51 protein-coding genes and 4 pseudogenes (2 of these 55 cut by a window edge) are annotated in these 56,029 nt (G+C 71.3%); 32 read left to right on the top strand and 23 right to left on the bottom strand.

The window, feature by feature from the left end; translation table 11 throughout:
- Positions 1-302, top strand: partial view of a LysR family transcriptional regulator gene (locus LE181_RS07020; RefSeq protein WP_225660285.1) — the end only. 589 nt of this gene lie to the left of the window's left edge; only the last 302 of its 891 coding nucleotides appear in the window; its start codon lies off the left edge, out of view; it ends in the stop codon at positions 300-302.
- A 32-nt stretch (positions 303-334) separates the two neighbouring features.
- Here the strand turns inward: LE181_RS07020 and LE181_RS07015 are convergent, their stop codons facing one another.
- On the bottom strand, positions 335-1,195 hold the full coding sequence (locus tag LE181_RS07015; RefSeq protein WP_308103089.1) for a LysR family transcriptional regulator: 861 nt from the start codon (positions 1,193-1,195) through the stop codon (positions 335-337).
- A gap of 84 nt (positions 1,196-1,279) precedes the next feature.
- Here LE181_RS07015 and LE181_RS07010 point away from each other — a divergent pair, with 84 nt between their 5' ends.
- Positions 1,280-2,227: an EamA family transporter gene (locus LE181_RS07010; RefSeq protein WP_372458275.1), complete on the top strand. Its 948-nt coding sequence runs from the start codon at positions 1,280-1,282 to the stop codon at positions 2,225-2,227.
- Between the two features lie 63 nt (positions 2,228-2,290).
- Here LE181_RS07010 and sigJ read toward each other — a convergent pair whose 3' ends face one another.
- Positions 2,291-3,211 (bottom strand): RNA polymerase sigma factor SigJ, encoded by a 921-nt coding sequence (gene sigJ / locus LE181_RS07005; RefSeq protein ID WP_225660283.1) that lies wholly within the window; start codon positions 3,209-3,211, stop codon positions 2,291-2,293.
- A gap of 101 nt (positions 3,212-3,312) precedes the next feature.
- Between sigJ and LE181_RS07000 the strand changes: the two genes are divergently transcribed.
- The 7 genes from LE181_RS07000 (at position 3,313) to LE181_RS06970 (ending at position 10,918) form a co-directional block, all read left to right on the top strand.
- Positions 3,313-3,687, top strand: coding sequence for a hypothetical protein (locus LE181_RS07000; protein WP_225660282.1), 375 nt, complete (start codon positions 3,313-3,315; stop codon positions 3,685-3,687).
- 674 nt (positions 3,688-4,361) lie between these two features.
- Positions 4,362-4,748 carry a VOC family protein gene (locus tag LE181_RS06995; RefSeq protein WP_225660281.1) on the top strand — a complete coding sequence of 129 codons (387 nt, stop codon included), beginning with the start codon at positions 4,362-4,364 and terminating at the stop codon, positions 4,746-4,748.
- Between the two features lie 948 nt (positions 4,749-5,696).
- On the top strand, positions 5,697-6,950 hold the full coding sequence (locus tag LE181_RS32425) for a cytochrome P450 (RefSeq protein ID WP_225660280.1): 1,254 nt from the start codon (positions 5,697-5,699) through the stop codon (positions 6,948-6,950).
- 41 nt (positions 6,951-6,991) lie between these two features.
- Positions 6,992-7,282 carry an acyl carrier protein gene (locus tag LE181_RS06985; protein WP_225660279.1) on the top strand — a complete coding sequence of 97 codons (291 nt, stop codon included), beginning with the start codon at positions 6,992-6,994 and terminating at the stop codon, positions 7,280-7,282.
- A complete protein-coding gene (locus LE181_RS06980; RefSeq protein ID WP_225660278.1) occupies positions 7,279-8,565 on the top strand; it encodes a beta-ketoacyl-[acyl-carrier-protein] synthase family protein in 1,287 nt (428 codons plus the stop codon). Before LE181_RS06985 ends, LE181_RS06980 begins: the two co-directional genes overlap by 4 nt.
- Complete coding sequence (locus LE181_RS06975; protein ID WP_225660277.1) at positions 8,562-9,353, top strand: thioesterase II family protein; 792 nt, start codon at positions 8,562-8,564, stop codon at positions 9,351-9,353. The genes LE181_RS06980 and LE181_RS06975 overlap by 4 nt, the downstream gene beginning before the upstream one ends.
- The gene (locus tag LE181_RS06970; protein ID WP_225660276.1) at positions 9,350-10,918 is read left to right on the top strand and encodes an MFS transporter; all 1,569 of its coding nucleotides are present in this window, start codon (positions 9,350-9,352) and stop codon (positions 10,916-10,918) included. The genes LE181_RS06975 and LE181_RS06970 overlap by 4 nt, the downstream gene beginning before the upstream one ends.
- 40 nt (positions 10,919-10,958) lie before the next feature.
- Here the strand turns inward: LE181_RS06970 and LE181_RS06965 are convergent, their stop codons facing one another.
- Both LE181_RS06965 and LE181_RS06960 read right to left on the bottom strand, forming a co-directional pair.
- A complete protein-coding gene (locus LE181_RS06965) occupies positions 10,959-11,141 on the bottom strand; it encodes a hypothetical protein (protein WP_225660275.1) in 183 nt (60 codons plus the stop codon).
- A complete protein-coding gene (locus tag LE181_RS06960) occupies positions 11,138-11,917 on the bottom strand; it encodes a hypothetical protein (RefSeq protein WP_225660274.1) in 780 nt (259 codons plus the stop codon). Before LE181_RS06960 ends, LE181_RS06965 begins: the two co-directional genes overlap by 4 nt.
- A gap of 533 nt (positions 11,918-12,450) precedes the next feature.
- On the opposite strand from LE181_RS06960, the pseudogene LE181_RS06955 reads away from it, so the two are divergent.
- Positions 12,451-12,783, top strand: a pseudogene (locus LE181_RS06955) (ABC transporter substrate-binding protein); the annotation flags it as partial.
- Between the two features lie 98 nt (positions 12,784-12,881).
- On the opposite strand, the gene LE181_RS06950 reads toward LE181_RS06955, so the two are convergent.
- The 3 genes from LE181_RS06950 to LE181_RS06940 form a co-directional block, all read right to left on the bottom strand.
- Positions 12,882-13,226, bottom strand: a complete 345-nt coding sequence (locus tag LE181_RS06950; protein ID WP_225660273.1) for a DUF1330 domain-containing protein — start codon at positions 13,224-13,226, stop codon at positions 12,882-12,884.
- Positions 13,227-13,415: 189 nt separating this feature from the next.
- On the bottom strand, positions 13,416-14,036 hold the full coding sequence (locus LE181_RS06945; protein WP_225660272.1) for a hypothetical protein: 621 nt from the start codon (positions 14,034-14,036) through the stop codon (positions 13,416-13,418).
- A gap of 34 nt (positions 14,037-14,070) precedes the next feature.
- Positions 14,071-14,937: a hypothetical protein gene (locus tag LE181_RS06940; protein ID WP_225660271.1), complete on the bottom strand. Its 867-nt coding sequence runs from the start codon at positions 14,935-14,937 to the stop codon at positions 14,071-14,073.
- 86 nt (positions 14,938-15,023) lie between these two features.
- Here LE181_RS06940 and LE181_RS06935 point away from each other — a divergent pair, with 86 nt between their 5' ends.
- Entirely contained in the window at positions 15,024-16,580 is a 1,557-nt protein-coding gene (locus LE181_RS06935) for an FAD-dependent monooxygenase (protein ID WP_308103088.1), read from the top strand.
- The gene (locus LE181_RS06930) at positions 16,577-17,920 is read left to right on the top strand and encodes an MFS transporter (protein WP_225660269.1); all 1,344 of its coding nucleotides are present in this window, start codon (positions 16,577-16,579) and stop codon (positions 17,918-17,920) included. The genes LE181_RS06935 and LE181_RS06930 overlap by 4 nt, the downstream gene beginning before the upstream one ends.
- A gap of 103 nt (positions 17,921-18,023) precedes the next feature.
- On the opposite strand, the gene LE181_RS06925 is transcribed toward LE181_RS06930, so the two are convergent.
- Positions 18,024-18,692 carry a TetR/AcrR family transcriptional regulator gene (locus LE181_RS06925; RefSeq protein ID WP_225660268.1) on the bottom strand — a complete coding sequence of 223 codons (669 nt, stop codon included), beginning with the start codon at positions 18,690-18,692 and terminating at the stop codon, positions 18,024-18,026.
- Positions 18,693-18,786: 94 nt separating this feature from the next.
- Between LE181_RS06925 and LE181_RS06920 the strand changes: the two genes are divergently transcribed.
- The gene (locus LE181_RS06920) at positions 18,787-19,716 is read left to right on the top strand and encodes a zinc-binding dehydrogenase (protein WP_225660267.1); all 930 of its coding nucleotides are present in this window, start codon (positions 18,787-18,789) and stop codon (positions 19,714-19,716) included.
- A 170-nt stretch (positions 19,717-19,886) separates the two neighbouring features.
- On the opposite strand, the gene LE181_RS06915 is transcribed toward LE181_RS06920, so the two are convergent.
- Both LE181_RS06915 and LE181_RS06910 read right to left on the bottom strand, forming a co-directional pair.
- Positions 19,887-20,210, bottom strand: a complete 324-nt coding sequence (locus tag LE181_RS06915; RefSeq protein WP_225660266.1) for an AzlD domain-containing protein — start codon at positions 20,208-20,210, stop codon at positions 19,887-19,889.
- Positions 20,207-20,884, bottom strand: a complete 678-nt coding sequence (locus LE181_RS06910) for an AzlC family ABC transporter permease (RefSeq protein WP_225660265.1) — start codon at positions 20,882-20,884, stop codon at positions 20,207-20,209. The genes LE181_RS06915 and LE181_RS06910 overlap by 4 nt, the downstream gene beginning before the upstream one ends.
- Positions 20,885-20,985: 101 nt before the next feature.
- On the opposite strand from LE181_RS06910, the gene LE181_RS06905 reads away from it, so the two are divergent.
- Entirely contained in the window at positions 20,986-21,522 is a 537-nt protein-coding gene (locus tag LE181_RS06905; RefSeq protein WP_225660264.1) for a helix-turn-helix domain-containing protein, read from the top strand.
- Positions 21,523-21,557: 35 nt separating this feature from the next.
- On the opposite strand, the gene LE181_RS06900 is transcribed toward LE181_RS06905, so the two are convergent.
- Positions 21,558-22,562 carry a helix-turn-helix transcriptional regulator gene (locus tag LE181_RS06900; RefSeq protein WP_225660263.1) on the bottom strand — a complete coding sequence of 335 codons (1,005 nt, stop codon included), beginning with the start codon at positions 22,560-22,562 and terminating at the stop codon, positions 21,558-21,560.
- 129 nt (positions 22,563-22,691) lie between these two features.
- On the opposite strand from LE181_RS06900, the gene LE181_RS06895 reads away from it, so the two are divergent.
- A complete protein-coding gene (locus tag LE181_RS06895; RefSeq protein ID WP_225660262.1) occupies positions 22,692-23,171 on the top strand; it encodes an Lrp/AsnC ligand binding domain-containing protein in 480 nt (159 codons plus the stop codon).
- A 43-nt stretch (positions 23,172-23,214) separates the two neighbouring features.
- Here LE181_RS06895 and LE181_RS06890 read toward each other — a convergent pair whose 3' ends face one another.
- Positions 23,215-23,640, bottom strand: a complete 426-nt coding sequence (locus LE181_RS06890) for a hypothetical protein (RefSeq protein ID WP_225660261.1) — start codon at positions 23,638-23,640, stop codon at positions 23,215-23,217.
- A gap of 170 nt (positions 23,641-23,810) precedes the next feature.
- Here LE181_RS06890 and LE181_RS06885 point away from each other — a divergent pair, with 170 nt between their 5' ends.
- On the top strand, positions 23,811-24,704 hold the full coding sequence (locus LE181_RS06885; protein ID WP_225660260.1) for a methyltransferase domain-containing protein: 894 nt from the start codon (positions 23,811-23,813) through the stop codon (positions 24,702-24,704).
- Positions 24,705-24,917: 213 nt separating this feature from the next.
- Here the strand turns inward: LE181_RS06885 and LE181_RS06880 are convergent, their stop codons facing one another.
- On the bottom strand, positions 24,918-25,232 hold the full coding sequence (locus tag LE181_RS06880) for a hypothetical protein (RefSeq protein ID WP_225660259.1): 315 nt from the start codon (positions 25,230-25,232) through the stop codon (positions 24,918-24,920).
- Positions 25,233-25,828: 596 nt separating this feature from the next.
- A pseudogene (locus LE181_RS06875) lies at positions 25,829-26,122 on the bottom strand (VOC family protein); the annotation flags it as partial.
- A gap of 714 nt (positions 26,123-26,836) precedes the next feature.
- Between LE181_RS06875 and LE181_RS06870 the strand changes: the two are divergent.
- A complete protein-coding gene (locus tag LE181_RS06870; RefSeq protein WP_225660258.1) occupies positions 26,837-27,364 on the top strand; it encodes a DUF2867 domain-containing protein in 528 nt (175 codons plus the stop codon).
- A 120-nt stretch (positions 27,365-27,484) separates the two neighbouring features.
- Here the strand turns inward: LE181_RS06870 and LE181_RS06865 are convergent, their stop codons facing one another.
- Positions 27,485-28,549 carry an EF-Tu C-terminal domain-related protein gene (locus tag LE181_RS06865; RefSeq protein ID WP_225660257.1) on the bottom strand — a complete coding sequence of 355 codons (1,065 nt, stop codon included), beginning with the start codon at positions 28,547-28,549 and terminating at the stop codon, positions 27,485-27,487.
- Between the two features lie 139 nt (positions 28,550-28,688).
- Here LE181_RS06865 and LE181_RS06860 point away from each other — a divergent pair, with 139 nt between their 5' ends.
- The gene (locus LE181_RS06860) at positions 28,689-29,192 is read left to right on the top strand and encodes a hypothetical protein (RefSeq protein ID WP_225660256.1); all 504 of its coding nucleotides are present in this window, start codon (positions 28,689-28,691) and stop codon (positions 29,190-29,192) included.
- A gap of 79 nt (positions 29,193-29,271) precedes the next feature.
- Here the strand turns inward: LE181_RS06860 and LE181_RS06855 are convergent, their stop codons facing one another.
- A complete protein-coding gene (locus tag LE181_RS06855) occupies positions 29,272-30,792 on the bottom strand; it encodes an FAD-dependent oxidoreductase (protein ID WP_225660255.1) in 1,521 nt (506 codons plus the stop codon).
- A 146-nt stretch (positions 30,793-30,938) separates the two neighbouring features.
- On the opposite strand from LE181_RS06855, the gene LE181_RS06850 reads away from it, so the two are divergent.
- On the top strand, positions 30,939-34,223 hold the full coding sequence (locus LE181_RS06850; protein ID WP_225660254.1) for an ATP-binding protein: 3,285 nt from the start codon (positions 30,939-30,941) through the stop codon (positions 34,221-34,223).
- Positions 34,224-34,255: 32 nt separating this feature from the next.
- Here the strand turns inward: LE181_RS06850 and LE181_RS06845 are convergent, their stop codons facing one another.
- Both LE181_RS06845 and LE181_RS06840 read right to left on the bottom strand, forming a co-directional pair.
- The gene (locus LE181_RS06845) at positions 34,256-35,707 is read right to left on the bottom strand and encodes an amidase (RefSeq protein WP_225660253.1); all 1,452 of its coding nucleotides are present in this window, start codon (positions 35,705-35,707) and stop codon (positions 34,256-34,258) included.
- A gap of 95 nt (positions 35,708-35,802) precedes the next feature.
- Positions 35,803-36,216, bottom strand: coding sequence for a (R)-mandelonitrile lyase (locus LE181_RS06840; protein WP_225660252.1), 414 nt, complete (start codon positions 36,214-36,216; stop codon positions 35,803-35,805).
- 313 nt (positions 36,217-36,529) lie between these two features.
- Between LE181_RS06840 and LE181_RS06835 the strand changes: the two genes are divergently transcribed.
- Both LE181_RS06835 and LE181_RS06830 read left to right on the top strand, forming a co-directional pair.
- Positions 36,530-37,468: an iron-containing alcohol dehydrogenase gene (locus tag LE181_RS06835; RefSeq protein WP_225660251.1), complete on the top strand. Its 939-nt coding sequence runs from the start codon at positions 36,530-36,532 to the stop codon at positions 37,466-37,468.
- Between the two features lie 617 nt (positions 37,469-38,085).
- Positions 38,086-39,567, top strand: a complete 1,482-nt coding sequence (locus tag LE181_RS06830; protein WP_225660250.1) for a serine/threonine-protein kinase — start codon at positions 38,086-38,088, stop codon at positions 39,565-39,567.
- A 588-nt stretch (positions 39,568-40,155) separates the two neighbouring features.
- On the opposite strand, the gene LE181_RS06825 is transcribed toward LE181_RS06830, so the two are convergent.
- Positions 40,156-40,680 carry a MarR family winged helix-turn-helix transcriptional regulator gene (locus LE181_RS06825; protein ID WP_225660249.1) on the bottom strand — a complete coding sequence of 175 codons (525 nt, stop codon included), beginning with the start codon at positions 40,678-40,680 and terminating at the stop codon, positions 40,156-40,158.
- Between the two features lie 51 nt (positions 40,681-40,731).
- On the opposite strand from LE181_RS06825, the pseudogene LE181_RS06820 reads away from it, so the two are divergent.
- Positions 40,732-41,616 (top strand): annotated as a pseudogene (locus LE181_RS06820) (EamA family transporter); the annotation flags it as partial.
- Positions 41,617-41,730: 114 nt separating this feature from the next.
- Here LE181_RS06820 and LE181_RS06815 read toward each other — a convergent pair.
- Positions 41,731-42,033: pseudogene (locus LE181_RS06815) on the bottom strand (GNAT family N-acetyltransferase); the annotation flags it as partial.
- Positions 42,034-42,161: 128 nt separating this feature from the next.
- Between LE181_RS06815 and LE181_RS06810 the strand changes: the two are divergent.
- Positions 42,162-43,382, top strand: a complete 1,221-nt coding sequence (locus tag LE181_RS06810; RefSeq protein ID WP_225660248.1) for an ATP-grasp domain-containing protein — start codon at positions 42,162-42,164, stop codon at positions 43,380-43,382.
- A gap of 25 nt (positions 43,383-43,407) precedes the next feature.
- Here the strand turns inward: LE181_RS06810 and LE181_RS06805 are convergent, their stop codons facing one another.
- Positions 43,408-44,040: a hypothetical protein gene (locus LE181_RS06805; RefSeq protein ID WP_225660247.1), complete on the bottom strand. Its 633-nt coding sequence runs from the start codon at positions 44,038-44,040 to the stop codon at positions 43,408-43,410.
- Between the two features lie 173 nt (positions 44,041-44,213).
- Here LE181_RS06805 and LE181_RS06800 point away from each other — a divergent pair, with 173 nt between their 5' ends.
- Positions 44,214-45,716, top strand: a complete 1,503-nt coding sequence (locus LE181_RS06800) for an FAD-dependent monooxygenase (protein ID WP_225660246.1) — start codon at positions 44,214-44,216, stop codon at positions 45,714-45,716.
- Between the two features lie 133 nt (positions 45,717-45,849).
- Here LE181_RS06800 and LE181_RS06795 read toward each other — a convergent pair whose 3' ends face one another.
- The gene (locus LE181_RS06795; protein ID WP_225660245.1) at positions 45,850-47,718 is read right to left on the bottom strand and encodes a lectin-like domain-containing protein; all 1,869 of its coding nucleotides are present in this window, start codon (positions 47,716-47,718) and stop codon (positions 45,850-45,852) included.
- Between the two features lie 383 nt (positions 47,719-48,101).
- On the opposite strand from LE181_RS06795, the gene LE181_RS06790 reads away from it, so the two are divergent.
- The 8 genes from LE181_RS06790 (at position 48,102) to LE181_RS06755 (ending at position 55,461) form a co-directional block, all read left to right on the top strand.
- Positions 48,102-48,578: a hypothetical protein gene (locus LE181_RS06790; RefSeq protein ID WP_225660244.1), complete on the top strand. Its 477-nt coding sequence runs from the start codon at positions 48,102-48,104 to the stop codon at positions 48,576-48,578.
- Positions 48,579-48,878: 300 nt separating this feature from the next.
- Positions 48,879-49,655 carry a GntR family transcriptional regulator gene (locus LE181_RS06785; RefSeq protein ID WP_225660243.1) on the top strand — a complete coding sequence of 259 codons (777 nt, stop codon included), beginning with the start codon at positions 48,879-48,881 and terminating at the stop codon, positions 49,653-49,655.
- Between the two features lie 141 nt (positions 49,656-49,796).
- The gene (locus LE181_RS06780) at positions 49,797-50,927 is read left to right on the top strand and encodes a TIGR03364 family FAD-dependent oxidoreductase (RefSeq protein WP_225660242.1); all 1,131 of its coding nucleotides are present in this window, start codon (positions 49,797-49,799) and stop codon (positions 50,925-50,927) included.
- Positions 50,928-50,932: 5 nt separating this feature from the next.
- Positions 50,933-51,643, top strand: coding sequence for a phosphonatase-like hydrolase (locus LE181_RS06775; protein ID WP_225660241.1), 711 nt, complete (start codon positions 50,933-50,935; stop codon positions 51,641-51,643).
- Positions 51,640-52,704 (top strand): ABC transporter ATP-binding protein, encoded by a 1,065-nt coding sequence (locus LE181_RS06770; RefSeq protein WP_225660240.1) that lies wholly within the window; start codon positions 51,640-51,642, stop codon positions 52,702-52,704. The genes LE181_RS06775 and LE181_RS06770 overlap by 4 nt, the downstream gene beginning before the upstream one ends.
- Positions 52,697-53,587: a 2-aminoethylphosphonate ABC transporter permease subunit gene (locus LE181_RS06765; protein WP_225660239.1), complete on the top strand. Its 891-nt coding sequence runs from the start codon at positions 52,697-52,699 to the stop codon at positions 53,585-53,587. The genes LE181_RS06770 and LE181_RS06765 overlap by 8 nt, the downstream gene beginning before the upstream one ends.
- The gene (locus LE181_RS06760; protein ID WP_225660238.1) at positions 53,574-54,365 is read left to right on the top strand and encodes an ABC transporter permease; all 792 of its coding nucleotides are present in this window, start codon (positions 53,574-53,576) and stop codon (positions 54,363-54,365) included. The genes LE181_RS06765 and LE181_RS06760 overlap by 14 nt, the downstream gene beginning before the upstream one ends.
- 34 nt (positions 54,366-54,399) lie before the next feature.
- Positions 54,400-55,461, top strand: coding sequence for a 2-aminoethylphosphonate ABC transporter substrate-binding protein (locus LE181_RS06755; protein WP_225660237.1), 1,062 nt, complete (start codon positions 54,400-54,402; stop codon positions 55,459-55,461).
- Positions 55,462-55,488: 27 nt separating this feature from the next.
- Here the strand turns inward: LE181_RS06755 and LE181_RS06750 are convergent, their stop codons facing one another.
- Positions 55,489-56,029, bottom strand: the 3' portion of a protein-coding gene (locus LE181_RS06750; protein ID WP_225660236.1) for a DUF429 domain-containing protein. The gene runs 146 nt beyond the window's last position; only the last 541 of its 687 coding nucleotides appear in the window; its start codon lies beyond the right edge, outside the window; the stop codon is at positions 55,489-55,491.

Below are 56,029 nucleotides of genomic sequence, written 5' to 3'. Positions count from 1 at the left end.
CGGGCTGCTCCTACAGCGACCGGCTCGCCGACCGCCTGCTGGCGGTTCCGGGCGCCCGGACGCGGCTGACGCGCTTCGGCAGCATCGAGGCGGCTCGTTCGTGCGTGGCGGCCGGACTCGGCCTCACCCTGCTGCCCCGCGCCACCGTCGAGGAGGCGCTGCACGCCGGCCGCCTGGACGTCGTACCCGGCCCGCCGATCCCCGACGTCCCCCTCCAGCTGGCACGGCACCGCCGACGCTGGGCCTCGCCCGGAGTGCGGGCGGTGACCGACGAGCTCAAGCGGCACCTCGCAGCCGGGTGACGGCGGCTACGGAACTCCCCTCAATACTCCCCTCAACGCCCCGTGACGATCTTGTGGGTGAGGTGGATCAGGTCAGGGAGGGCGGGGTGGGTGGGGGTGCCGTGGTGCCAGGCCAGGAGCAGGGGCACGGGTGGGGCGTCGGTCAGCGGGCGGTAAGTGATCGAGGGATGTTCGTGCAGGCGGGGCGTTGCCGAGGTGGTGATGCCTACGGCCCTGCCCGCCGCGATCGTTGTCAGCCACTCGTCGGTGTTGGTGACCTCGATCGTCGCGGCGGGGCGCGCGGTGGCGGGCCACAGGTCCAGGGTGGTGGTGCCTGCCACTGTGTTCAGGGCGACCGGCCACGGTGCGAGGTCTGCCAGCGTGAGGGTGGCGTGCTCGGCGAGTTCGCTGCCGGCGGGTACGACTGCCACGCGTTCTTCTTCCAGCAGCAGTTCGGTGGCCAGCCCTGGTGCCGTGACGCGTCCGCGCAGCAGCGCGGCGTCGACCTGGCCCTGGGTGAGGCCGGCGGTTCGGTCGTCGATGCGGCGCAATTCCAGGGGTACGCCGGGATGTTCTTCGTCCCAGCGGCGCAGCAGGGGGATGGTGTAGTGGCCAAGGGCGGCCCACGGGTGACCGAGGCGCAGTGGCTGGGTCGTGAGGGAGCGCGGGTCCAGAGCTCTGTCCACGGCAGTCAGTGCGGCGGCCGCCTTGTCGTGGAACGCCCGGCCTGCCGCCGTGAGTGCCAGGTGGTGCGTGGAACGGTCGATCAGGCGGACGCCGAGGTGGTCTTCGAGCTGGCGCAGCGTGCGGGAGAGCGCGGGCTGGCCGGTGTGCAGACGGGCTGCGGCCCGGGTGATGGTGCCTTCCTCGGCGATGGTGAGAAAGGCACGCAGGTGCCGCAGTTCCATGCTCATGCCTCGCAAGCATAAACGCCGTTCAGCTGGCATTTCACAGGGCGGGGGCGGACTTTCTAGCGTGGGGGCATGACGAACACGAGCATGAGGCCTCAAGGGACAACGGCAACGGCAACTGCGGCTGCGCCCGCGGCGGCGCACACCGCACCCGTGGCGGGCCGTATCCGTGCGGCGGCGGCACCTGCAAGCGCCGGCAGTGTCGCCGGCATCGCCCTGGTGCTGGCCGGCACCGTCTCGGTGCAGTTCGGCTCCGCCGTGGCTGCCCTGCTTTTCCCGCGCGCCGGAGCCCTGGGCGTCGTGACGTTGCGGGTGACGCTGGCGGCCGCGTTGCTGCTGGTGCTGTGCCGTCCCCGGCTGCGCGGCCGCAGCCGTTCGGACTGGGCCGTCGCCGGCGCTTTCGGGCTCGCGCTGGCAGGCATGAACACCTTCTTCTACCAGGCGATCGACCGGATCCCGCTGGGCCCGGCAGTGACCTTGGAGGTCCTCGGCCCGCTGCTGCTCTCCGTGGTCACCGCCCGCCGGGCAGCGAGCTGGGTGTGGGCGGTACTGGCGCTCGCGGGCGTCTTCCTGCTCGGGCAGGGCGGTTTCGACCAGCTCAACCCGGCGGGCACCGGCTACGCGCTCGCCGCGGGCGGCATGTGGGCGGCGTACATCATCTGCAGCTCCCGCGCCGGGGCCCGCTTCGCGCGACTGGACGGCCTGGCCGTGGCGATGGTCGTGGCCGCACTGGTGACCTTGCCGCTGGGCATCGGCTCAGCGGGCACCACACTGCTCGAACCGGAGGTCCTGGGACTGGGCCTGGCCGTGGCGCTGCTGTCCTCGGGAGTGCCCTACGCACTCGAACTCCTGGCCCTGCGCCGCCTTCCCGCGGCGACCTTCGCGGTGCTGATGTGCCTTGCGCCGGCGGTTGCGGCACTGGCCGGCTTCCTGGTGCTGGGACAGTCTCTGTCGGCCCTGCAGTGCCTGGCGATCGCCCTGGTCGTAGCCGCCAGCGCGGGAGCGGTACGCGCGGGCGGAGCCGGGAAGGGATGACGGGCCCGAGGGCCGCCGGGACCGGCGCGCCATCCCGGCTCCGACGTTACGGTCGCCTCTTGGCTAGCCGTGTCGCACCCACGGACGGAGCTTCTCCGGGTTGCGGACCGCCCAGATCCGGGTGACGCGCCCGTCGGACACGTCGAACGAGGCTACGGTCATGACGACGCCGGCCCGCTGGGCCACCAGGCCCGGCACACCGTTGACCGACCGCTCCAGGAGTTCCAGGCCCGGAGCCTTGTCGGCCATGGCGACCATGTACTGGGCAATGCGCGCGCCGCCCTCGACGGGACGCAGGACGGCGCCGGCCCTCCCGCCGCCGTCGGCGGTCATCACGGCGGCCGGGTTGAGGAGACCGATGAGCGCTGCGATGTCCTTGGCCTCCCATGCCTCTTTGACGTGCTTCACCACGCCCGCCTGACCGGTGGCCGCCACCGGAGCGCGCGTGACGTTCACCCGCCGCCGTGCGGAGGCCGCCAGCTGTTTGCACGCCGCAGGTGTCCGGCCGAGGACGTCGGCGATCTCGGCGAACGGATACCGGAAGACGTCGTGCAGGACGAACGCCACCCGCTCGGCGGGCGTCATCGACTCCAGGACGACGAGGAAGGCCATGCTCACCGACTCGTCCAGGACGATCTGGTCGGCGGGGTCTGCAGGACAGCCGGTGGGGTCGGCGCTGCCCGCGTAGTCCCACTCGGTGCGGTCGGGCAGCGGCTCGGGCAGCCACGCGCCGACATAGCGTTCGCGCCGGGCCCGCGCCGAGCCGAGGAGGTCCAGACAGATCCGACCGGTCACCGTCGTCAGCCAGGCGCCGGGGGAGAGGATCTCCTCCTGCCGGTGTCGCGGCAGCCCGTACCAGCGTGCATAGGCATCCTGCACGGCGTCCTCGGCCTCGGTCACCGAACCGAGCAACCGGTAAGCGACATTGATCAAATGGCGTCGCTCGCCGGCCGTCTCATCTCTGCTGGTCCCGACAGTCCCCATGCTTTCGGCCGCCCCCTCGCCTTACCTTTCGCAGGCCCGCGTCGTCGGACTGATGAGACCTTATCGACCTACTGCCCGAGGGCGGACAAGGGGACTGCGGCATGGCCACTCAGATGACGAAGACGGCGAATACGCAACGCAGCTCCTCGTTCCTGCAGATCGCGATCGCCCTGCAGACCCTGACCATCCTCCTGCAGGCGGTCTCTGCCGGACTGCTGCTCACCTCGTCCTACGGAGAGACCCTGCACAGTGTCGGAGCCCGGGTGATGTACGGGGCGTCGATGCTGTACGTGCTCGCGGCAGTGCTGGCGTGGAAGCCGGGCGGCGGCTCACCCCGGCCTGTCTGGCACGCGTCGGGCTTCCTCGCACTCGCCTCGGTCCAGGTCGTGCTCGGCATCGCACACGTCTCGTCGGTCCACGTCCCCCTGGGTGTCCTGATGTTCGGTCTGAGCGTGCTGGCACTGGCCCGGCGCTAGGGTCCACGGCGTGGCCGCCGCCGGCGGACGTCCCGGAAGAATGCTGCGGTGTGCGATGGGGGCCCGCGCCACCGGACTGCCCGGCTACGGTGATGACGCACAGCGCCGACCGCCGCTGAGGCATGCCCGCGGGGTGCACGGGCCTGCCAGCGCCCTCTCCTTGTGGCGCCACAGCCCGGCAAGACCGAGCCGCTGAACCGAACCGGCTTACCGGAGCCCCCTCCAGCACCCGCCACTCCTCCGCGCACGAACGCCCTGTCTGAGGTTCGCGGTGCCTTGCCGGACCTCCTTTTCCATCTATCCGGCCTTGGGAGGTAAGAGCGCGGCGTCGCTCGCCCAGTAAGACCTTTTTCGGCTGCGCGTGCAGGGCTCTGGTCGAGAAACCTGGTGGCACAGATGCGCTCGTCTAGGGCGCGTCTCTTCGATGAGGCGACGTCAGGACCCTAACGTGGAGGCGTACGGCGTAGCCCGTTCGGGAATCGCACACGGCTCGTGACCGAGCACGGCCGAGGGCTGTCCGCCAGGTGATCAGCCGGCAATCGGCACTGCTGGGATCTACGGGGCCGGTCGTTCCACGGCGCCGAGGCCGCAAGACTTTCCACGACCTGAACACCGAATTCCTTGAGCGCATCGGGAACCCGATGGCTCAGGCCCGATGTACCGGAGAGCACCCCATGAGGATCCACCTCACCAGCGTCTTCGTCGACGATCAGGAGAAGGCCATGCGCTTCTACACCGATGTGCTGGGCTTCGTGAAGAAGCACGACATCCCGGTGGGTACGGACCGCTGGCTGACCGTGGTCTCGCCGGAGGACCCCGACGGGACGGAACTGCTGCTTGAGCCCTCCGGCCACCCCGCAGTGCAGCCGTACAAGACGGCGCTGGCTCAAGACGGCATCCCAGCCGCCTCTTTCGCCGTGGACGACGTACAAGCAGAGTACAACCGGCTGCGCGAACTCGGCGTGCGCTTCACCCAGGAGCCGGCGAAGGAGGACACGGTCACGACTGCGGTTCTGGACGACACCTGCGGCAATCTGATTCAGATCATGCACAGTGAGTAACAAGCCATTTCGTTTGCTTGTGACCTTGCGGAACTCCCGTCTCGTGACGATAGGCCAGGACCTCGCGGCCTGGGCCGTGTCCGGTACCAGCCGCTCCCCCCCACAGACAGCGGTTCTATCCGGTGGGCCTGAGGACATGACCGCAGATAGTGCAGACCAAGCCCAGGACCAGGAGGGCCCACGAGTGGGTGAGCAGGCTTGCGACCTGGAGCAGGAGGCCCAGCCCCCACAGTCGGGGGTTACGCACGATGCGGCGCAGCGGTCGGCCGGGTACACGGTTGCGGATGAACGCATACATGCCCAGCGGACCCACGCCCACGATGGCCACAACGGCCAGACCAAAGCAGAACATGACCAGTGAACCAAATGTCATGACATCCCCCACGTTGCCCTGCACGCGACACTACGCCTGGGCAGGAGTGTCCCGTCCGCCGGGTCGGCATCAGGGCGCTGCCCACAGGGCTGCCGGGGACAGGGCGGCCGCCGGGCCGCTCGACCAATTCCGTGCCCCCCGTGCCTCAGGCACTTCGGTAGCGCCCCCCAACTGGTCACCGCAGCCTGCCGAACGTTACGGCCCCGAACACACCGCCCCCGGCAGACGGTGGTGGCGCCGGCCACCCCGATGGCAACAACCGATACCACCGACATGGATACGCCTCACCCGATCGGCGGAAAGTCCAGCGATGTCCCCATACATAGCCATCTGCGAGGGAATCGTCTTGTAAGGCCAGGAGGACAGGGCCACTGCGTCGGGGAAGTCTGCGTGGTGTCCAGCTTCTCGGAGTCGTGGAGTGCCTGGGCGCGGCATGGGACGGCGGAAGAGGACCGGCATGCCACGGTATTGCGCGCCCGCGACGCCGCCGCCGGTTTCGCCGGACGCCGTGCCACGCTCCCGGCGGCGACGGGCCGCCGGCTCCTGGTGCCGGAGACGGGAGGGGTGGGGCCGCTGTGAACGACACACCGGCGGACGGGATCCGCATCATGTTCCAGGACCTCTCCGTGCTGTTCGGCGCCGACGTCGGCAGCCCGGGGTTCATCGCCGACCCCTACGCCCGCGCCTCCCCGGCCCTGGCCGAAGGGCCGGTGCGCCGGCTGCCCGGCGGAACGGTCGCCGCGCTGGGCCACCGGGCGGCCGCGCGGGTGCTGCGCGATCCACGGTTCGGTCACGGTGCCACGACGTTGTACGGCACGACGCTCGCCGGCGTCCGCGCCCGCTCCTTCATGCAGCTCGACCCTCCGGGGCACGCCCGTCTGCGCGGGCAGGTCGCCACCCGGTTCGCCCCGCACCGGATCGCGGCCATGGAGAGCACCCTGAGCGCCCGTGTCAGGGCACTGGTCCGCGAGCGCGCCGGCCGGGACATCGATTTCGTCACGGACTTCGCCGAGCCGCTGGCCATGTCGGTGATCAGCGATTTCCTGGGCATCCCGGAGCCGGACCGGCACCAGTTCCACCACGACTCCCGGCTGGTGGTACGCGGCCTGGACGACGCGGCCCACCCCGCTGCCGACCCCGCGATCGGGCAGGCCCGCTACCGCTTCATGCGCTACTTCCGCAAGCTGGCCGAGCGCCGCCGCCACACGCCGCAGGGCGACCTGGTGAGCACCATGGTGCATTCCGGCGGCGCGAGCACGGGAGAGCTGCTGACAACGTGCGGTCTGGTGATGAGTGCCGGATACGAGACCACTGTCGACCTCCTGAGCAGCGCCGTGCTCGAACTGGCCCGTCTGCCCGAGGGCGCCGGCTGGAGGATGGCAGAAGAGCCGCAGAAGCGTCAGGCCATGGTGGAAGAAGTACTGCGCCTGCACCCTCCCGTGATGGGGACTGCCCGTAGCGCCCTGACCGGTGCCGATGTGGACGGGGCGGAAGTGGAGAAGGGCACCACGGTGGCCGTTCTCCTCGCCGCGGCCAACCGTGATCCCCACGTGTACGAACAGCCTCATGCCTTCCTGCCCGACCGCTACCTCGGACCCGCGGGCTCGGGAAGCAAGGACGCACCACCACGGCACCTGTCCTTCGGCGGAGGGCCGCACTTTTGTCTGGGAGCGGCCCTGGCACGCCTGGAGGCCGACATCGTCCTGTCAGCCCTGGCCCCTTGCCGGCCACAACTGACAGGCGAGTGGAGCTACAAGGACAGCCTGTCGGTCCGCGGCCTGCGCCGGCTGCCCGTCCGCTGGCGGGCGCGGCCACCGGCAGGCCCCTGAAGCCGTCTCCCTCCGTCCCCCACCCTGCTTGGAGCGGTGCGATGACACAGCCTCACCTCTTCGATCAAGTAGCCGATGAACTGGCGAAGACCTTCTCCGTGGACCGGCACGCCATCACCCCCGATGTGACCTTGGAGCAACTGGGCCTGGACTCACTGGCCCTGCTGGAGCTGACTGTTCGCTTCGAGGACCAGACCGGTATCGAGCTGCCGGACACCGGCGAGGCCGGTCTGGGCACGACAACCCCGCTCAGCGCGATCTGCGCGGCCCTCCAGAGCGTCCTGCCGCCAGGACAGGCAGGCGCCCCGTTGTTCCCGGGGGAGTCCCCGTGAGCGCCGGTGATGTCGCCGTCACGGGCATGGGCCTGCTCACCCCGGCGGGTACGAGCCCCGAGGCGACCTGGGAGGGGCTGTGCCGAGGTGTCTCGACCGCGTGCTTCGACCCGGTCCTCAAAGGGCTGCCCGTCGACTTCTCCTGCCGCGTACCCTCCTTCGAGGCCGAGCCGTACACCCAGCGCCTCAGCTGGCGCATGCACCGCTTCACGTACCTCGCCGTGGCCGCCGCGCAGATGGCGGTGACCGACGCGGGCCTGGACCCCGATGCGTGGGACGGCAGCCGCATCGGAGTCGTCATCGGTGTGGGCTCCGCCAGCATGGAGGGCTGGGGGCCGGGCTTCGCCAAGTTCGCGGCCGGCCGGCCGCGAGCGGTCTCCCCGCTGCTCCTGCCACGCTCCATCCCCAACATGGCCGCCGGCGAGATCGCCATGGCCCTGGGTGCCAGGGGCCCCAACCTCGCCGTCTCCACCGCCTGCGCTTCCGGCACCACGGCACTGGGTGTGGCCAAGGACCTCCTCGCCGCCGGCCGCTGCGACATCGTCCTTGCCGGAGGAGCCGAGGCCCCGCCGCAATCCGCGATGGCAGCCGTGTGCTTCGCCCAGATGACCACCCTCTCCTCCCGCCGTGACGATCCCGCCCGCGCTTCCCGCCCGTTCGACGCCGACCGTGACGGATTCGTCCTGGGCGAAGGCGCCGCCGTCCTCGTCCTGGAGAACAGCGCACACGCCCGGGCCCGCGGGGCCCGGTGCCGCGCCCTGCTCGCCGGGTTCGGCGCCTCGGCCGATGCCTACCACCCGACCGCTCCCGACCCCGAAGGCACGGGAGCGGCCCTGGCCATGCGGGCAGCACTCACCGACGCTGGCCTGACCCCCGCGGACATCGACCACGTCAACGCCCACGGCTCGTCCACGCCCAGCAACGACATTGCCGAAGCCACAGCACTGCGCCGGCTGTTCGGCACGCCGCCCCCCGTCACGGCCAACAAGGGGGTCTTCGGCCACGCCCTCGGCGGGGCCGGCGCGATCGAAGCCGCCTGCAGCATCCTCTCCCTCGAAGCGCAGCTCATCCCGCCCACCGCCAACCTCGACAGGATCGACCCCCGCATCGACCTCGACGTCGTCAGCACCAGGCCCAGGAAACACCGCATGGAAGCGGTGCTGAGCAACTCCTTCGGATTCGGCGGCCACAACGCGGCAGTCGTCCTCGTCGGATGCGGCACCACGGCGCCGGGCGCCTCGTCCGGACACCCGCCCTCACCCCGAGGGCACACCACCTCATGACGCCCGACGACACGGCATACGCCAGACCGTCGCTGACCGCCCTGGCTCCTCGGCCCGACGCCGGCCTACGCCTGTACTGCCTGCCGCCCGCCGGAGCGGATGCCTCCTTCTACCGGCCCTGGGTGCCCCACCTTCCCCCGGACATCGAGCTGTACGGCGTCCAGCTGCCCGGTCGTGGCGCGCCGGCCGGCCCACCCTTCCTCACCCACCCCCGCGAGCTGTTCCACGCCCTCGCCGACCTGATCCACAGCGCATGCGACCGGCGGCCCTTCGCTGTGTTCGGCCACAGCACCGGCGCCCTCCTCGCCTACGAAACCACCCGCCACCTGCGCCGCGCACAGCGACAGCTCCCCGTCCTCCTGGCCGTATCCGCCCACCCGGCCCCGCACCTGGGCGTCTGGCACCGTCAGGTCATCCAGGGACTGGCGGGCAAGGGAGCCCTGCCCGTGGATCTCCTCGGCGAGCTGCCCGACAGGGCGCTCGGCAGCCCCAGCTGCCTCCCCCTGCTGGTCCGCGCAGCAGCCCCGCTGATCGCCGACGTTCTCGTCTGTCTTCAGCATCAGCACGCGCACGAAGCACCTTTGGAGATCCCCCTGGCTGTCTACGGAGGCGAGGACGATCCTCTCGCCACACGAGAACACCTCGCCTGGGACGCGCTGACCACGCACCCCCTGCCCGTCCGCCTCTTCCCCGGCCGCCACACCTACCTGCTGGAACAGGGACCAGCACTGACCCAACAGCTCTGCCGGGACCTGCGCGTCATCACTGGCTGCCAGGAGTCACCATGACCGTCTGGCCCCGCGAACGGTCACCGGCACGTCCAGCACACACCCTCCACCGCTGGGCAGCGGCCGCCACCGTCTGCCTGGGCTTCTTCCTCCTGGGCATGGACCTGACCATCCTCAACGTCGCCGTTCCCGACCTCCACGACGACCTGCACCCCACGATGGCCGAGGTCCAATGGATCGTCGACGCCTACCCCCTCGTTCTCGGCGGCACGGTCCTGGCGACAGGGTCGGTGACCGATCGCATCGGCCGCCGCCGCGCCTTCACCGCCGGTCTCGCCCTGTGCGCCGCCGCATCGGTCTTCGGCGCCCTCGGCCGGAACCCGGCCCAGGTCATCACCGCCCGCGGCGCCATGGGCGCCGGCGCAGCCCTGCTCATGCCGGCGACCTTGTCGATCATCCACCACCTCTTTCCCGAACCCGCCCTGCGCCGGCGAGCCATCGCGCTGTGGACGGCCATGGGCGGGATGGGCGGTCTGACCGGCCCCCTGATCGGCGGCTGGCTCGTCGAGCACTTTTCCTGGCGCGCCGGATTCTGGATCAACCTTCCCTTCGCCACAACAACCCTCGTGCTCGCCCTGCTGATCGTCCCCGCATCCCGCTCACCCGTCAGCGAGCCTCTCGACCTCCCCGGCACCCTGCTGTCCGGGGCGGGCCTGCTCGCCCTGGTAGGGGCTGTCATCGACAGCCCGGCGCGAGGGTGGACCAGCCCACGGATCCTGGCCGCCTACGCGGCAGCCGGCCTCCTGCTGGCAGCCTTCGCCGCCCGGCAGGCCCGCGCCCGCCACCCCATGCTCCCCCCGGCACTCCTGGGCCGCTCCCGCATCGGCGTGGGTGCGGCTGCGCTGGCACTGATGTCCTTCGGCCTCTTCGGTGCGCTGTTCGTCACCACGCTCTACCTGCAAGGAGTGTGGGGGTACAGCCCATGGCAGGCAGGGCTGCGCACGCTGCCGCTGCCGGTCGGTCTGGCGGCGGGAGCCGCCCTCACCCTGCCCATGGCCACCCGGTGGGGAGACGAACTCCCCCTCGTCACCGGGCTGATCACTGTTACGGCAGGCTTCGCGATCCTGGCCACGACCACCGCCACGTCCGGTTACGGCCATCTCCTCCTCTTCCAGGCCGTCGCCGGCACGGGCGCGGGTCTGACCGCCGCCGCGGCGACCGAAACCGTCATGTCGGCCGTGCCCGCCCATCGAGCGGGTCTCGGCTCAGCCATCAACGACGCCACCCGCCAGGTCGGTTCAACCCTCGGCGTCGCCGTTCAGGGGTCCGTCCTCACCACCGTCTACAGCAACCACCTGCACGAACGGCTGGGAGCGGCCCACGCCGACGGCCCCCTGGACACGGCCGCCGACAGCATCCTCTCCGCACGCGCCCTCTCGGCCCGCCTCCCGGCTGATGCCGGACACCGCCTCCTGTCGGCAGCCACCGAGTCCTTCGTCACCGGTCTGACCCACACCGCCCTCACCGCCGGTGGCGTCACCCTCGGCGCCGCTCTCGCCGCCGCCTGCCGGCTCCCGGCACCACGCCGCCACGGCACCACCGAAAAGCCGGCCGGCGAGACGTGAGTTCTCATCCCGGTCGTCGAAGTGGTCTTCGCCGTCCCCGTCAGGTGCGGGTGATGGCCACGAGGAGTCCGACGGTGGTGGCCATGAGGGTCATCGTGGCGAGGGCCCCGGCGACGGGGGCGCACCAGGTGGGGCGGTGCAGCAGCAGGGCCAGCATGCCCACGCCGACGAGCAGCGTGACGACGGTGAGCAGCAGAATCAGCAGGAGGACGGTCGTGCTCACGCCGGACCGCCTTCGTGCCGAGGCTGCCACAGCCCGGTGTCCGGGGTGTCGTGCAGCTGGGTGGTGCGGCGCCGGTGTTCGGCAGCAAGGCGGCGGGTCTTGCGTCGTACGCGTTCGCCGAAGGCGGGCGGGTCGCCGGCGCCGGCGTATTCGGCGGCCTCCGCCCAGGTGGTGACTCCGGGCAGTCCGAGGGCCATGACCACTGCGCGCTCGCCGGGTTCGAGTGCCGTGAGGATACGGGCGAGGCGCTGGTCGCCGGGGATCAGGTCCAGCATCGCGTCGCCCGTGCAGGTGCGCTCGGCGAGCAGGTCCCGCAGGGTGACGCCTTCCGCGCAGGGGGTCTCCAGCAGGAGCACCCGCCGTTCCACGCGGTGGCCCCCGCGGGACAGGCCGCCGGCCCGGCGACGCCACAGCGGCACCAGCTGCCGGTGGATGGTCCGCACTTCCGTCCGCAACGTGCCGATGGCGTCGGGCAACAGGCGGCCCTCGCGCGCCAGCGGGGCGACCCAGTCGCCGAGCAGCGCGGTGGAGAGCGCTTCGCGCCATCGCTCACCGGTGTGCAGCCGCAGGGTGTGGGTTGCGAATTGGTCGAGCCGCGTCTGCAAGCCGACGTCTGCCATGAGGACTGCCGCGCGCGTCAGCAGCCCGTCGATCACGGACCGCTGGGGGAGACGGCCCGGTGCCGCGATCCTGTTCGGCGCTTGCCTACCGGCGAGGTCCGCAGAGACCTGACCGATGTACACCGTGCCGTCGGGGAGCACGGAGAGTCCGGCCACCCGGAGACCCTTGCATTCCGGCAACTCTGCCGGGTGAGGGATCCTCAAGGCGTCCAGGGGTGTCGGGGTTCCGCGTCCGCACCGGGTCAGCGCGGCGGCGGGGGTATGGGGGTGGGCCGGAAGGACGGTCACAAGCGGTGCTCCTCGGAGTGATGTTCTGCAGCTTCACTCTCCGGCCGCGGGCCGACTGCATTCCGGCAAAGAATTTCGGATTCAGTGCTGTGATCCGTGTCACTTCGACTGTGGTCAGGTGTCGGCGGCGCGGCTCGAATGGTGTCCGGCTCGCTTACCTCCAAGGAAACCGGCCCGGGCAGATGACCGTACTCGTCGTCGTGGCGCTGGTGCCGGTGAAGCTTGGCAGCTCAGCGAGCAAATAAGTCAGTTGCCCACGGGCGATGGTGGTGGATCCAATGACCGGAAGATCACCCGGGTGCGCCCGCCGTGGCGAGACGTGATGAACGCGAACCGCAGGCCCCGGTCGGCGCGCGATCCGGGCGGACTGCGACCGCATCGTCCCAGGGAGACGCCACCCGATGAACACGCCACCACTGCCGGCCGGAGCGGAGCACGCGGACGGGGCGTCCGTCCGCCTGGGCGCCATCGTCCCGCTGACGCGGCCCGGCTGGGGCGAGGCGGGCCGGCACCTGCTCGCAGGGCTCGGCCTGGCCGTTCGCGAGGTCGACGACGCCGGCGGGATCGACGGCAGACCACTGGAACTGGTGGTCCGGGACACCGCGGCCGACCCGGAGCGGGCCGCAGCAGCCGTGGACGAACCGGCCCGCCTGGGCGTGGCCGCCGTGGCGGGCGAGTACCACAGCGTCGTCGCCCGCGCCGCCGCCACCCGGGCCGGCGCCCTCGGCGTGCCGTTGCCCTCCTTCGTCGCCTTCGAGGGCTGGGACGCCGTCGCCGTCCTCGTCGAAGTGCTGCGTTCCCTGTGCGCTGATGTTCCCGCCCGCGCAGCCGCTCAGCTCCCGGACCGCATCTTGTCGGCCAGCTCGCGCGGATCGTAACCGGAGGGTACGCCCTCGACGAGGACGATGTCGCCCGTGATGTGGTCGGTGCGCAGCGGAATGATCTCCTGGTAGTCAGGCGAGTCGTACCACGCCCGGGCCTCGGCCATTCCCGGGAAGCCGATCAGCACCAGGCCGCCGGCCCAGGCGCCCTCGCGGACCTCCACCGGGACGCCGTGCACGAGGAAGGCGCCGCCGTAGGGGTCGAGGGTGGCCTGGATCCTCTCGATGTACTCGATGACGTCGGGGTGGGGGCGCGAGTTCCGGGCCTCAAGGCGGCCGAGGGCGTAGGCAACCATGTCTGCTCCTGCGGGGGTTGTTGTCGCTGAGACGTCGACAACTCTGCCGGGAGCCGGGGACGGCGTCGATTACCCGTCGGGTAAGGGAACCCGACCCCACCCCGCCCAACGACGGTTTTGCTCATGGTGAAGCGGGCGTGGCCCGTGCTGACGAGCCGGGTCGTGCGGCAGCCCGAGCGGCGGGGTGGTTCAGAGCCGGGTGATGGTCACCGTGGTGGGACCGGAGGCCGAGGCCAAACCCTGGGGGGTGAGGCAGGCGGTCTGTTGCGAGGCGAGGAGGGTCACCTCGGTCACCACGGTCGCGCCCTTGAACGCGCCGTCGGTGATCCTGCCCGTGCTGACGGTGACGATGTTGCCGTTGGGGCGCAGCGCCGCGATGCTGCGGATGGCGGCGGTGGAGGTCCGGTCGTGTTCGCCTCCTTTGCCTCCCTCCCCGTGGAAGACGGCCTCTCCGGTGTGGGGGCCCTTGCCGCCCCAGTGGAAGGTCAGCGTGCCGTCCGCAGGACCGAGCAGGCAGGAGAGCCTGCCCGAGGAACTGCCGCCAAAGGTGGCGGATGTGTGGGTGGGGACCGTGGAGAGGGGACAGTTCACGGCCGCCTGTGAGGTGATGGAGACGGCCCGGGGGGTGAGGGTCAGGCCGGGGGAGTAGTTCGCGGAGACGGTGCCGGCGCACGCGAGGAGTACCGCGCCCCTGCCGGGGAGCTCGTGGCCGTTCGCCTGTGCCGTGGGGCCGACGGGGACGAGGGCGGCGATGCCGAGCGTGGTGGCCAGCAGTGCTCTGCGGGCCCTGTGGGGCCGGCTGGGAGTCACGAAGGCGTAGTCCTTCCCTGGGTCGGTGCTGCTCTCAGGTGCGGTGCACTTCGACGGCGACCGTGCTCTGCTGGTGGTCCGCCGTCGTGTAGATGCAGCCGTCGTTCTCGGTTCCGAGGGGGGTCAGGTCCACCAGGGCGCGGGTCAGATGTGCTCCTTCCACGCGGACGTGCGCGATCTCGGGGCAGGCATCCAGTACGGCAGCCCCCAGCTGGTAAAAGGTGTGCTGGCTGGAGTGGCTGGTGTGGCCGACGAAGGCGTCGGTGACCGCCTGCCGGGCCCTGAGCCGGCAGGCCCGGTGGTCCACGCCCCGGGCCCCTGGGGCGGTGTGTTGCCAGGTCACGTCCAGGCGGGCGCCGAAGACGCGGTCGGTGAAGACCTGCGTCGTGGTGTAGGCGTCGCGGGCGAAGCCGGTGAAGGTCGCACCTCCGGTCACGAAGAGCTCGACGTCCTGCAGGCCGCCGCGCACGGTCGGTTCGCTGTCGTCCGGCAGGGTGACGTGGGCGTACGTGCGGGGGCGCGCGGCGGGGCCGAAGTGCCGCGTGCCGGGCCGCTGCCCGGGGCCGGCTGCCACGCCCTCCAGTTCGCTGCAGGTGACGTGCACGTCGGCGACCCGGGGCTGATGCTCCCGCGCGAGGAAGTGCTCGGCCAGGGCCAGCGCGAAAGTCTCCGGCTCGGCGCCGGTGTGCCCTGCTCCCAGGCACAGAACGGAGTTGACCAAGGAGCTGGCCGGAACCAGACGGCTGTTGTCGCCGTCCCGGTACACCTCGGGGTGGTCCATTCCCAGCCGGACGTCGACGCGGACCCTGCGCACCCGGTGCCGGGAGTGTGATCGATCCACGAGCAGGAATTCGATTCCGGATTCCCCGTAGGCATGGTCGCCGATGGCGTGGCCCATCATTCTCCGTTCCAACAGGACGGTTCGCGAGAGTGCCGCGGAAACCTTCCCAGGGTGCCGTTGAACCAGTCAACAGGCCACATTCAAGTATGAATATCCGACCGATGGCGTGGAACGGACCGCCAGGATCGCCGCCGCGCTTCCGGCCTGCCACCGGCGCTCTGGACACGCCCCCTGCCCGCTGCCAGCCTGAAAGCGCCGAAGAGACGACCGACGAAGGAATCCGCCTTATGGTCAATGCCTCGCCTCTCCCCAGTGCGGTCGGCGCGGCAGTGGTCGGGGGAGGCCCCGTGGGCCTGCTTCTGGCGGCGGAGCTGTCCTCCCGGGGAATCGACTGCCTCGTCCTCGAACAGCAGACCGGCGTGCCGCGCACCACCGGGGCAATGGTCTTGCATTCCCGCACGCTCGAATTCCTCGACATGCGCGGGATCGCCGAGCCGTTCGTCGCCCACGGACATCAATACCGGCATTATCCCCTCGGCTGCGAACGTTCGTATGCGCCTTTCGCCGAACTCGCAGGATCCTTCCCCTACGCACTCGCCCTCCCGCAGTACCGGACGCGACAACTGCTGGAAGGCCATGCCCTGAAAAGCGGTGCACTTGTCGCTCGCGGGGCCGAGGTCACCGCCATGCGCGACAAGGGCGAGGGCGTCGAATTGACCGTACGCCGAGCGGGAATCACCCATCGGGTGCACGCCGCATACGTCGCCGGGTGCGACGGCGCGCACAGCACCGTACGGCGACTCGCGGGGATACCCGCACACCGTACCGTCCACCCCTACGGCGTCCTCTCGGTCGACGCCCGGATCGACACCCGTCCCCAGCAACCCCAAAGCCACTGGGGGCGCGACGGCATGGTGTTGTTCCTGCCGTTCGGGGACGGCCGCTGGCGCCTGGTCCTCTACCCCTACCGCCCACCGCCTGCACAGGACGCACCCTGCGCCGCTGCCGACGTCGCGCAAGCCGAAGCACTGCTGCGCCGCATCACCGGCCGGGAGGTCACCCTGCGCGAGGTGGAGTGGATCAGCCGCTACCGGTGCGAACACCGCCACGCCGCCCACTACCGGCACCACCGCGTCGTCCTGGCGGGCGACGCCGCCCACGTCCACCCTCCAACCGGTGGCCAGGGCCTCAACACCGGCATCGCCGACGCCATGAGCCTGGGTTGGCGCCTGGCCGCAACCATCGCCGACCCGCGGCACGAGCGCCTTCTCGACGCCTACGCCGAAGAGCGGCGGCGGTCCGCCTGCCGGGTGATGCGACTTACCGGCGCCATGCTGCACTTCAACGCGACCCCCACCCTGTGGGGCCACGCCCTGCGTGCCGCCGGACTGCAGGCCGCGCGGCTGCCGTTCGTACGTCGCCGCCTCGCCACCGCCCTGGCCGGGGTGCCAGGACACGGCGCGAGCGCCGGCGCGCGCGTACGGAGCGGGGTGCGAGCCCCCGACGTACCGCTGCGGCCCACCGCCACGAGCTCCTACGTCCGGCTCTTCGAGGCCCTGCGCACCGGCCACCACGTCCATCTCGTACCGGCGCGCGGCACCCCGGATCCCCGGGCGTCGCAGCTGACGCTTCCCCTTCTCACGGTGCGCACCGACGCCTACCGGCAGGCGTACATCGTCCGCCCCGACGGGCACTTCCTGTGACGTCCGGCCCCCTGCGGACCTGCCACCTCGCCCTGTTGTGCGGTGCTCTGGCCATTGCCGCCCCCACCGCGGCCGTCCCCGCCGTGTCGGAGGAACTGGGTATGGGCCCGGCCCCCACCCAGTGGTTCGCCTCCGGCTACCAGCTCGGCAGCGGGCCGCTGCAGCTCTGCGCAGGACACCTGGCCGACCGCCACGGCGCACGCCGCACCCTGCTGGCCTCCCTGACCGTGTTCACCGGCGGGAGCCTTCTGGCGGCCACCACGGACCACGGCACAGGCATGCTCGCCGCCCGTCTGCTCCAGGGCGCCGGCGGCTCCGCCCTCTCACCCCTCAGCCTCTCGCTCCTGCTCGCCCTGAGCGCGACGAAGGACGACGAACGACGTGCCGTCGGTACGTGGACCGCCACCGCGGCCGCCGCCTCCTGCCTGGGGCCGCTCCTCGGAGGTCTGCTCACCAGCGTGCTGGGCTGGCGCGCCGTCTTCGGCGCCCTCGCCCTCGTGGCCACCGTCACGGCGGGCTGTGTCCTCGCCCTGCTCCCGGGCCGGGCACAGCACCACGTACCTCTTGAGGGGCGGTTCGACGGAACGGGCATCGCCCTGTGCACCGCGACGGCCACGACGGTGCTGATCGCCCTGACGGCTCCGGCGGCCGGTGCCCCTCCACTCGTTCTGCCGGCGGCCGTCGGGGCAGCCGGGACGCTCCTCGCCGTTCTCCTGCGCCGCGCACGGCGCCGCGCGGACTTCGCCCTCGACGGCGGGCTGCTCCAGCGTCCCGAAACCCGCCGCGCCCTGTTCGTCCTGCCGGTGCTGTTCTGCGGGAACTCGCTGTTCACGTTCCTCATGTACTTCGAGCTCACCCAGGCACACGGCCTGAGCCCGTTCCGGGCGGCGCTGGTCACCTTGCCGGCCGTGACACCGGCGGTGTTCACAGGCCGCTGGGCGGCCGGCCGCACCCGGAACCATGGTGACGGGGCTCCACTGATGCGTACCGGACTGCTCTGCCTCGCCGCCGGACTCCTCACGGGCGGCCTCGGCCGCGGCGGCCCCGCACCCCTGTGGCTCGTCGGTGTCTCCTGCGCCCTGGTCGGCTGCGGCCTGGGGCTGGCCAACGGCGCCGCCATGGCCACCGTCACCCGTGACCGCCCCGGTACGGCGTCACGGACCACCGCAACGGCCACGACGTTCGCCATGTTCGGCGGCGCCGCAGGGCCGGCCCTCGCCGGAGCCCTCACCACGTCCTTCCCCCGCCTGCCCCTCCTCGTCACCGCGTCGGTTACGGCCGTGGCCTCCCTGGCCCTCACCCGCACACCCCGCCACGAACGGCCGTCGACGAGCCCCTAGATCGCGGGCCTGCCCTGCCTGCTTGTCTTGCTGCTTGTCCTGCTCACACGGGAGACTTCCGCGCGAGTACGGCCCCCGCCGCGGCGGCGAGGAAGGGGTTCCGTCAGGCGGGCGTCGGCGTCGCTTCGAAGGTGAGTGCTTCGGGGATCGCCGTGAAGGCGGTGCCGAGTTCTGCGGCAAGGGCGCGGCGGTCCGGATCGCCGGGGAGCGACACCCATGCGTCCAGCGCGTGGCGAAAGGCGGCGACGAGGAAGTCCAGTGCCAGCCGCAGGCGCAGGTCGTGGGCGGGTTCTTCGGTGTGGAGTCTGCGCCGGAGGGTCTGCATCGCCGTACGGGCCGTGCGGTCGCAAAAGTGCAGGCCGTGAGCATCCATGGACGGCGTCTCCGCGGCCAGACGGCGACTGAGACGGACGCGTCTCGCCCACCCCTCGTCGGTCATCCGGTCCAGCGCGGCGAGCAGCGATGCCTGCAGCATCGCCAGAACCGTTCCGCCTCCTGTCTCACGGGTCTCCAGGTCGCTGAGGAACGCCGCCCACAGGTCCTGGGTCGGCGCCATGGCCACGTCTTCCTTGCTGGCGAAGTTGCGGAAGAACGTGCGCTTGGAGACCTCGACCGCGTCGCACAGCTCGTCCAGCGTTGCCCCGTCGAAGCCGCGTTCGCTGAACAGCTCCAGGGCGGTGTCGATCAGCGCCTGACGGGTGCGCAGTTTCTTGCGCTCGCGCAGCGGAAGGCGCTCTGCGCCGGGCGGGACGTGTGCGTCGGTGGTGGCCATCAAGGTCAGTGTAGCGCGGGCGCTAATGCCCCCTGTAGGTTAATGCCACTCAGTGGCACAACTGATCCCGACCACCTGAAAGGGCTGATCTCTCATGCGTGCACTCGTTGTTGACCCCTCCGCGCCCGGCCGCCTGCGCCTGGACGAGGCGCCGGACCCCGAGCCCGCTCCCCACCAGGCGCTCGTCCGCGTCGCGGCGACCTCGCTCAACTTCGGCGAGCTCAAGCACGGCCTGTCAGAGGCGCCCGCCGGGGCCGTGCTCGGCTGGGACGCCGCCGGCATCGTGGAACGTGCTGCAGCCGACGGGTCCGGCCCCGCGGTCGGCACACCCGTGATCACGCTCGCCCCCGACGGCGCCTGGGCGCAGCTGCGCGCAGTCGACACCGACCTCATCGGTACGGTGCCTGCCGGCGCCGACCTCGGCCTGGTCAGCACCGTCCCCGTGGCCGCCACCAGCGCCCTGCGCGCCCTGCAGCGGCTCGGGCCCCTCCTCGGCAAGCGTGTCCTGATCACCGGCGCCACCGGTGGAGTCGGACGGTACGCGGTCCAGCTCGCACGCCGCGGCGGAGCTCACGTCATCGCATCGACCGCCGATCCCCGTACGCACGGCGACAGCCTGCGGGCCCTCGGCGCACACGACATCGTGACCGGCCCCGAGGCCCTCACCGAAGCGGTCCACGGAATCATCGACATGGTCGGTGGGAAACACCTGGTCGAGGGCTATGCCCGCCTTGCCGAGCACGGCACCCTCGTCTCGGTGGGCCGCGCCGCGCAGGAACCCGACACATTCCCGGTCGGCGCCTTCTCCGGCGCGCCGACCGGACACGACCGCGCGCTGGTCAGCTTCTTCCTGCTGCGCTGCACAGGACTCGCCCCCGACCTGACCCTGCTGGCCGGCCTGGTGGCGTCCGGCGAACTCGACGCCCAGATCGCCTGGCGCGGCCCCTGGGGCAAGGCCACCGAAGCCGCCGAGCTGCTCCTCGACCGCCGCCTGCACGGCAAGGCGGTCCTCGACCTCTCCTGACCGCCCTCACTGCGCCGTCCTGCTCCGAGCCCCGTATTCCGGTTCCGGCCCGGCAAGCCTGCCTGGCCGGCATCCGGGGCCGGTACGAGCTCGCGCGAGCCGCACGGCCCCCTCCCCGCCGTCGGCCTGATGAACCGACAGCGGGGGAGACCGGCAGGGCGGTCCGTGCGTCAGGGGACGCCGAGCAGGCGCAGCGCGGCGGTCGCCGCGGCAGCTGCCAGAACCACTATGAGGAACGGGACCTTGCGCCAGGCGAGCAGTCCGGCCGCCAGAACGCCGACCGGTCGGGCGACCCCGGCCGGTCCGCCACCTTCGGTCAGCGCTGTCGTGGCGACCAACGAGGTCAGCAGGACGACGGTGGAGATCCCCATGAGCTTCTCCACCCGTGGCGGGAAGGTGGCCCTGCTGCGCAGGTAGGGGCCGGCGAGCCGGAAGGCGAAGGTGCCTCCGGCGAGCACCAGCATCGCAGCGACAAGGGTGGCACGTTCGGTCATCGGTGGTCCTTCCCCGGTGCGGCAGTGAGAGCCAGCCCGGCGAGGGCGAGCAGTACCGGAAGGCCGGCGGGCAGAAAGGGGGTGGCGGCCAGTGCGACGGCGGCGCCGGCGAGGCCGGCCCGGCGCTTCTCCCGGTCTCCGAGGGCGGGGACGATGAGGGCCAGCAGGATGGCCGGGAACATCGCGTCCAAACCGAAGGCGTCGGTGTCGTCGATGACGGTGCCGATGGCGCCGCCGGCCAGGGCTCCCAACGGCCAGCACACCAGGATGCCCAGGCCGCAGGCCCAGTAGGCGGCCTTCTTGCGTTCCGGGTCCTCTTGGGCGAGGGCGAAGACCACGCTCTCGTCGTTCATCAGGTGGGTGCCGAGCAAGCGGCGCCGGCCGTCGCCGAGGACATCGGGCAGGGCCAGCCCGAACGGCACGTGACGGGCGTTGACCAGGAGCCCGGCCAGCACGGCGGCCACCGGACTGCCACCGGCCGCCAGGATTCCGATGAACAGGAACTCCGACGAAGCGGCGAGGACGGTCAGACCGAGCACCACCGGAAGCCACAGGGGGAAGCCCGATGCCACGGCGATCGCGCCATACGAGAGGCCGATGACTCCGACGGCGAGACAGACAAGGGTGATGTCCCGCAAGAGCGCACGGTCCAGCGTTCTCCATATCGAATGCACGTTGAGTATGATGAACACCCCTCACGGCGTTCGTCAAACAGAACGCATGACCACTGGAGCGAACGATGTCCTCGGAACCGCAGACTCCCTCAAGGGTCCCCATGGAGTCGATCGCAGCCGGCCTGCGACGAGAGCGCTCACGCTCGGGCATCTCGCTGAGCGAGGTGGCGCGCAGGGCCGGCATTTCCAAGTCGACGCTCTCCCACCTGGAGACGGGGAAGGGCAATCCCAGCCTGGAGACCCTGTGGGCCCTGTGCGTGGCCTTGGACATCCCGTTTTCCCGGCTGCTGGACCCGCCCCGCCCACACATCCGGGTCATCAGGGCGGGCGAGGGGGCCGCGGTCGCCGCGGCGGAGTCGGAGTACCGCGCCACCTTGCTGGCCGCCAGCCCACCCGGTGCGCGCCGGGACGTCTATCGCATCGATGCCGAGCCGGGTGCGGTGCGGGCCTCCGACCCGCACATGCCCGGAGTCGTCGAGCACGTGCTGCTCGCCGGCGGCCGGGCTCTGGTCGGCGTCGCGGGGGAGGCCGTCGAACTGGGGCCCGGCGACTACGTCGCCTATCCGGCGGACGTCCCGCACGTCTTCGAAGCCCTCGTCCCGTCGACGCGGGCGGTCCTCGTCCTCGAACACCCCTGAACGAAGAGCCGGACACCCAGCGGACGTTCACGCTGTCACGAAAGCACTGCGATGAGTTCCTCGCGACAGGAGACACCGGTCTTGCGGTACACCGCTTTGAAGTGATCGTTGACGGTGTGCGGGGACACGCTCAGACGGCGGGCGATCTGTTTGGCCGACAGGCCCTCCAGCGCCTGCTCGATCACTGCCGTCTCCCTGCGGGTGACGCCGTACCAGGCGGCGACCGCCGGGAGCAGCAGCCCGGCGGAGGTGGGCTGGACCGTGATGACGACGTCGTCGGGCGCGTCACCGTCCAGGCGCTGCGCCTGGACTGCGATCCAGCCGTCGGCCGTGGGGACACGGCTCAGTGCGCCTCCCGCCGTGTGACGGGCGAAGAAGGCGATGTTCCAGGTGGTGAGGGCGAGGTCGTCGTCCGTGGTGAGCTCCGATCCGGGTGCGCACGCGCGCAGCCAGTCACGGCCTGTGGGGGAGGCTGCCCTGATCCTGTCGTCCTTGCCCACCACGATCACTCCCGGCGGCCTCACGCCCGGAAGCGGGCGCGGCGTTGTCAGTCGGGTGACGAACCTTCTCAGAATCGTGCACAGGTCGGGCACCAGGTGCTGGACGGCCGCGGCGTCGTCGGACGAGAAGGGGCGCCTGCCCCGTTCCCGCAGCAGCGTCATGGTTCCCCACACCACACCACCGGCGACCAGCGCCGCCCGCATCTCGCTGCCGAATCCCTGGGGAAGGAGCACCTCGTGCAGACGACGGCTCGACCGTTCCTCGGGCGAGCCCGAGCCGAGCACTCCGACCTTCGACGGGCTCGTGATCAGTTCGGAGAACGGAAACAGATCCCGGCCCCGGACCTCGTCGATCAGCGTGCGGCGGAACACCTCGCCGCAGTAGCCGTGCTCCCGGCTCACGAAGCAGCCCGCTCCCGTGACGGGGTCGGTACCGGCGAGCATGTACCCGTCGTGCGGTACAACCCGCCCGATGCGCTGCGACAGCTCGCACCCCAGCTCCGGCACCGTGCGGGACTCGGCCATGGCTTTCGTCAACACGCCACGAGTATCACGGCCGCCCGCAGGGGCAACCCCCCACATTGCGGGATGTTCACCCGCAGGCGTCCACGTGATCCTCGAAGGCAAGCGGATCCGCGCCGGAGACGCACGAGAGAACGGATGCCAGCGATGCGACGTCGACTCACCGCGATCGCCCTCACCCTGGGCACGGCAGCACTGCCGCTGACCACCGCAGGACCGACCACGCCGGACTTCACGACGACGGCCGCAGCGTCAGCACGCGACGTCATCGAGATCCGCAGCGAGAAGCACGACAAGTGCCTGGCGTCCAACGGGGACAACGTCAAGACATGCGCCAGTGCACACGCGCCAATTGGCAGACCTGGCGGATCACGCACATCTGACCGGCCCCGGAAGCAGGGGCCCCGGCGCGAGGGGGAGGCGCCGGGGCCCCGCCGAGGGCTCCTGTATCTCGCCTTCGCAGCCGCCACCACCGGTCCGCACAACCTCGTGGCCACCGGCGTATTCCGCGGCGGCCACGACCTCCACCACTACCTCGACCACCGCATCGGCTCGCTCCCCGGCATTCAGGCCGTCGAGACCGCCCCCATCCTGCGCGAAGTCAAACGGCTCGCCGTCGGCCCCTGACCAGGATTTCGCGGCGTGACCTGCTGAGGATGGGCGGCGCGGGTCAGTCTTCGAAAGGGACGAACCTGGCAAGTGACGTCCAGTCCAGGGGACGCACGATCGTGGCCAGGTGGGCGAAGGGGTCCTGCGCAGCCGTTTGGAACCACATCACCGAGAACACCGTATGCCCAGGCTCCGCAGTGTCTTCGGGCTTCCACCGCGAGGTCAGTCGGGCATGAACCGTCTCTCGCGGGAGCCACTCCTCGACCCGTCGGTCCGCATCGGCTCGGAGCTGGTTGAGGTCATGCACATACAAATGTGGCGTCGCTGCCATCGCCTTCTCGATGCGCATCAGACGAAAGCGACGGTGCAGGTGCGGCGTCCCTTCGAGCATGCCTTCACGGTCGTCACTGACCGTGAGCGCGCGAAGCTCGGCGCGTACCGGTCCCACCTGGTAGCTACGCAACTCGTCATTCCCCGTCTGGATCACGGGCGAGAGGATAGGCGTGTCCGGCAAGCACACCAAACGACGTTCGTGTCACGCCAGGAAACATTCGCCCCTCCATGACGTCATGCAGAGGGCCTCTTGCTGATCATGTGTGAGCCATCCCTCTCCCGCCGTCGTGGCGCTGGCGGCCCGGGAAGGTCGACCATGTAGTCATGACCTCCTCGCCCCGCCCGCCGCACGTCGGGGGCCGAACGGATCCAACAGGCCGGACTGCCGCGCCCGGTGGAGGGTCCGCTCCCGCCCGCGGATACCTGCTGGACAACGCGCGCGCCGAGGCGGGCGAGCGATTCGTTTGGCTGGCCGAGCTGTTCGACGGTGTGACGCGCGGGCACTTCGATCGACTGGGGGTCAGGGCCGGCTCGCGCTGCTGGGAAGTGGGGGCCGGTGGCCCCGGTATCCCGGAGGCACTCGCGGCCGCCGTCGGCCCGACCGGGCACGTGCTGGCCACGGACATCGACCCGTCGTGGCTGAAGGCAGGCGACGGGTACGAGGTGCGCCGGCACGACGTCGCCGCTGATCCGCCCCCGGAGCCGGGGACGTTCGATCTGGTGCACGCCCGGCTCGTGCTGGTCCATGTACCCGACCGGGCTCGCGCGTTGGCAACGATGGCGGCAGCGCTACGGCCCGGCGGCTGGCTGTTGGTCGAGGACGCCGATACCGCTCTGCAGCCACTGGCATGCCTGGACGACAGCGGTCCTGCGCAGCGGCGGGCCAACCGGCTGCGCGACGCGGTCCGGGAGCTGCTGGCACGCCGCGGCGCGGACCTGCGCTACGGCCGGACACTGCCGCGGGCATTGCGGGAGGCCGGCTTGGTCGATGTCGCCGCGGCGGGCTCATTCCCGGTCGGCGGGCCGGCCTGCGACCGGCTGGAGGCGGCGACCATCCGGCACGTGCGCGGCGAGCTGCTCGCGGCCGGCCTGGCCGACGACGCCGCGATCGACGCGCACCTGGCCGCCCTCCACGCGGGCGAACTCGACCTGACACTCGCGCCGCTGATCTCGGCCTGGGGACGCCGTCCAGCCGAGCACCCTCCGGCACTCGGTTAGGTGCGGATCCGGACGTGGCCCGACCGAGCCACCTCACTGCCGGCGGTCGGCGCCGGCACTGGCCACACGGGTGCCGGGCCACTCCTCGGCTTGGGCGGAGCGCGGCCGCGCTGATGGTCGGCGTCCCGCGCCTTGTTGCCCGCAGCCGGACGTGACCAGCCGACTGCAGGGCCGGCCTTCCCATCACGGCAGCGCAAACGCCGTGTCAGCCGTTCAGCTTGCTGTGGCGGTCGGCACCTGGCCCAGCTCCGCCTGGCGCAGGCGCTTTGCTTGCATCTGGGCCAGGGACTGCAGTGCCTGGGCGCTGTTCGGGTCCTTGTCCGAGTCCTGGTAGGTCATGACGGCGATGACGGTGCCCACACGGAGGGTCATCTTGATCTGCGGGTCTGCGTAGGGGGCCCGCGGATCGGCGTAGGCCACGCTCTCGTCGCCGATTCTCGGCATGGAGACCTCGGCTGCCCCGGCCGCTCCGGCCTTCTTGCGGTTGCTGAAGGCTCTCTCGGCCACATCCCGGCTGGGATACGCCATCAGGTCCCAGTGCACGGCGCCGGAGTCGCCAGGTGCCCTGAACTGCACAGTTCCGGTGCTCCAGTGCCACGAGCAGCCCTCAGGGCCGTCGCCGTTCCTGGAGCACCGCTTTTCTTGGGGTATTTCACGGGCTTTCAGCTGCGTCACGCCCGACCGCCAGCCCACCGGCATGCTCTGAAGGTCCGGTAGAGCCTTTTCCAGGGCCCCAGCGTCGAGCACGGTATCGGAACCGCTGGCGAGGCTTTCGCCTCGCGCGTCACTCACCGGACTGGCCCCCTCGTGGGAACCGGCCTCACCGCCACCGCATCCTGCCACCGATACCATCAATCCGGCTGCCAGCATCCATGCGCGAGAGCGTGATCCAGACCAGAGGCGCCGCACGGGACCCCCCTTCTGATCCTTCGTCTCAAAGCGTTGAGGCCAAGCATAGAAGGCGCAGGTTGCCTGCTCCGCCGCAGGTCAGCCGGCAGAACGCGCGTGGGCCCCACTCCCCGATGGCCAGGCGGTCGACCTTGGTGACCCAGGCCGCGCAGGTCTGTTGAACCGGGGGGCGACCCTCCGGCCGGGGGCGCCGTTCTCCGGCCGGGTCGTTCGGGTCAGCCCTGGGCGTTCTCGGCCGGTGTGAGCAGCACGAAGTCGGCGCCCGCCGGGTCGAGACAGACGGCCAGCCGACCCACGCCCTCCGCGTCCTCCGGTCCCATCTGGACGGAGCCGCCGTTGGCCGTGACCTTCGCGATCGTGGCGTCACAGTCCGCTGTCGCGAACACCGGGTGCCAATACGCCTTGCCACCGTTCAGCGTGAGGTGCTCGGACGGGAGTTCCATCAGCCCGCCGTGCATCCGCTCCTCGCCCTGGCCCGCCGGGGTGATCAGGGAGTACGTGCCCCCGCCTCTCGCCGGCATCGGTCGGGGAGAGCCGGACGGTGCCGCCCGCCTGCTCCACGGCCTTCGCGGCGGCATGGGCGTCGTCGGTGCGAAAGTGCGACGCGGAGTGCAGCATCGAGCGGTGGGGAGGCGCCCGGGACGCCGGACACCGCCCGGCACAACGGCCGGGCAGACCGCCTGGTTACGCAGGTGCGCCCGGCTGCGCCGTCTCGTCCGGGCCGTCGTCGCCGCCGTCGTGGACGAGGCGCTGGAGGGCCTGGGCCCCCGCTGCTCGTCAACCTTTCCGTACGGTACCGTACGGTCGGAACATACGCTCTCGTATGGAGGTGCGGCTATGTGGAGTGTGCGCACGGTACGCAATGTCCACCAGAGGATCGTCGAGGCCCCGGCCGAGAGCGTCGGCGCCCTCTTCGACCGGCTCTCCGCCCCGGACGACCCCCTCTTCCCCACCCCGGTCTGGCCCGCGATGGTCCTCGACCGCCCGCTCGGCCCCGGCGCCGCCGGCGGCCACGGCCGGGTCCGCTACCGGGTCACCGCCTACGAGCCCGGGCGGTCCGTCCGGTTCGACACCACCGACGACGGGCTCGGTGCGGGCTTTCACCGGTTCGACGTCGAACCCCTCGGCCCCGACCGCTGCCGGATCTCCCATGTGCTCGAAGTGACGATGGGCACGGGGGCGTTCGCGCTGGGAAGCTGGCGATCGAGCCCGTCCACGACACGATGGTCGAGGAGGCGTTCGACAACGCCGAGCGGGCCGCCCTCGGTACCCTGCCCCATCCGCCGGTCCGCCGCTCGCCCCGCGCTCTGCTCGTCAACCGCCTCTTCTGGGCGCGGCCCGCCGCCGTCCCCGTGCCCGCCGACGCCCGCCTGCTGCACGACGCCGTCGAGCGGTCCGACTTCGCCGACGCCTGGCGCATGCCGCTGAATCCCGGCATGGACCGTGACCCGCGGGCCTGGCGGCACGTCCTGCCCTTCCCCGTGCACGGCACCGCCGACCGCGAGCTGCTGGTCGGCAAGGACGCCTCCCACCTGGACTTCCGCTCGTCGGTCCTGGTCGACGACGACGCGGTGACGCTTGCCACCGCCGTACGGATCCACAACACGCGCGGCCGGCTGTACTTCGCGGTGGTGCGCCGCGTCCACCCGCACATGGCCCGGCTGATGCTGTGGCGGGCCCACCGGCGCGTGGCGTTCGCGACCCGGCCAGCCGGCGAGCGGAACCAGCAGCTCCGTAAGGCTCCCCGGTAGGGCTCCGTCAAGGTGAGTGCCGGGTGGGCGAGGTGTACCGGGCGAGTGAGAGACGGCCGGGGTGATGACGGTCCGCTGGTCCTCTGTCCCCGGCTGCAAGGGGTCCTTGGGGTGACCCGCCTACCGCAGGATCGCGGTGACCACGCCGCCGCCGACCGCCTTGCCGGCCTCCCGGATGGAGAACCGCGTGCCCTTCTCCACGGCGACCTGCTCGGCGAGCCGAACGGACATGAAGGCCGGGCCGCCCCGGGACACGTCGATGTCCTGGCCGTCCTGCCGGAGGACCACGATCTGCCCGGCGACGTCCGTCGTGCGGAAGTAGAACTGGGCTTGGCGCCGCGCGAACGTCACGTCGCGACCGCCGTCGTCCTCGGGAAGCACGTACACCTCGGCTTCGAAGGCGCTGTGGGCCGTGGCCGTGCCGGGGACGGCGAGGACCTGGCCGCGTTCGACGTCCTCGCGCGTGACGCCACGCAGCTCCACGCCGATGTTCTCCCCGGCCTCCGCCCACTCGGTGCGCTCACCGCGGAACCGTTCGATGGCGGTGACAGTAGCGGTCCCCGAGGTGCTCAGGCCGACGTACTCCACCTCGTCGCCCACCCGGAGGACGCCGCGCTCGATCCGGCCGGTGAGGACAGTGCGCGGGCGGCGGCCGGAGAGGGGGAAGACGTCCTCGACCGGCATCAGGAAGGGCATGTCGCGCTCGCGGGGCGCGGCCGGGAAACCGGACATGACGGTCAGCAGCTCCTCGACGGCCGAGGGCTGCCGGGCCGAGCCGAAGACGATCGGTACCACCTCGGCCGGGTACGCGTGCCGCCGCAGCAGTTCACGGATCTCCAGTGCCAGGACCTGCTGGAGTTCCGGGTCCGGCAGCAGGTCGGCCTTGTTCACGAACACGGCCACGTGCTCCACGCCCACCGCCCTGACGAGGCGGAGCAGCTCCGCGGTGGCGGGAGTCGGCCCGTCGGTCGCCGACACCACGAGCACCACAGCGCGGCGGCGATGGCCCCGCGTCAGCTTCTCGGCGCCACTCGTGCCGGGCGGCCAGTCGAGTGCCGTGAAGTGCCGCGCCGTGGGGACGTGGCCCGTGGCGCGGGCGATCGCGCCGGTCAGCGTGGTCGTGCCGCTGCCCGGAGCGCCGACGTACTCCACCTCCCGGCCCGATCTGATCATTGACTCGTCCATCGGCCCATTGTCGAGGGCCGGCCGTTCGACGGGCCAATCGAAAAAATCATGGATTGCGGGAAACCCCGCCCCGTGGCGCACGTCAGCCTGCACGATGTGAATCCATCGACTCTCCGCAGCCCATCCCCTAGGTGGACGCATGCCCGCACCGCATTCCCGAAGCGATCGCACCTTTCCCCTGTGGGCGGCGGTCATCACGGCGTTGGGCGCGCTGCTGGCCGCGGTGATCGGCAAGTACGGGTTGCCGTCCTTCTCGGCCGACCGCCCCCCGTCCCGGTACGACGGCGGTGTGCCGGACGCGTTCCTCGGGCAGTGGCGGGGCGACGTCACCGAAGAGGGCCTGCGGTCGTCCGTCTACGGGGCCGCCGTGTCGATCACCGAGACCGGGCCGGGAGGCGAGGCCGGCAGCATCGAGTACACGGCTCCCGGGCTGCTGTGCAAGGGGGTTCTCGTGCTGCAGGAGGTCGGCGACGACCGCAGGACGATCACGCTGGGCGAGGAGATCAGGACCGGACGGTGCGTCCCCCGGGGGCGCATCATCCTCACCGCGGGGGCCGAGCGCCATGTGACGTTCTTCTACACCGGGAAGAAGCGCGACGGCACCCTCCAGGTGGTCAGGGGAGGGCTGGACAAGAGCGCCTGAGCCCCGCTCGCGCACCATCGGCTCGGTACCGCCCCCGGTTCGTCCATGGATCTTCGGATTCAGGTCGGCGCGCTGCGGCTCAGATGCCCGAAGTGCCGAACCACTGGTCGGCGGCCCGCTCGAACGCTTTCCGGTCGACGTCGCGATCGCCCGCCCAGGCGACGATGCCGTCCGGCCGGACGAGCACGGCACCCAGCCCGAGGTCGTTCTTCGCCGCCCCGGCCGCGTAACGCAGCCGGCTCCGCCGGCCCGTCGCCGCATCGCGCAGGCGGTGGCCGGTGCTGAAATCGAGCGCGACGCCTCGTCCGTCCTGCAACAGCTCGCCGAGGCGAGTGCCGTCTTCGAGACAGAGGTCCGGGGCGTTGCGGCCGACCAGCGGATGCTCGCAGCCGAGGTCGTAGCGGATCGACGATCCCGACACCTTCTCGAACACGTGGGTCGTTCCGTCACGGGTCGCGAGCAGGTCGCGCATCAGTCCTTGGAGCGCCCGGCCATGGGGCCCCGGCCTCATCACCGCCGCCTGGGCGCGCGTCCAGTCGAGCACCCAGGCGCCGATCGGATGCCGCTCGCGGGTGTAGATGTCGAGAAGCCCGTCGGGCGCGTACCCGTGCGCGGTCGCCGCGAGCTTCCACCCCAGGTTCACGGCGTCGCCGATGCCGAGGTTGAGCCCCTGCCCGCCGAGGGGGGAGTGGATGTGCGCGGCGTCGCCCGCGAGCAGGACGCGCCCACGCCGGTAGGTCGTCGCCTGCATCGCCCGGTCGGTGAAGGTCGAGACGAGACGGACGTCGCTCAACGTCACGTCGGTACCGGACACACGGCGCAGCACCGTCTGGAGGTGGCCGAGGGACGGCTGTTGTGAGCGATCGAACGCGCCGCCGTCGAAGTCCATCATGCCGATGTGCCCCTCGGCGGGCATCCGCAGGTACATGCCCGTCGGCGTCAGGTTGACCCCGGGGCTCAACCCGTCGGGACCGGCGACGGTGGCGAGCATGACGTAGCCGGTGAACAGCGGCTCGGTGCCGACGAACTCGAAGCCCGCAAGCCTGCGCACCGCGCTGCGTCCGCCGTCGCAGCCGACGAGCCAGCGCGCCGCGTACGCGTGCTCGCCGGCGTGCGCGACCACGCCCTCGTCGTCTTGCGCGACGGCCGAGACCGTGACGCCGCGCCTGATCTCCACGCCGAGCCGGGAAGCCTGCTCGGACAGCACCGTCTCGACCGCTTCGAGGTTCGTCAGCACCCCGTCCATCACCGGACCGGGAAGCCGGAACGGCAGGGCGGCGAGGTCGACCTTGGCCGGATCGAGCACCATGCCGGCGAAGTGCCCCACCCCACGCGGAGGTGACGGCACGTCCGCACCGGACTCCGGGCCGGGATCGTCGTGGACGCCCGACGCCGTCAGCAGGGGGTGCAGCATCCCGCGGCGGTAGAACGCCTCGACCGACCCGGCCGACAAGCCCCGCATCCCGAGCGGGTCCGCCCGCCACGGGGAGCCGGGCTCCGGCTCCCGCTCCAGCACCAGGACCGAGCAGCCCGCGAGCCCGAGCTCGCAGGCGAGGAACAGCCCGACCGGGCCGGCGCCCACGATCACTACGTCATGCATGAGAAATCCCTTTCCGAAGCCGCTTTTCTGCACCTCGGCAAGACTGCTGCGGGCCGCTCACACGGGGCGCACACGGCGTTGATACGAGGGCACACGGGCACTGCCCTGATGTGAGGACCCGACCGTGCGCGTGCGAAGATCGGACCATGGACGGGGGTGCACGGATTCGTGTCACGCTGCTCGGCGCCTTCCAGGTGTCCCGTGGTGACACCGCCCTGCCCGTACCGGGGGCCCGGTTGCAGGCTCTGGTCGTACGGCTGGCCCTCGCCGGCGGGCACGCGGTCGAGCGGAGCGGCCTCATCGACGCGATCTGGGCGGAGGACCCGCCGGCCGATCCGGCCCACGCCCTGCAGGCCCTCGTCTCGCGGCTGCGCCGCACCCTCGGCTTGGCCGGCGTCGTGCAACGCGCGGGCGGCTACCGGCTGGCCGTGGAGGCGGCCGACGTGGACGCACTGCGGTTCGAGCAGCTCGCCGCCCGGGGCCGCGACCGCCTGCACGCCGGCGACCACCACGCCGCGGCGGCCGTGCTCGGCGAGGCCGTGGCGCTGTGGGGTGACCGTCCCGGTGCCGAGCCCACAGTCGTCGCCGCGACAGCGACGGCCGTCGCGACCCGGCTGGCCCACACCTCGATCGAGGCCGTGGTCGGCCTCGCCGACGCCGAGCTGGCGCTGGGCCGTGCCGACGCGGCCGTCGCCCGTCTGACCGCACTGCTCGCCGAGCACCCCGTCCACGAGCGCGCCGCCGCACTGCTCATGGACGCACTCGCCGCCCAAGGGCGCCAGGCCGACGCCCTCGCCCTGTACGAGCGGGTCCGCGAGAGCCTGGCCGACGTCCTGGGCACCGACCCGGGCGCCGCCCTGAGCGAACGCCACCTGCGCCTGCTGCGCACCGAGCGGCCCGCCCCCGGCACCGCGCAGGTCAAGCAGAGCAACCTGCCCGCGCCGCTGACCAGTTTCATCGGCCGCGACGACGACCTCGCCCGGATCGACGCGCTGCTCGCCTCCGGACGCCTGGTGACCGTGCTCGGTCCCGGCGGCGCCGGCAAGACGCGCCTGGCGGTCGAGGCCGCCCGACGCCACGTGCACGCCTACCGCGACGGCGTCTGGATGATCGACCTCGCCTCCGTCACCGAGCCCGCCAAGGTCGGCGCGGCGCTGCTGGCCACGATCGGGCTGCGCGGTGCGGCGCTGTTCGGGACATCGGCCACGCTGCGCGGCGACCCGGTCGGCGAGCTGGACGTACTGGCGGACCAGCTGGACGGCCGGGAGAGCCTGCTCCTGGTGGACAACTGCGAGCACGTCATCGACGCAGTGGCGCACCTGATCGCGCCGCTGCTGGCTCGCTGCGCCACCCTGCGGGTGCTGGCCACGAGCCGGGAACCACTGGCCCTCGACGGCGAAGCACTGGTCCCGCTCGGCCCGCTCACCCTGCCCGAGCCGCACGAAGACGTCGAGCAGGCCCGCCGTACGGCGTCGGTGCGCCTGTTCACCGACCGGGCGGCGGCCGTGCGGCCCGGTTTCGACGTCGACGAGCACAACCTCGGCGAGGTGCTGCGCGTCGTCCGCAGCCTGGACGGCATGCCGCTCGCACTCGAACTGGCCGCGGCCCGCCTGCGCACGCTCTCGCTGGCCGGTCTGGCCGCCGGGTTGTCCGACCGGTTCCGCCTGCTCACCACCGGCAGCCGGACCGCCTTCCCCCGGCATCGCACGCTGCACGGCGTCATCGCGTGGAGCTGGGACCTGCTCGGCGCGGACGCCCGTGCGGTCGCGGAGCGCATCTCGGTCCTGCCCGGCGGCGTCACCCCGGCCTCGGCCACCGCGGTCTGTGCCGGCACCGCGGTGCCGGCCGCCGGGATCCCGGAGCTGCTCGCGGTCCTGGTCGACCGGTCGTTGCTGCAGCTCGCGCCGGACACCGGCCGGTACCGGATGCTGGAGACCATCCGCGAGTACGGCCTGGAGCGCCTGGCCGAACAGGGCACCCTGACCGGCGTGCGGGACCTGGCCGCCCGCTGCTTCGCCGGGCTGGTCGCCCGCCACGACCCGCTGCTGCGCGGCCCCGGGCAGCTCGACGCGCTCCACGTCCTGCACGCCGAGTACGACAACGTGCTCGCCGCCCTGCGCCACCTCTGCGACGCCGAGGACGCCGCCGGTGCGATCGCACTCGCGGTGGACCTGATCTGGTACTGGCAGATGCTCGGCCGGCACCTCGACGCGGCCTACTGGCTCGGCGAGGCGGTCGCGGTGCCGGTCGAGCGGCCGACCCTGCAACGCGACATCGCCGAGGGACTGCTGGCGCTCAACACCGTCGGCACCCGGGGTGCGCTGGCCAACGACTGGATCGAGGAGCGGCGCGAGGAACTGCGGGCGCTCGTCGGCCGGCTGCTGGGCCATCCGGAGCTGCCGGGCCTCTGCGGCGTGCTGACCGCGGTCTGGCTGGCCTCCCTGGTGGAGACCGAGGTGTCGCCGACGGTCCTCCGGCGGCTGGTCGACGGGCCCGACGTGTGGCTGACCGGGATGGCCCGCCTGTTCCGGGCCCAGTTCGCCGAAAATGATGGAAACTTCGACCGGGTCCGCGACGACGTGAGTGCCGCGCTGGAGTGCTTCGCCCGGGCGGGCGACCGCTGGGGTCTGGCCAAGGCACTGCCCCTGCAGGCGCTGGTGCGGCAGTACGACGGCGATCTCGACGGCGCACTGGCCGACCTGAACGAGGCCAAACGGCTGGCCCGCGAGTTCGGACCGCTCAGCCTCAGCGACGAGATCTTCGTCGACCTGCGCCTGACCGACCTGCACGTGCGGCTCGATGAGCCCGCGCGGGCGGCCGGGACGATCGCCGCGGCCCGGGAGCGCGTACTGCGCTCGGCATCGCCCGAGACGGCGATCCTGCTCGACGCCCGGGAAGCCGCTCTGCGGGTGCGGACCGGAGACCTGGCCCGAGCCCGCGAGCTGGTCGAGTCAGTCGAGGCCCAACTGACCGAGCAGGTCCGGTTCGGCGGCGACCAGGGGCAGGCACTGGTCGGCGCGGTGCGGGGCGCGCTCTGTCTCGAACTCGGCGACGGGCCGGGCGCCGAAGAGGCGCTGGGCCGGGCGTACGCGGCGGCGGTCGACAGCAGGGACATGCCGATCGTGGCGACGGTGGCGGTCGGCGTGGCCGGCCTCGCCGCCCTGCACGGGAGGCACAGCGAAGCCGCTGTCCTGCTCGGCGCGGCGGCCCGTCTGCGCGGCGCCCACGACCGCACCGATCCGCAGACGCGCACGCTGAGCAGCCGCAGCCGAACCGCGCTCGGCGACGAGCGCTTCGCCGAGGCGTACGAGACCGGCTGGCAGCTGGACGCGACAGCGGCCCTGGCCCGGACCGATCCGGCGCGGCTGCACTGCGTGGTACCGGCCGCGTCACCTCCCGGGCCGGGCGGCGCTCGGACACCGCGGGCGTGAGCCCGGCCGCCGCGGCACGAGACGTACGCGCCCTACTTCGGCGCCTGGAAGCCGCCGATCTTCTCTTCGAGCAGCTCGGCCAGCCGCAGTGGGGTGCGGTCCTCGAACATCGGACCGATGAGCTGCACTCCCACCGGCAGGCCCTCGGGGGACCGGCCCGCGGGTACGGCGGTGGCGGGCAGGCCGGGCATGGTGGCCACACCGGCCCAGACCAGCTGGTCGAGATAGGGGTACTCGACGCCGTCGATGTCGATCCGGCGTTCCAGCAGATCGGGGTTGTGGTCGTGCGGGAACGCGGGAGTGGGCGTGATGGGACACACCACGGCATCGAACTCGGCGAAGAGCTGCCGCCAGCCGTGGCGGTGGAGCTCGCGACGGTCGTTCGCCCCGATCCAGTCGCGGTGGCTGAACACCGTCCCGCGCAGCCGCGCCGCGTCGAGGCTCTGATCGTCCGCGCTCAGTCCGGCGGCGAGGGCCCGGAGCTGCTCGTACTCGTCGAGGGGGAAACGTGCAGCGGAGCTCGACATCAGCAACTGCGTGTAGAGCGTCGCGGCTTCGGTCAGATCGGGCAGCAGCGGACTGTGCCGTTCGACGCGGGCGCCGCCGTCGACAAGCGCGTCGGCCACCCGGTGCACGCCCGCCCGCACGGCGGCCCCGGTCGGAATGAGCGGATGCTCGTCGAGGACCAGGACCCGGAAGTCACAGAGCCGTTCGTGGCGTGCGGGCGGCAGCGTCACGTCGTGCGCCACGCCGAGCGTCAGCGGGTCCGGTCCGGCCATGACGTCGAGCAGGAGCGTGAGGTCGCGGGCGGTGCGGGCCATCGGACCGACGACGGCGAGGTCGAGGTCGGCCGGCAGTGCCGGCGCGGGCGGCGGGACCATGCCGCGGCTCGCCGCCAGCCCGAGCGTCGGCTTGTGCGCGTACACACCGCAGAAATGTGCGGGGGTGCGCAGCGAACCGGCGATGTCGGATCCGATGGACAGCGCGCCGAATCCGGACGCCAGCGCCGCCGCTGATCCGCCGGAGGAGCCACCCGCGGTGCGACCGTGATCCCACGGGTTATTGGTGGTGCCGTAGATCTCGTTGAAGCTCTGTATGTCTTGCAGCCTCAAGGGCACATTGGTCTTACCGAGCACCACCGCGCCGGCGGCCTTGAGCCGCGACACCTGTACCGCGTCCTCGGCCGGCACGTAGTTCCGGTGCGGTGGCATGCCCCAGGTGGTGGGCAGCCCGGCGACGTTGTAGGACTCCTTGACCGTCACCGGGATGCCGAGCAGCGGCAGGTCCTCGCCCCGGGCGCGCGCTTCGTCGGCTCCGCGCGCGGCGGCCCGTGCCCGGTCGAAGGCCGGCACGCAGATCGCGTTGATCGCCTTGTCGTCCCGCTCGATACAGGCTATTGCCTCGTCGGTCAGTTCCACAGAGGTCACTTCACCGGCGCGCAGGGCAGCCGCGAGTTCTTCGGCCGTCTGAAAATTCCACTTCATGAATCCGACCGTAACGGCCTGCGGAGCAGGGCACGAAATACTGCTTGGCGCAACGGGATTGGATGCCTCAATGACCAGGACGCGGTGTGTTCGGCTCAGCGGCTGGTGGTGCGGGGGCCGTTGTACTGGGTGTCGGTGACGGATTCTGCCCAGGTCGTTTCGGGGGTGCCGTCTTCGGTGGATTCCCACATGGCGAGGTGTTCCATGAAGCGGTCGGGAACGGCGCCGTGCCAGTGTTCCTCGCCGGGCGGGCAGGTGACGGTCTGGCCGGGGTGGGCCTCGAAGACGGTGCCGTCGCGCGTGCCGATGAGGGCGATACCGGAGACGATGTGAAGGGTCTGGCCGACGGCGTGGCGATGCCAGTTCGTGCGGGCACCGGGTGAGAAGCGGACCATGTTGACGCGCATCCGGGAGGGCGCCTGGCCGGCGACGATGACGTCCCACCACACGTCGCCTGTGAACCAGTCGGCTGGGGCTTTGCTGGTGGGCTGCTGCTGGGCGAATTCCATGGTGTCTCTCTCTTCTCATTCCGGTGCGTTGGCCGGTGCCGTCGGGCGACGTGGCCGCCGTTGGCGGGGGAGTGCGACGCCGATGACGAAGTCGACTCCGGGGCTGCACAGCCGCAGGACGGCCTGGGGATCTCCTCGGCGGTCCCGGGTCCCTTTATGATCATGACACTGACCATGGGGGTGTCGGCGATGCGGGGGCAGACGGCGTCGTCCCGGGAACTGCGACGGCCCACCGCCGCAGTGCGGCCCGGCCGGCCCCCGCGAGTGCCACGCCGTCGAGTGCAGAACCAACCGGCGACTCCGCAGCGGCCTCGTGGACCTGCACGTGCCGCTCCACCTCGCGGCCGTCAACGGCACCACCGGAGCCGTGAACAAGCCGGTCACCGAGGTCATGCACGCCGAGGACTACGACGTGTACCCGAGCCTGACCGCCGTCACCGGCTCCAACTTCTGCCACATCGGCGTCGACTACGACAAGGCCCGCGGCTTCGCCAAGGTCATCGCCGTGACGGACAACAGGGCAACCGACACGAGGAGACCAGTCATCATGCGGCTTGAGCTGCCGGTATCCACCCGGGTGGCGTTCGACGCGCTCGCCCACGCCATCGAGGGCTACGTGGCGGCCCGCGCGACCGAGGAGAGCCGGGGCCACGCGCGGCGCACGATCGTCCTGATCCGTGACCACCTGCCCCTGGTCGCCGCCGGGGAAACCGGCCACGGAACCCGTGAGGCGATGGCCCTCGCCGCGCTGCTCGGCGGTGTCAACGTGGCCTGCGCCAGCACCTGCCTGCCGCACCGTCTCCAGCAGGCGATGGGCGCGGTCCGGCGGATCGAGGGCCCCACGGCAGAGGCCTGGCCCTGCTCCACCGGGCCGTCGCCGCATGGTGAAAGGCCGTACGCCCCGGCAGCGGTGAGGTCAGGCGAAGACGCCGATCAGCACCTGCAGGCCGAACATGAAGACCATGCACAGGCCGACTGCGGCGAGAAGCCACTGAGCCACGCCGCGCGGCGTATCGAACTGGACGAAATACCCACCGACGCCCGCGATTCCCAGCAGAGTGCCTGCCCAGAAGACCGGGCCGTCGTGCCATTTGGCCAGTACGGCTATGCCGGCCAGCAAAAGGGCCGAGGCCGCCAGTTGGCCACGAGTTGCGAGCCTTCTCGGATTGTCCCCCGTATGAGTCATACACAAAATCCTAGCTGCCGTGGCGCCGTTCACGGACAACACAGCCAAAGGCTTTCGGTGGCTTGAGGAGCGGTGTGCCCAGCCCGACGTGGGTCCGTCATGGGATCGTTATGCGAGGCGAACAGGAAGTATTCGGGTGTAGCCGACGCGACCGGTGCAAATGTGGCTTGACCGACTCCTGTCGTTCGCTGGAGTCTGTGGCTCCCCCACAGGGCTTGTTCCTTCCAATTCTTGAGCACGAGGTTCCCCATGCACATCCGCTCGTCGTCCCGTGGGGCCGTGTTCGTCGTCCCCGCGGCGATGCCGCTGTCCGCGGTGCGCATCGCGGCGGTCATGGCGAGCGGGAACACGCACACCGTGTCCTCGGCCGAGGCCGCCCCCGCCGCCCCGGCCCGCAGAACGGCGGTGACCAGGCCGAGACCGGCTGCAGCGTTCCGGCCGTTACGCTCGCGGCCGTCCCGGCCATCACGACCGTGCCGGCAGCTGTGGGCCGCTGCCTGCTGATGCGCCGCCACAAGGCCGGCACCGGCAATCGATGTCGCGGTCATCCCTGAACGACGGCGCCGCGCCCCCCCTCTGTCTCGTCGCGGCACCGTTCGTCACTCCCTTCATTTCAAGGACTGATGGCCCCACGGCGGCGCCGGAACACGGCGGTCGACCGCGGGCGCGGAGGTTGATCAAGAGTGCTGACTGAACTGCTGGCTGACCGGTATGCGTACACCCAGCTGCTGGGACGCGGCGGCATGGGCGAGGTCTGGGAAGCGTGGGACACCGCGCTGGAGCGTTCGGTGGCGGTCAAGCTGCTCACCGCTGCGCCGGGCGACGAGACCGCGATCGCGCGCTTCGTCGACGAGGCACGCGCCGTAGCCCGGCTGAACGACCCGCACATCGCCGCTTTGTACGAGTCCGGGCGCGCTCAGGACGGCCGGCCGTTCCTGGTCATGGAGCTGGTCCGCGGACGCGGCCTCAACCACATGCTGCACGAGGGCGGCCCGCTGCACTGGCAGACCGTGGCCGACCTGGGCGGTCAGGCCGCGCTCGCCCTGACCGCCGCGCACGCTGCCGGTGTCGTGCACCGGGACATCAAGCCCGCCAACCTGCTGGTGACCGACGACGGACGGCTGAAGGTGGTCGACTTCGGCATCGCCACCACCGTCGGCAATGCCTCCTCCCCTTCACACGGCGAGCCCGTACTCGGCACCGCCGCCTATACCTCCCCGGAAGGTGCGCTCGGTCACCCGACCGGGCCGGCCTCCGACCTGTACGCCCTGGGCTGTGTGCTGTTCGAGGCACTGACCGGCAGTCCGCCCTTCTTCGCCGACACCGCCGCCGGGGTGCTGTACCAGCACGTCCACGCCGAGCCACCCCGAATCGACCGGCGGTACCCCGGCTCCCACCCGAAGTTGTGTGACCTCGTCCATGCGCTGCTTGCCAAGGACGCGGCCGACCGGCCCGGGAGCGCCAGGGTCGTCGCCCGGCACTTGGCGGCCCTTCTCCCCGCACCACAGATACCCGGAGCCGACGCCACCGAGGGCCTGCCTTCCGTACCGGCCGACCCCGCTGGTCACACCGCACCGCTGCCGCCGGTGCCTGAAGCGACCGATGCCCCGGACCTCCGCTCCACCCGCCGCGGCGACCGGAAGGACAATCGGCGGCGGCTCTTCCTCATCGGCGGTGTGGCTGCGCTGTCCGCTCTGGTCGGCCTGCCACTCGCCCTGGCCTCCCTCAGCGACGGCGACAGCGTTCACGAAACCGGCGCCGCACCCACCACCACATCGGCGCCGGCCACCACGGACGAACCCGTACCTTCGTCCACACGGACCGCGGCTGTCTCGAAGAAACGCACTCCCGCCACCGCCTCACCCTCTTCCTCGGCGCCGAGAGTCAAGCAGGGCACCACGCCCCCATCCCGTAACCCCCAGGCACTGGCCGCCAACCTCAACAGCGCCTTCGCCGACGCATCCGGCACCATGCCCGCCGACCTCGCCCGCGAGATCCGGAAAGAGATCTCCGAGATCAACAAGAAGATCCAGAACGGCGAGACCGGCAAGGCCGCCGAGAAGGCCCGCGACGTGCGTCACCGCCTCGACGATGCACAGCAGAAGGGCAAATGGCGCGGCGACCCCACCCTCACGGGGGCACTCGGCCAGACCTCCGCTTCCTGAAACGGGGGCACGTCCGGGCGATCACGCCCGCTCACGGCACCGCCCGGTGCCGGGTAGGGCTACCCCCTTGGGGGCGACGTAAAACTGCCACTGACCGACGTCCAGTGGGTCGTAGTCCTCGTGGCTGGTGGCGGTGTGCATGGCGAAGACGTACACGTCGACGTTGAAGCTGGGATCGGTCGCGTCACCGGTCTGTGGACTCCAGGCGCGGGTTCGCAGCCGATCGAAAGAGCCTGCCGCCGGCCCCGGAAGACAGCGAGCCCCATCGAGGCGAAATCAGATGCCGGTCGCGATGAACACGGCCTGCGAGACGATTCGTGGATCAGTGAAGCCCACGACGCCGACCTGCCCGGCATCAGCAGCTTCGCCGCCGGCCGGAACAGCGACTTTCGACGCGGTGACCGCAGGGCCGGCCAGCGACTGGAACTCCGGCCCGGTCGAAGGAGCAGCCAGCCGGCTCAGGATGCTCGAACGGCAGACGTTCGGCCGCGCAGGCTCTGGCCTCCTCCGCAAGCGCGTCCTGCACTGCTCCTGAGGACGTCCGTCCTCGCCGCCAAGGCGCTGGTCGCAGCCCGGGGGCGGGGCGGGTCACTCGCCAGGGGAAGGATGCCGATGCTCCACGCGGGAGAGCCAGGTCGTGAGCAGCGTCTCGAGTGACGCGGCTTCGGTGGGCGTCAGTAGATCCAGCAGGTGGTGTTCGTTGCGCATGTGGTCGGTGAACGCCCGGTCGATCAGTTCCCGTCCGGGTGTGGTGAGGGCGACGATCCGGCCGCGCTGGTCGTCGTCGGAACGGCGGCGGGTGACGAGTCCGGCTCGCTCCAGGCGGTCGATTCTCTTCGTCATCGCGCCGGTGGTGACCATGGTGTGCGCGGCGAGCTCACCGGGCGCCCGCTCGTAGGGTTCCCCGGCGCGGCGCAGCGCGCACAGGACGTCGAACTCTCCCTCGCTGAGGCCGTAGCGGCCGTAGACGAGGGAGAGTTCCTCGGTGAGCCGGTCGGCCAGGCGGTGCAGCCGGCCGATCACTCCTTGCGGGGTGATGTCGACGTCGGGGCGCTCCCGGCGCCAGTCCGCCTGGATGCGGGCCACGTGGTCCATCGGTTCGTCGTGCTCCATACCGCCATGGTAGCTTCCCGGGAAGTTATATTGGCTTCCATGGAAGCTAATATGCGCTGGGTGGCCCTGACCGCGGTCGCGCCGGTGGCCTGGGGAACCAACTACTTCGTCACACACGAGTTCCTGCCGGCCGACCGCCCGCTCTACGGGGCCGCCCTGCGGGCGCTGCCCGCCGGCCTGGTCCTGCTCGCCCTGCGCAGACAGCGGCCGCGCGGCGCGTGGTGGTGGCGGTCCGCGGTGCTCGGGCTGCTCAACATGAGCGTCTTCTTCGTCCTCGTCTACGTCACCTCCCAACTCCTTCCGACAAGCGTCGCCTCGACCGTCATGGCGATGTCCCCGCTGACGATGATGCTCATAGCCTGGCCCCTCGTCTCAGAACGGCCCAGGACCGCCCACCTGGCCTGCGCCACGATCGGACTCGCCGGGGTCTGCCTCATGCTGCTCACCGGCACGGAAGGGGCGAGCGTGCCGGGAGTCCTCGCCTCGACCGCCGCCGTGCTGGTGTCGTCCTTCGGGCACATCCTGGCCAAACGGTGGAGCGCCGGTACCGATGTGCTCGCCTCGACCGCCTGGCAGCTCACCGCCGGAGGTCTGTGCCTGCTCCCGGTCGCCGCCGCCGTGGAAGGCCCTCCGCCCGTGCTCTCGACACCGACGCTCCTCGCATTCGGCTACGTCGCCACGGTCGCCACCGCGCTGGCCTTCGCCGCCTGGTTCACCGGACTGCGACACCTGCCGGCCGGGACCGTCGGACTGATCGGACTGCTCAACCCCGTCACCGGCGTCCTGCTCGGCACATCTGTCGCCGGAGAGACGCTGACCGTTCAGCAACTGTGCGGACTGGTCCTGGTCCTGGCCGGAGTCGTCCTGGGGCAACCCAGGCCCGCGGGCCGCCGCGCCAGCAGTCGGGCGCCTTCCGCATGCCGCGCGCCGACGCCCGCCCCTGGTTCGCTTCGCTTCCCGGAGAGCGGAATCTGCCGGGCGGGGTGGGATCCGGCAGCGTGGTGGAACGGAAGGAAGGGCTCGCTCTCGGCATCCTCAGGCCGCCGGGCAGCCCAGCCGCCAGCCGACCTCAACCGCCGGCAGCACCTCCGGCAAGAAGCCGGGCACCGAAAGGCCGGTGAACCCGGCCAGCTCGTCAGTGGACCGGATCTCCACGGCGAACAGGCCGAAGCCCTGTGACTCCCATTCGTTCTCCCATGCCTGGATCCCGCTGCGGGTCTGCTGTTCGTCACGGACGCTGCCGTCACGGATCCACCGCATGACCTCCGGGTCGGCATTGACCGCAGCCATGGGTGCAATGTCTTCCTCGCGCCAGCGACGCAGGATCAGACGGGGAGTCTCCAGCGTGACCATCCCATCATTCTGGATCACACATGGGCTCTCCATCATCCTCAAGGGAAGCCCCGGGTGCTGACCTCACGAAGGGGGACTGGGCAGGCTGTCGACGCCCCGTGGCAGGTAAACGGATGAGGGTGGTGTGGATGGTGCGCGTGGTCGTCCTGGGCGAGTTCCGTGCGGACCGGGTGGTTCTGCCGCTGCGGCAAAGCGGTGCGGAGGTCACGGTGCTGGGGTTCGCCGGCCTGGCCTCGTTCGTCGGGCCCGGGGTGGCGTGGGGGAGGCTGCCCACAGCCTTGGACGGGCAGGCGCTGCTGCGGCTGCTGGACGTCAGCCGGGCCGATATCGCCTTGCCCAACATGGGAAGCCACGGGCAGGAGCAGTTCCTGCCCGTTTACGCGCGCGCCGCGTCCCGGGCAGGGGAGGCGGGCTGTCGTATGCCCGTGCATTCGGAGATGTTCGCGCTACTGGCCAGCGACAAGGTGGCGTTTCACCGTGTCGCAGGGGAGCGGGGATGGCCCGTGCCCCGGGGCGTGGTGTGCGAAGAAGCAGGAGCGGTGAAGGCCGCCGTGGCGGAGCTCGGCTTTCCGGTCCTGGTCAAGGAGGCGCGGAGCGAGTTCGGCTCGGGGCGCCACTTTGTGGAAGACGAGGTGCGTCTGGGCCGGGTGCGGGCCGAAGTGACGTATCCGGTACTGGTCCAGGAAGCAGTCTCGGGGGAGGAGTACGCGGTCGAGTTCCTGTCCGGTCCGTCCGCCACGGTGGAGTGGCCGGTGGCTTCCCTGGGCCGTCTGAACAGTGACTGCGATCCGGGCCGTCGGGTGAGGGTGGCGCCCGTGGCGCTGCCTGCCCGTGCGCGAGGGGAGCTGACCGCCACGGTCGCCGACATGGCCGGGACTTTCGCGCCGTGGGGGCCCTGGCAGATCGACTTCGCCGTCGCGGACGACGGCCGGCTGAAGGTGATCGAAGTGAACGGCCGGCTCAGCGGTGTGTCCAACATGAGCTGGGCGAGTACGGGCTGCGATCCGCACGCGGCGTATGCGCACGCCGCTCTCGGCAGGACCCCGCGCACACCGAGGGCCGACCGGGTCGCCCTTGAGCTGCCGGTGCCCAACGGCGCGCTGCTGCCGTCCGCACCGGCCGGTGCGGAACTGCTGTGCTTCCCGGGAAGTCCGCTCAACCCCGCACCGTGCGTCCGTGGGTTCCACCGGCCGGTGCTCACGGTTCCCGAGCGCTTCAAAGACGCGGCGCGTGCCTGGTTGCGGGCCCTGCCTCCCTCCACCCTGCTGAACGGCGCCGCCGACGAGGCGGTCCGCCAGTGGGACAGGGGCCTGCAGGCTCTCGGGCGGGGAAGGCCGGCGCCGTCGTGACCACGCTCACCATGCGGCCGCGGGCTCATGCCAGGAGAGTGGTGATGAGCTTGCGCACCCTGCCTTCCTCGATGCGCCGGACCCCGTGGACCAGCTGGATGCCGTAGACGACGGTCGTGCCGGGCGGCGGGCTGCACGTCCAGCGGGTGTGCGGGATGTCGGCCAGTCTCACCGGGCCGGTGCGGGCAGTGATCGCGTGGACGAACCGCGTCCCGGGCGCGTAGTCGCTGCCTGTCGCGGTCACGTCGCTCCACAGGGCGTCGGCGGAGCAGGTGTCGAGGTAGAACTCGCCGCCGCGCTCGGCGTTCTGGAGGTCGAAGCCGACCCGGGCGATCCGCTGCGGGCGGCTCTGCGGGTCGCCCACGCCATGCACGTGAGGACGGATCTCGTCGCCGGGTTTCAGGTCGTGGTACAGCCACGGTTCGATGCCCGTGGTGGAGGGGAAGGCCCGGCGGATGGCGGGCAGGGCGCGTTGCAGGGCGGTGTCCATGATGGTCTGTGCCGCCTCGGGCGGGGTGAGCCCCTGGCTGGGGCGCGCGGGAACCCAGCCGGTGGCCGCGAGGTGCTCGTCGAGCACCTTGGTGAGCTCGGTGGTCTCGTCCGGCGTGAGGAACCCCTCAAGGGTCTGTACGGCCAGGGTCTCGGTCATGTGGATCACAGGCGGACTCCTCCCACGGATTCCCGTCGGACCTCCGACATTGCAGTACGGGACGGCGGCGGCCGCCAAGGCCAGGCCCGGCCATTCCGGGTGGAGTGCGCTCCGGGGGAGGGCGTCTTGACGGGTCACGGTCCGCGCCGAAAAGTGGGGGCGTGACCTGCCCGGACTCAGACATGGACACCGGCGTGCTCGTCGTGGGCGCCGGCCCTACAGGGCTGTTGCTGGCGTGCGAACTGGCGCTGGCGGGCGTACGCCCCCTGGTGGTCGACAAACGGCCGAGGCCGCACCGGGAGTCGCGGGCGCTGAACCTCCACCCGCGCAGCATCGAGCTGATGGACATGCGGGGCCTGGCGGAACGGTTCCTGGCCGCGGGCCGTACCGTGCCCGGCTGGCGGTTCGCCGTCAGCCTCAAGCAGCCGCTCGACTTCACCGGGCTCGACACCCGGCACCCCTACGCGCTGCTGCTGGCGCAGGCCAGGACCGAGGCCCTGCTAGCCGAGCGGGCCCGTGAACTGGGTGTGGAGATCCATCGCGGACACGAGGCCGGTGGCCTCCGGCAGTACGCCGAGCGTGTCGAGACCGACGTCTCCGGCCCGGAGGGGCCCGTCACGATCCGTTCCGCGTACGTAGTGGGCTGCGACGGCGGGCGCAGCCTGGTCCGTCAGGCGGCGGGCATCGGTTTCCCCGGCACGCGCGAGTCGATGACCGCGGTGGTGGGGGACTTCGCCGTCGCCGACCACACGCACAATGAACGGGCCCGGCAACACGGCGTCCTCGTCGCCCGGCTGGAGGACGGGCTGACGCGGTACGTGGTCATGGACCCGCAGAGGATCCGGGTGCCCTCCACCGAACCCGTGACGCCGGAGGAATTCCGCACCTCGCTGGTACGGGTGTGCGGAAGCGACTGCGGCATCGGCGAGCCGCGGTGGCTGTCGCGCTTCGGCAACACCACCCGCCTCGCCGAGAGCTACCGGCGGGGCCGGGTCCTGCTGGCCGGCGACGCGGCACACGTCCACTTTCCCGTCGGCGCCCAGGGACTGAACACCGGCCTGCAGGACGCCATGAACCTCGGCTGGAAACTCGCCGCCACTGTCCGGGGCTGGGCACCACCCGGCCTGCTGGACACCTACCAGGCCGAACGCCACCCGGTCGGACGCGCCGTCACCACCGGCACCCGCGCCCAGACCCTGCTGGTGGAGCTCCCCATCACGGAACAGTACGCGGGCCCCGCGGGGCACCTGTGCGAGCTGTTCGACACCCTCCTGGGCATGGAGGACGTCAACCGGTACCTGGCCTGCCGGATCGCCGCCCTCGACACCGTCTATCCCCCCACCGGCCCGGACGCCGACCCGCTCACCGGCCGGCGCATGCCCGACATCGGACTCACCACGACGGCGGCGAGCACCCGCGTGTACGAGCTCCTGCACGACGGCCGCTTCGTCCTGCTCCGCTTCGACGGCGAAGAGCACCCGCGTGCTGCCACCGCCCCCGCCTCGTCCGACCGCACCCGCGTGGTCAGCGTTCGGGAACACGGCGACCACCCGGACCTGTGGGGCGTGAGCGAGATCCTCATCCGGCCCGACGGCCACATCGCCTGGGCCACCCGCCTCCCAGAATCCCGTGCCCTTCACTCCGAGAGGGCCGGCGCACTGACCGCCTGGACCGGCGCCTACTGATGCCGAGGGGTCCCGGAACGCAGTCGTCGTCAGGACGGAAAGACCGCCGCCTCTACGAGGCGGCGGTCACGCTCATGTCGTTCCGCGGACGTGCCGGCCGCAGCCGGGTGCGGCCCGGTGTGCGGCTATGCGGTCAGGTGGCGTAGCAGCGGACGTTGGTGATGACTCCGTCGGTCCTCTCGGGATTGAACACCCATACGGTCACGGTGAGCTGGGAGTCCGGCTCGATGCAGTGGCCCGTCCTGGGGGACTGGATGGCGATGGTGCCGTTCGAGCCGTCGTCCGTCACGGTGTACCAGTGGTCCGGGTTGCCGCCCTTGTTGAAGATGCTGCCGGCGGTGGTGACGTCGAACTGCAAGGTCCACTCGCAGATCCGGTTCTGGGTCGCCTGCAGGGTGAAGTTGTACGTCCATACGTAGCCCTGCCAGTCCGGGGGCCAGCTCTGCTGGTTGGGGCCGGACTTGGTGTACTTGGTGTCGACCTGGGCCGGCCCGACCTGAGTGCTGACGGAGCCCTTCTTGTCGGGCGAGGTGTTGGTGACCTTCCCGGTGTCGGTCTCGGAGGTGGCGGTGATGCCGCCGGTGAAATCCCGGTTGATGGTGCCGGTGAGCAGCACGACGGCCTTGCCCCCCTGGGGGAAGGCCGAGAAGGGCTGGGTGAACGTGCCGCCCGTCGCCGTCCCCTGCTCGGCGACGACGCCGCCGGACACCCGGGAGGCGTCCAGGACGACGTCCGTGAGTTGCTGGGTGGCGCCGGTGAGCTGGGCTTCCGGGACGGCCGACGGACCGTTGTTCACGACCGTCATCCGGTACGTGATCGGCGTTCCCGCGTCGGCGTTCGCCGGGCCGGACATGATGAGTGGTACATCGGCCTGGGCCGGGGGCGCCGTCACCGTGGTGGTGACGGAATCGGAGGAGTGGGAGGAGGTGTTGGCGACGATGTCCGAGGTGATCGTGCCGTCGCAGGTGATGTCGCCGGACGTACCCTCCCGGACGGTGCCGTTCAAGGGGATGATGGCCGAGCTGCCGACCGGAAGGGTCAGCAGCTGGGTGTAGGTGCCGTCGTCGACGCTGCCCTGGCCGGCGGTCGCGCCTCCGGTGAGGACGAGTTCCCCGAGGGACGCGCCGGTGACTTCGCTGGGGATCTTGCCGTGGACCTTGGCGTCGGGGGCGGCGTTGGGCCCGTTGTTCCGGACCTTGATCGTGTAGCCGATCGGCGATCCGGCCTGCAGCGTCTGCGGGCCGGTCATGTGCAGCGGCATGTCGGCCGGGAGGGTGACTTCGAGGTCGCGGATCTCGTAGTCGTTGGTGTTCGCGCCGGTCGCGGCCGACAGGCCGAGCTTCAGCGTCTCGGGGAGCGGGGCCTGTCCGCCGGCCGTGGAGAGGTCGTAGTTCTCGATCAGGGGCTGCCAGTTCTCGCCCTGACGGACCGCGACCGTCACCTTGTTGGAGATGATCGACAGGAGGACACGGGTGGGGGACTCACGGGTGAGGCTGAGCGTCGGCAGAGCGGCGCCGCTGAGGTACTGGTAGCCGTCGTAGCCGTTCCCCGAGCCGCGGAGGACGGCGAAGTCGGGCTGCTGTCCCGGGCCGCCGTTACCTGCCTGCTGCGGGTTGGAGAACGAACCGTACTGGTCGATGCCGATGCCCACGTACCCCTTGGTGACGCCGGGCGCCGCGTCCCCCTGCCCCTTGTGGTAGCAGGCGTAGCCCAGGGCCCCGCCCGGACCGCCCGGCTCGGTCTGGGCACTTCCGTCGATCAGGAAGAACGACATTCCGTCGGCGGGCGGGTTGCTGCCTCCGTAGGCCGCGAGGTCGAACTGCACCGAGATCCCGCTGTCGCTGGGGAAAGCGACGTCGAACAGGGCGGTGCCCGCCTGGAAGGTACGCGCCTGGGTGAGGCTGAGCCAGCCCTCACCGGTCATATGCGCCGAGCCTTCGAGCCTCCAGTCGGCCGGGGTGGACGATCCGGCGAAGGACTGCCGGTAGGGGAAGATCGACATTTCCAGGACCTCCGTCCGATGCGCGGATTCGCATCCGCGTACGTGCTGTCAGCGGGACGCTACGCCCGGCTCATCGAGGTGCACATCGGCCCCATCGCGCCATCGGCGGGCGAACGGCGCCATCAGGACAAGCCGGTGGGTACAGGCCGGACATGGAGGGTCGTCCGGCACGGTGCGGTGCAGCTGGGGAAGCGCTGTCCAGGGGCCTGTCCAAAATGCCGCGATCGATCGTTTCTGCAGAGCCCCGCGGTCGCACCCATTGCCGGAATGGCACGTCATCCCCGGGGCCCGTCGCCATTTATCGCCCGTCAACGGGATGGTGAAGTCCCGTTCGTAGCCTGCTTCTCACCCCTTCCGCTTCCCGTGCGAAAAGGAGCACTGTCATGAGGAAACCGAGCCGAGGCGCCCTACGCGCCGGCGCAGCGCTGGCCGTCGGCCTTGCTGCCGTTTCGGCGAGCATCGAGCCCTCGGCAGCCGCCGACGGGTCGATGGTCATCGAAAGGCGGGACGGCGGCGCACCGACCCGGCCGATGTCCCAGATGCAGGCACAGGCTTACCTGTTGGGCGTGCTCAAGGCCCAGAGAATGCTGGACAAAGAGGTGCCTCTCAAGCAGGCCCTCAATCAGGCTTTCAACGGTGCCGGCAAGCCCACCGGCGCCTATAGGTACAAGAACCGCCCGGTCCTGCACGCCAGCTCGGGGAACGGCCAGCAAAGCGCCACCCTCTTCTACTACAGCGAGGCCGGCACGATGACGCTGTTCGCCATAGGCGAGCACAAGACGTCCACGAGCTACAAGATCAGTGTTTATGGCCAGAAGGGCACCGACTTCGCCGAGGGCAGGACCATATCCCTGAACTGACGCCTCACGCCCGCTCAGAGGGCGGCGCGTGCAGCGTGCCGGACGACAGGGTGGACCGCGTCCTGTGTGACTCCGGCCTGGCCTGCCTGGCCGGCCTCGCGCGGTCGAGCGCTCTGCAGCACGGGGCCCCGGGCTTGTGCCACGACGCCCGGGGCCCCTCCAGGTGAATTCGTTGCGCGGCCCGCCGGCCCCTCTGCTCACCCTCGCCGGGCTGTTCCCGACCCTCGCCTGCGCCGGCCATGTCCACGAGGCGGCGCACCCTGGGCGGGTCACGCCGTCCGCGGATGCGAAGATCGCGCCGTGAACACGCATGCGCACGACGAGCCCGGCCGGCCGCCCGTCGCCCCGGTCCGGGCCGGCATTCCCGAACACGGCCGGATCCCCAAGTACTACGCGGTCAAGACCCAGGTGGCCGGCCTGCTCGACGAACTGGGGGAGGGGGGCCTGCTGCCCACCGAGCGGGAGCTGGCCGCGCGCTTCGAAGTGGCCCGGGAGACCGTACGGCAGGCCCTGCGCGAGCTGCTGCTTGAGGGGCGGTTGCGCCGGATGGGGCGCGGTACGGTCGTCGCAGGGCCGAAGCTGGAGCAGCCGCTCGCCCTTGCCAGCTACACCGAGGGCGTGCGCCGCCAGGGCCGCCGCCCCGGACGTACCCTCGTCGGCCTGGACCGTCTCGCCTGCCCGGCGGCCCTCGCCCCCGACCTCGGGGTCGAACCCCTGGCCCCCGTTTGGCACCTGGAGCGCGTGCTGCTCGCCGACGACGAGCGGGTCGGGCTGGAGAGCACGTACGTGGCGGTGGAGCGTGCACCGGGACTGGACACGGACTTCGATCCGGACTCCTCCTTCTACGGCTACCTGCACGAGCGTCTCGGCATCGGGTTCGGGGACGCGGACGAGCGGCTGGAGACCGTCCTGGCCACGCCGCGCGAGGCCCTGCTGATCGGCACGCCACCGGCGCTGCCCATGCTGCTGATCCACCGGGTGTCGCGGGACACGGAGGGGCGGCCGCTGGAGCGTGTGCGCTCGCTCTACCGAGGGGACCGGTTCTCCTTCACCGCCCATCTGCGCGGCGGGACGTGAGGGGAAAGCCAGGCCGCCAATCACCATCGTCCACTGATATTACGAAGAGATAACGGGTCTAGTCCAAGTTTGAGCCCCGGTTTCCCTTCGGTTCTCCGGACGGTCACCGTCGGGCCACTCGTCCCGACGACCGTTCGAGTCATGCGAGTCATAGTCGTCGGAGCCGGCGTCCTGGGAACCATGCACGCCTGGCAAGCAGTTCAGCGCGGCCACGAGGTCGTGCACATCGAACGCGAGGCGGAGGCCCGGGGAGCCTCCCTCCGCAACTTCGGCCTGATCTGGGTCAGCGGCCGGGCCGCGGGCGAGGAGCTGGCCACCGCCCTGCGGGCCCGCGACCTGTGGGAGGAGATCGGCGCCGCCGTCCCCGGCCTCGGCTTCCGCGCCAACGGTTCGCTGACCGTCGTCACCACCGAGGCCGAACTGGCCGTCGCCCGCACCGCCCTGGCCCGCCCCGATGCCGCCGCCCGGGGATTCCGCCTCCTCACCCCCGACGAGGTGCGGACCGTCAACCCGGCCCTGCGCGGCGACATCCTCGGAGCCCTGGCCTGCAACCGCGACGCCGCCGTGGAACCCCGCACGGCCCAGCGCGCGCTGAAGGAGGCCCTGCTCCGCTCCCACCGCTACACCTTCCTCGGCGGTCGCGAGGTCCGGGACGTGGTGGACACCGCCGGCGGGTCCGCCGTCCGGGACGACCGAGGCGAGGTGCACAGCGGCGATGCGGCCGTGCTGTGCACCGGCGCCTGGCTGGGCGGCCTCGTCCGCGAGCTCGCCCCGCAACTCCCCGTCCGCCGCGTGCGACTGCAGATGATGCAGACCGCACCGCTGGACGAGCAGCTCACCACCTCCGTCGCCGACGCCGACAGCTTCCGCTACTACCCCGCCTACGGCGGCACCGCCCTCGACACGATGGCCGCCGCCCAGGCCCAGCCCGACGTCGCCGCCGAGCACAAGATGCAGCTGCTCATGGTGCAGCGCACCGATGGCGGACTGACCGTCGGCGACACCCACGAGTACGCCGAGCCCTTCGGCTTCGACGTCGACGAGGCCCCGTACGGTCACCTCACCTCCGTCGCCGAACAGCTCCTGGGCCGGCCGCTGCCGCCGGTCCGCCGGCGCTGGGCCGGGGTCTACGCACAGTGCGTGGACACCACTCGCGTCGTGCACCGCGAGCGCGTGCGCGACCACGCCTGGCTGGTCACCGGCCCCGGCGGACGCGGCATGACGTGCTCCCCGGCGATCGCCGAAACCACCGCGAACGAGCTGGGCTGGTGAGGGACATGACTCGGCGCACCAAGCGCACGAACCTGGTGGTGCTGGACATGGCCGGCACCACCGTCGCCGACGACGGCCTGGTCGAGCGGGCCTTCGGCACCGCCGCACGGGCCCTCGGCGTCGAGCCGGGCACCGTCCACCACGACGAACAACTCGCCTACGTCCGCGCGACGATGGGCGAATCGAAGATCTCCGTTTTCCGTCACCTCGCCGCCGGCGACGAGGAGCAGGCCCGGCGCGCCAACGCGGCATTCGAGTCCGCCTACGGACGGCTGGTCACCGAAGGACACTGCCATCCCGTCCCGGGCGCCCGCGAAGCGATCGAACGGCTCCGCGCCGACGGCCGCACCGTCGTCCTCACCACCGGCTTCGCCCGCACCACCCAGGACGCCGTCCTGGCCGCCCTCGGCTGGACGGACCTCGCCGACCTCACTCTCTGCCCGGCCGACGCCGGCGGGCGCGGACGCCCGTACCCCGACATGGTCCTCACGGCCCTGCTGCGCACCCGAGCCGCGGACGACGTACGGCGGATCGCGGTCGCGGGCGACACGTCCTCCGACATGCTCTCCGGCACCAGGGCCGGGGCGGCCCTGGTCGCCGGCGTCCTGACCGGAGCCCACGACGAGGCCGCGCTCCGCGCCTCCGGGGCGACCCACGTCCTCGGCTCCGTCACGGAACTCCCCGATCTGCTCGTACGGGCGGAGGACGGCCGTTGAGCACAGGCATCCGATTCGACGGCGTGACGGTCGCCTACGGCAAGAACGTCGTCCTCGACGCCCTCGATCTCACCGTCGAGCCGGGAGAGGTCATGGCACTGCTCGGGCCGTCCGGCTCCGGCAAGACCACCGCCCTGCGCGCGGTCGCCGGTTTCGTGCAGCCACTCGCCGGACGGGTCTTCATCGGAGACCGCGACGTCACCGGCCTGCCGCCCCACCGGCGCGGCATCGGCATGGTGGTCCAGCAGTACGCCCTCTTCCCCCACATGCGGGTCGACGCCAACGTCGCCTTCGGCCTCAAGGCGCACAAGGTGCCGCGGGAGGAGATCGCCGCGCGCGTCGCCGAGGCGCTGGAGACGACCGGCATGGCCGGACACGCCAAGCGCTACCCGCGCGAGCTGTCCGGCGGGCAGCAGCAGCGCGTCGCCATCGCCCGGGCGCTGGCCATCCGGCCCGGCGTACTGCTCTTCGACGAGCCGCTCTCGGCCCTCGACGCCCCACTGCGCTCCGGCATGCTCGCCGAACTCGCCCGACTGCACCGCGACCTGCCGGACGTCAGCATGCTCTACGTCACCCACGATCAGGTCGAGGCGCTCACCCTCGCCGACCGGATCGCCGTCATGGACCGCGCCCGCCTGCAGGACTGCGGTACTCCGCAGGACCTCTACCGGCGGCCGCGCACCGCTTTCACCGCCTCCTTCGTCGGCAACGCCAACCTCCTTCCGGTGACGGTCACCGGCCACGGCGTACGCCTCGGCGACACGGCCCTGGACGTGCCGACCGGTGACGCCGCAGCGGGTGCCCCGGCCACGCTGTGCCTCCGCCCGCATCTGGTCGGGCTGGGGGAGGGGGCGAACGCCCTGCGCGGAACGGTCGAGGAGGTGCAGTGGCGCGGTGTCACGCACCGCCTGGGCGTCGACGTCGCGGGGCACCGCGTCACGGCCGAGGTGCGGGAGCTGCGCGAGCCGCCGTCCCCCGGCACCGAGATCACGCTGCACTTCGCGGCGGACGACGCGGTGCTGCTTCCGGCAGGCGAGGCCGGAGGTGCCGCCCATGGCTAGCTGCGAGCTGCCGCTCGCACGGGCGGCCGCCCCCGCCTCCTCCCGGCGGATTCCGGCCTGGACCCTGGCGCTCCCGCCCGTCGCCGCCCTCGGCGTCTTCTTCCTCCACCCCCTCGCCCTCGTCCTGTGGCAGTCCGTCTCTCCGTCCGGCGGTGGGCACGGATTCTCCGCGTACACAGAGGTGTTCACCCAGGCCGCGTTCCGTGACGCCCTGCGCAACACGGTGCTCATCGCCGCCGGCGCGACCGCCGGCGCCCTGCTCCTGGGCTTCGCCCTCGCCCTGGTCATCGCCTTCGTTCCGTTCCCCGGCGGCAAGGCGATCGGGCGTTTCGTCGACGTCTTCCTGTCCTTCCCCTCCTTCCTCATCACCCTCGCCCTGCTGTTCGTCTACGGCACCGCGGGCATGGCCAACGGCGTATGGACCGGGGTGACCGGGGCCGCGTCCGGCCCGTTCGACTTCCTGCACACGCCCTGGGGCGTGCTGCTCGCGGAGATCACGTACTTCACGCCGTTCGTGATGCGTCCGCTGCTCGGCGCCTTCTCGCAGCTCGACACCGCACAGCTCGACGTCGCGGCCTCGCTCGGTGCCCGCGCCCCACGGATCGTCCGGCAGGTGATCCTGCCCGAAGCCCTGCCCGCACTGGCGGCCGGCGGCTCGCTCGTCCTGGTGATGTGCCTCAACGAATTCGGCATCGTCCTCTTCACCGGTGCCAAGGGCGTGACGACCCTGCCCGTACTCGTCTACGGCAAGGCCGTCCTCGAAGGGGACTGGACCGGTGCCTGCGTGGTCGCCGTCGTCAACGTCGCCCTCTCCCTGGCGCTGTACGGGCTCTACCGGACGATCACCACCCGCATGGAGGGAGCCCGCCGTGCTCGTGCATAGCCGTCGTGCCCGCCGGACCGTCCAGGCCGTCTTCCTCGCCCTCTTCCTCCCCGTCTTCGCGCTGCCGTTCCTCGTCGTCGTGGCCGCCTCCCTGGCCACCACGTGGAGTGGGGCGCTCCCTTCCGGTGCGACGCTCGACCACTACCGGACGGTCGCTCACGGAGAGGCGCTCGACGCCCTGATCACCAGCGTGCTCACCGCCCTCGCGGCCTCGGCGACCGCCCTCGTCACCGGCACCTGGGCGGCCCTCGCGGCCAGGGGCTCGCGCGCCCGCCGCGCGATCGACCTGCTGTTCGTGCTGCCGGTGGCCGTACCGTCCGTGGTCGTCGGGCTCGCCTTGCTCGTCGCCTTCTCCAAACCCCCGTTCCTGCTCAACGGCACGCCCGCGATCGTCGTCCTGGCGCACACGATCCTGGTGACGGCGTTCGCCCACCAGTCCGTATCGGCGGCTCTGGACCGCCTCGACCCCGCCTACGAGCAGGCCGCCACGAGCCTCGGCGCAAGCCCCCTGCGTGTCCTGCTGCAGGTGAAGCTGCCACTGCTCCTGCCGTCCCTCTCCGCCGCCGCAGGGCTCTGCTTCGCCCTGTCGATGGGCGAGCTCAGCGCCACGATGATGCTCTACCCGCCCGACTGGCTGCCCTTGCCCGTCAAGGTCTTCGCCACCACCGACCGCGGCGCGCTCTTCCCCGGAGCCGCGCTCGCCGTCGTCCTCATGGCCACCACGCTCCTCGTGCTCCTCGCCGTCTCCCGGGCCCGCACACGAGCCTCCTACCGCTGATCCCCCACCTCCCGCCGCCTCAGTGCCGACTTCGATGGAGTCCCCCGTGCCCCGTCCCCGTACGATCCTCCCGCTGGCCGCCCTGCTCGCCCTCCCGCTCACCGCGTGCGGCGGGACGGCCGACGCCGGAGCGAAGGAACTCACCGTCTACAGTGCCGACGGCCTCAAGGCGGAGGACGGCTCAGGCTTCTACGACAAGGTCTTCGAGGACTTCGCGAAGAAGACCGGAATCAAGGTCAACTACGTCGAGGGCGGCTCCGGCGAAATCGTGCAGCGCCTGGCCCGGGAGAAGTCCAACACCAAGGCGGACGTCGTCGTCACCCTGCCGCCCTTCGTCCAGCAAGCCGACGGCAAGGGCCTGCTGACCGCCTACCGGCCCGAGGGCTCGGACAAGGTCGCGGAGGGCGACAAGGACCCGTCCGGCAAGTGGACCGCAGTCGCCAACAACTACTTCTGCTTCATCTACAACTCCAAGGAGCTGGACAACACTCCGCCGAAGACCTGGAAGGACCTGCTGGACGCCAGATTCAAGGGCAAGCTGCAGTACTCCACCCCCGGCGTCGCGGGCGACGGCACGGCCGTCCTCATCAAGGCCATGCACGACCTCGGCGGCAAGGAAGCCGCCATGGCCTATTTCAAGGACCTGCAGAAGAACAACGTCGGCCCCTCCAAGTCCACCGGCCAGCTCGCCCCGAAGGTCGACAAGGGCGAACTCCTCGTCGCCAACGGCGACGTCCAGATGAACTTCGCCAACATGAAGACGATGCCGAACCAGGGCCTCTTCTTCCCCGCGGGCGACAGCGGAAAGCCCACCACCTTCGCTCTCCCGTACGCGGCCGGGCTGGTCAAGAACGCCCCGCACACCGAGAACGCCAAGAAGTTCCTGGACCACCTGCTCACCGAGCAGGTGCAGCGCGACGTCTCGGCCGTCGGCGGCGGCTTCTCCGCCCGCACGGACGTCAAGGCGACCGACCCGAACGCCGCGTCCCTCGCCCGCATCATGAAGGGCGTGGAGGTCTTCCGCCCCGACTGGGCCGACGTCCACCAGAACCTCTCCTCCTACGTCGCCGCGTGGAAGGAGGCCACCCGCAGCTGACAGGGACGCCGCCTCTCCAGAAGGAGGTCAGTACCAGATGGCGACCGGCCGGCCGTCGCGGTCGTGTTGCGGTGGATCGGGAAGGGACCTCGCGCGGCCCCGCGCGATCCGGTACGCGGTCCACGCCACGGCCGCCGCGTCCAGCACGTCGTCCGGCGGCACGCGTCCCGCGTCCCCGAGGTCGTCCGGGAGGACGATCCCGGCGGCCTCGGCGAGGAGCGAGCGCCGTGCCGCCTGACCCGCCCAGCTCTTCTTGCGATGAAGCAGCGGCGTGCCGCCCGCCAGGGCCCAGAACGACACCTCGGCGTGCGCCTCGAAGAGCCGGCCCCCCTCCGGCTCCGTCAGGCAGGCGCCCGCCTCCCGGAGCTTGGCGACGAGCCCCCAGCTCTGCCTGCTCAGCCCGGCCCCGGTGAGCTCCCGGCACCGGCGGCTCGCGACCTCGTAGCACTCCTCCTGCCATACCGCGCGCGGCGGCACCCGGAAGACGCTGCTCCGCAGCGGTCCCAGCACGCCCGCCGCCTCGGTGTCCGCGCGCCGCCACCCCGAGTCGAGGAGGCCCAGCGGCATG

Source organism: Streptomyces sichuanensis, assembly GCF_020328095.1.
Lineage (GTDB): Bacteria > Actinomycetota > Actinomycetes > Streptomycetales > Streptomycetaceae > Streptomyces > Streptomyces cinnamoneus.
The sequence above is the reverse complement of the archived record's forward strand: the minus strand, read 5'-3'. Positions and strand labels throughout refer to the sequence as shown.

Excerpts from the sequence above, each read along its gene's own strand:
- LE181_RS06800 (WP_225660246.1), top strand. The coding sequence starts at position 44,214 with ATGGACACCGGCGTGCTCGTCGTGGGCGCCGGCCCTACAGGGCTGTTG.
- LE181_RS06790 (WP_225660244.1), top strand. The coding sequence starts at position 48,102 with ATGAGGAAACCGAGCCGAGGCGCCCTACGCGCCGGCGCAGCGCTGGCC.
- LE181_RS06905 (WP_225660264.1), top strand. The coding sequence starts at position 20,986 with ATGGAGTCGATCGCAGCCGGCCTGCGACGAGAGCGCTCACGCTCGGGC.
- LE181_RS06870 (WP_225660258.1), top strand. The coding sequence starts at position 26,837 with ATGGTCGAGGAGGCGTTCGACAACGCCGAGCGGGCCGCCCTCGGTACC.
- LE181_RS06825 (WP_225660249.1), bottom strand. The coding sequence starts at position 40,680 with ATGGAGCACGACGAACCGATGGACCACGTGGCCCGCATCCAGGCGGAC.
- LE181_RS06995 (WP_225660281.1), top strand. The coding sequence starts at position 4,362 with ATGAGGATCCACCTCACCAGCGTCTTCGTCGACGATCAGGAGAAGGCC.
- LE181_RS07015 (WP_308103089.1), bottom strand. The coding sequence starts at position 1,195 with ATGAGCATGGAACTGCGGCACCTGCGTGCCTTTCTCACCATCGCCGAG.
- LE181_RS06765 (WP_225660239.1), top strand. The coding sequence starts at position 52,697 with ATGGCTAGCTGCGAGCTGCCGCTCGCACGGGCGGCCGCCCCCGCCTCC.
- LE181_RS06885 (WP_225660260.1), top strand. The coding sequence starts at position 23,811 with ATGACCTCCTCGCCCCGCCCGCCGCACGTCGGGGGCCGAACGGATCCA.
- LE181_RS06855 (WP_225660255.1), bottom strand. The coding sequence starts at position 30,792 with ATGCATGACGTAGTGATCGTGGGCGCCGGCCCGGTCGGGCTGTTCCTC.
- LE181_RS06860 (WP_225660256.1), top strand. The coding sequence starts at position 28,689 with ATGCCCGCACCGCATTCCCGAAGCGATCGCACCTTTCCCCTGTGGGCG.
- LE181_RS07010 (WP_372458275.1), top strand. The coding sequence starts at position 1,280 with ATGAGGCCTCAAGGGACAACGGCAACGGCAACTGCGGCTGCGCCCGCG.
- LE181_RS06880 (WP_225660259.1), bottom strand. The coding sequence starts at position 25,232 with ATGGCGTATCCCAGCCGGGATGTGGCCGAGAGAGCCTTCAGCAACCGC.
- LE181_RS06865 (WP_225660257.1), bottom strand. The coding sequence starts at position 28,549 with ATGGACGAGTCAATGATCAGATCGGGCCGGGAGGTGGAGTACGTCGGC.
- LE181_RS06795 (WP_225660245.1), bottom strand. The coding sequence starts at position 47,718 with ATGTCGATCTTCCCCTACCGGCAGTCCTTCGCCGGATCGTCCACCCCG.
- LE181_RS06895 (WP_225660262.1), top strand. The coding sequence starts at position 22,692 with ATGCGACGTCGACTCACCGCGATCGCCCTCACCCTGGGCACGGCAGCA.
- sigJ (WP_225660283.1), bottom strand. The coding sequence starts at position 3,211 with ATGGGGACTGTCGGGACCAGCAGAGATGAGACGGCCGGCGAGCGACGC.
- LE181_RS07000 (WP_225660282.1), top strand. The coding sequence starts at position 3,313 with ATGGCCACTCAGATGACGAAGACGGCGAATACGCAACGCAGCTCCTCG.
- LE181_RS06915 (WP_225660266.1), bottom strand. The coding sequence starts at position 20,210 with ATGACCGAACGTGCCACCCTTGTCGCTGCGATGCTGGTGCTCGCCGGA.
- LE181_RS06780 (WP_225660242.1), top strand. The coding sequence starts at position 49,797 with ATGCGAGTCATAGTCGTCGGAGCCGGCGTCCTGGGAACCATGCACGCC.
- LE181_RS06850 (WP_225660254.1), top strand. The coding sequence starts at position 30,939 with ATGGACGGGGGTGCACGGATTCGTGTCACGCTGCTCGGCGCCTTCCAG.
- LE181_RS06935 (WP_308103088.1), top strand. The coding sequence starts at position 15,024 with ATGAATATCCGACCGATGGCGTGGAACGGACCGCCAGGATCGCCGCCG.
- LE181_RS06775 (WP_225660241.1), top strand. The coding sequence starts at position 50,933 with ATGACTCGGCGCACCAAGCGCACGAACCTGGTGGTGCTGGACATGGCC.
- LE181_RS06940 (WP_225660271.1), bottom strand. The coding sequence starts at position 14,937 with ATGATGGGCCACGCCATCGGCGACCATGCCTACGGGGAATCCGGAATC.
- LE181_RS06985 (WP_225660279.1), top strand. The coding sequence starts at position 6,992 with ATGACACAGCCTCACCTCTTCGATCAAGTAGCCGATGAACTGGCGAAG.
- LE181_RS06755 (WP_225660237.1), top strand. The coding sequence starts at position 54,400 with ATGGAGTCCCCCGTGCCCCGTCCCCGTACGATCCTCCCGCTGGCCGCC.
- LE181_RS06845 (WP_225660253.1), bottom strand. The coding sequence starts at position 35,707 with ATGAAGTGGAATTTTCAGACGGCCGAAGAACTCGCGGCTGCCCTGCGC.
- LE181_RS06840 (WP_225660252.1), bottom strand. The coding sequence starts at position 36,216 with ATGGAATTCGCCCAGCAGCAGCCCACCAGCAAAGCCCCAGCCGACTGG.
- LE181_RS06925 (WP_225660268.1), bottom strand. The coding sequence starts at position 18,692 with ATGGCCACCACCGACGCACACGTCCCGCCCGGCGCAGAGCGCCTTCCG.
- LE181_RS06970 (WP_225660276.1), top strand. The coding sequence starts at position 9,350 with ATGACCGTCTGGCCCCGCGAACGGTCACCGGCACGTCCAGCACACACC.
- LE181_RS06920 (WP_225660267.1), top strand. The coding sequence starts at position 18,787 with ATGCGTGCACTCGTTGTTGACCCCTCCGCGCCCGGCCGCCTGCGCCTG.
- LE181_RS06950 (WP_225660273.1), bottom strand. The coding sequence starts at position 13,226 with ATGGTTGCCTACGCCCTCGGCCGCCTTGAGGCCCGGAACTCGCGCCCC.
- LE181_RS06810 (WP_225660248.1), top strand. The coding sequence starts at position 42,162 with ATGGTGCGCGTGGTCGTCCTGGGCGAGTTCCGTGCGGACCGGGTGGTT.
- LE181_RS06975 (WP_225660277.1), top strand. The coding sequence starts at position 8,562 with ATGACGCCCGACGACACGGCATACGCCAGACCGTCGCTGACCGCCCTG.